Source organism: Rheinheimera baltica DSM 14885 (assembly GCF_000425345.1).
Taxonomy (GTDB): Bacteria; Pseudomonadota; Gammaproteobacteria; order Enterobacterales; family Alteromonadaceae; genus Alishewanella; species Alishewanella baltica.
In genome coordinates, this window is the sequence record NZ_AUDG01000024.1 from 1 (window position 1) to 57671 (window position 57671).

General features: G+C 47.0%; 53 protein-coding genes and 1 tRNA gene (1 of these 54 running past the window's edge). 14 read left to right on the top strand and 40 right to left on the bottom strand.

Annotated features, from left to right (window positions below):
• Window positions 1-410: 410 nt before the first annotated feature.
• The 4 genes from H595_RS22000 to H595_RS0109550 form a co-directional block, all read right to left on the bottom strand.
• Window positions 411-806, bottom strand: coding sequence for a hypothetical protein (locus tag H595_RS22000; RefSeq protein ID WP_027671010.1), 396 nt, complete (start codon window positions 804-806; stop codon window positions 411-413).
• A gap of 193 nt (window positions 807-999) precedes the next feature.
• Complete coding sequence (locus H595_RS24575) at window positions 1000-1374, bottom strand: hypothetical protein (protein ID WP_051219815.1); 375 nt, start codon at window positions 1372-1374, stop codon at window positions 1000-1002.
• A 158-nt stretch (window positions 1375-1532) separates the two neighbouring features.
• Window positions 1533-2924, bottom strand: coding sequence for a DEAD/DEAH box helicase (locus H595_RS0109545; protein ID WP_027671011.1), 1392 nt, complete (start codon window positions 2922-2924; stop codon window positions 1533-1535).
• Entirely contained in the window at window positions 2921-3436 is a 516-nt protein-coding gene (locus H595_RS0109550; RefSeq protein WP_027671012.1) for a hypothetical protein, read from the bottom strand. Before H595_RS0109550 ends, H595_RS0109545 begins: the two co-directional genes overlap by 4 nt.
• Window positions 3437-3570: 134 nt before the next feature.
• On the opposite strand from H595_RS0109550, the gene H595_RS0109555 reads away from it, so the two are divergent.
• From H595_RS0109555 to H595_RS24385, 5 genes are all read left to right on the top strand, one after another.
• Window positions 3571-3891 (top strand): helix-turn-helix domain-containing protein, encoded by a 321-nt coding sequence (locus tag H595_RS0109555; RefSeq protein WP_027671013.1) that lies wholly within the window; start codon window positions 3571-3573, stop codon window positions 3889-3891.
• 124 nt (window positions 3892-4015) lie between these two features.
• Window positions 4016-4762 (top strand): HNH endonuclease, encoded by a 747-nt coding sequence (locus tag H595_RS22010; protein WP_205623204.1) that lies wholly within the window; start codon window positions 4016-4018, stop codon window positions 4760-4762.
• A 354-nt stretch (window positions 4763-5116) separates the two neighbouring features.
• Window positions 5117-5557, top strand: a complete 441-nt coding sequence (umuD, locus tag H595_RS0109565; RefSeq protein ID WP_051219826.1) for a translesion error-prone DNA polymerase V autoproteolytic subunit — start codon at window positions 5117-5119, stop codon at window positions 5555-5557.
• Between the two features lie 6 nt (window positions 5558-5563).
• The gene (umuC, locus tag H595_RS0109570) at window positions 5564-6841 is read left to right on the top strand and encodes a translesion error-prone DNA polymerase V subunit UmuC (RefSeq protein WP_027671015.1); all 1278 of its coding nucleotides are present in this window, start codon (window positions 5564-5566) and stop codon (window positions 6839-6841) included.
• Window positions 6842-6904: 63 nt separating this feature from the next.
• Entirely contained in the window at window positions 6905-7213 is a 309-nt protein-coding gene (locus H595_RS24385; RefSeq protein WP_205623205.1) for a hypothetical protein, read from the top strand.
• A gap of 307 nt (window positions 7214-7520) precedes the next feature.
• Here the strand turns inward: H595_RS24385 and H595_RS0109580 are convergent, their stop codons facing one another.
• Genes H595_RS0109580 through H595_RS22015 form a run of 4 tightly spaced genes read right to left on the bottom strand, consistent with a single transcriptional unit; the run spans window position 7521 to window position 11190 of the window.
• Window positions 7521-8693 (bottom strand): MFS transporter, encoded by a 1173-nt coding sequence (locus H595_RS0109580; protein ID WP_027671017.1) that lies wholly within the window; start codon window positions 8691-8693, stop codon window positions 7521-7523.
• Between the two features lie 3 nt (window positions 8694-8696).
• Window positions 8697-9296, bottom strand: a complete 600-nt coding sequence (locus H595_RS0109585; protein WP_027671018.1) for a non-canonical purine NTP pyrophosphatase — start codon at window positions 9294-9296, stop codon at window positions 8697-8699.
• A complete protein-coding gene (locus H595_RS0109590) occupies window positions 9293-10441 on the bottom strand; it encodes a ferritin-like domain-containing protein (RefSeq protein ID WP_027671019.1) in 1149 nt (382 codons plus the stop codon). Before H595_RS0109590 ends, H595_RS0109585 begins: the two co-directional genes overlap by 4 nt.
• A complete protein-coding gene (locus tag H595_RS22015) occupies window positions 10441-11190 on the bottom strand; it encodes an HAD-IIB family hydrolase (RefSeq protein WP_051219816.1) in 750 nt (249 codons plus the stop codon). The genes H595_RS0109590 and H595_RS22015 overlap by 1 nt, the downstream gene beginning before the upstream one ends.
• A gap of 259 nt (window positions 11191-11449) precedes the next feature.
• Here H595_RS22015 and H595_RS0109605 point away from each other — a divergent pair.
• Window positions 11450-12600, top strand: a protein-coding gene (locus H595_RS0109605; protein ID WP_156885953.1) for an IS3 family transposase whose coding sequence is annotated in 2 segments (ribosomal slippage) — window positions 11450-11693 and window positions 11693-12600 — 1152 coding nt in all. Because the reading frame shifts where the segments join, the coding sequence is not laid out codon by codon here.
• Window positions 12601-13079: 479 nt separating this feature from the next.
• On the top strand, window positions 13080-14048 hold the full coding sequence (locus tag H595_RS22020; RefSeq protein WP_084153554.1) for a DinB/UmuC family translesion DNA polymerase: 969 nt from the start codon (window positions 13080-13082) through the stop codon (window positions 14046-14048).
• Between the two features lie 2 nt (window positions 14049-14050).
• On the opposite strand, the gene H595_RS0109615 is transcribed toward H595_RS22020, so the two are convergent.
• The 3 genes from H595_RS0109615 to H595_RS0109625 form a co-directional block, all read right to left on the bottom strand.
• Entirely contained in the window at window positions 14051-14380 is a 330-nt protein-coding gene (locus H595_RS0109615; RefSeq protein ID WP_027671022.1) for a DoxX family protein, read from the bottom strand.
• Window positions 14381-14449: 69 nt separating this feature from the next.
• Window positions 14450-15466 (bottom strand): PA2778 family cysteine peptidase, encoded by a 1017-nt coding sequence (locus tag H595_RS0109620; RefSeq protein WP_027671023.1) that lies wholly within the window; start codon window positions 15464-15466, stop codon window positions 14450-14452.
• A 10-nt stretch (window positions 15467-15476) separates the two neighbouring features.
• Window positions 15477-15848, bottom strand: a complete 372-nt coding sequence (locus H595_RS0109625) for a PA2779 family protein (RefSeq protein WP_027671024.1) — start codon at window positions 15846-15848, stop codon at window positions 15477-15479.
• 317 nt (window positions 15849-16165) lie between these two features.
• On the opposite strand from H595_RS0109625, the gene H595_RS23815 reads away from it, so the two are divergent.
• The gene (locus tag H595_RS23815; RefSeq protein ID WP_305974323.1) at window positions 16166-16333 is read left to right on the top strand and encodes an EAL domain-containing protein; all 168 of its coding nucleotides are present in this window, start codon (window positions 16166-16168) and stop codon (window positions 16331-16333) included.
• Window positions 16334-16425: 92 nt separating this feature from the next.
• On the opposite strand, the gene H595_RS22025 is transcribed toward H595_RS23815, so the two are convergent.
• Together H595_RS22025 and H595_RS0109640 are read right to left on the bottom strand one after the other, a co-directional pair.
• Window positions 16426-19128 carry a PKD domain-containing protein gene (locus H595_RS22025; protein ID WP_051219817.1) on the bottom strand — a complete coding sequence of 901 codons (2703 nt, stop codon included), beginning with the start codon at window positions 19126-19128 and terminating at the stop codon, window positions 16426-16428.
• Window positions 19129-19307: 179 nt separating this feature from the next.
• The gene (locus tag H595_RS0109640; RefSeq protein ID WP_027671025.1) at window positions 19308-20480 is read right to left on the bottom strand and encodes an FG-GAP repeat domain-containing protein; all 1173 of its coding nucleotides are present in this window, start codon (window positions 20478-20480) and stop codon (window positions 19308-19310) included.
• 283 nt (window positions 20481-20763) lie between these two features.
• Here H595_RS0109640 and H595_RS0109645 point away from each other — a divergent pair, with 283 nt between their 5' ends.
• Window positions 20764-21489 carry a TMEM175 family protein gene (locus H595_RS0109645; RefSeq protein WP_027671026.1) on the top strand — a complete coding sequence of 242 codons (726 nt, stop codon included), beginning with the start codon at window positions 20764-20766 and terminating at the stop codon, window positions 21487-21489.
• 9 nt (window positions 21490-21498) lie between these two features.
• On the top strand, window positions 21499-21855 hold the full coding sequence (locus H595_RS24390; RefSeq protein ID WP_027671027.1) for a HipA domain-containing protein: 357 nt from the start codon (window positions 21499-21501) through the stop codon (window positions 21853-21855).
• 37 nt (window positions 21856-21892) lie between these two features.
• Here the strand turns inward: H595_RS24390 and H595_RS0109655 are convergent.
• A tRNA-Arg gene (locus H595_RS0109655) sits at window positions 21893-21969 on the bottom strand.
• A gap of 167 nt (window positions 21970-22136) precedes the next feature.
• On the opposite strand from H595_RS0109655, the gene H595_RS0109665 reads away from it, so the two are divergent.
• Both H595_RS0109665 and H595_RS0109670 read left to right on the top strand, forming a co-directional pair.
• The gene (locus tag H595_RS0109665; protein WP_027671028.1) at window positions 22137-24056 is read left to right on the top strand and encodes an ATP-binding protein; all 1920 of its coding nucleotides are present in this window, start codon (window positions 22137-22139) and stop codon (window positions 24054-24056) included.
• Window positions 24057-24199: 143 nt separating this feature from the next.
• The gene (locus tag H595_RS0109670) at window positions 24200-26374 is read left to right on the top strand and encodes a M3 family metallopeptidase (protein WP_027671029.1); all 2175 of its coding nucleotides are present in this window, start codon (window positions 24200-24202) and stop codon (window positions 26372-26374) included.
• A 117-nt stretch (window positions 26375-26491) separates the two neighbouring features.
• On the opposite strand, the gene pmbA is transcribed toward H595_RS0109670, so the two are convergent.
• Window positions 26492-27838 carry a metalloprotease PmbA gene (pmbA, locus tag H595_RS0109675; protein WP_027671030.1) on the bottom strand — a complete coding sequence of 449 codons (1347 nt, stop codon included), beginning with the start codon at window positions 27836-27838 and terminating at the stop codon, window positions 26492-26494.
• 119 nt (window positions 27839-27957) lie between these two features.
• On the opposite strand from pmbA, the gene yjgA reads away from it, so the two are divergent.
• Window positions 27958-28476, top strand: coding sequence for a ribosome biogenesis factor YjgA (gene yjgA, locus H595_RS0109685; RefSeq protein ID WP_027671031.1), 519 nt, complete (start codon window positions 27958-27960; stop codon window positions 28474-28476).
• Between the two features lie 117 nt (window positions 28477-28593).
• Here yjgA and H595_RS0109690 read toward each other — a convergent pair whose 3' ends face one another.
• From H595_RS0109690 to H595_RS22040, 25 genes are all read right to left on the bottom strand, one after another.
• Window positions 28594-29589 carry a branched-chain amino acid aminotransferase gene (locus H595_RS0109690; RefSeq protein ID WP_027671032.1) on the bottom strand — a complete coding sequence of 332 codons (996 nt, stop codon included), beginning with the start codon at window positions 29587-29589 and terminating at the stop codon, window positions 28594-28596.
• A gap of 60 nt (window positions 29590-29649) precedes the next feature.
• Window positions 29650-31089: a metalloprotease TldD gene (tldD, locus tag H595_RS0109695; RefSeq protein WP_027671033.1), complete on the bottom strand. Its 1440-nt coding sequence runs from the start codon at window positions 31087-31089 to the stop codon at window positions 29650-29652.
• The gene (locus H595_RS0109700) at window positions 31086-31931 is read right to left on the bottom strand and encodes a carbon-nitrogen hydrolase family protein (RefSeq protein WP_027671034.1); all 846 of its coding nucleotides are present in this window, start codon (window positions 31929-31931) and stop codon (window positions 31086-31088) included. Before H595_RS0109700 ends, tldD begins: the two co-directional genes overlap by 4 nt.
• Entirely contained in the window at window positions 31924-35790 is a 3867-nt protein-coding gene (locus H595_RS0109705) for a YhdP family protein (protein ID WP_027671035.1), read from the bottom strand. The genes H595_RS0109700 and H595_RS0109705 overlap by 8 nt, the downstream gene beginning before the upstream one ends.
• A 78-nt stretch (window positions 35791-35868) precedes the next feature.
• Window positions 35869-37335: a ribonuclease G gene (gene rng, locus H595_RS0109710; protein WP_027671036.1), complete on the bottom strand. Its 1467-nt coding sequence runs from the start codon at window positions 37333-37335 to the stop codon at window positions 35869-35871.
• Window positions 37332-37907, bottom strand: a complete 576-nt coding sequence (locus H595_RS0109715; protein WP_027671037.1) for a Maf family protein — start codon at window positions 37905-37907, stop codon at window positions 37332-37334. Before H595_RS0109715 ends, rng begins: the two co-directional genes overlap by 4 nt.
• A 24-nt stretch (window positions 37908-37931) precedes the next feature.
• A complete protein-coding gene (mreD, locus tag H595_RS0109720) occupies window positions 37932-38414 on the bottom strand; it encodes a rod shape-determining protein MreD (protein ID WP_027671038.1) in 483 nt (160 codons plus the stop codon).
• The gene (gene mreC, locus H595_RS0109725; protein ID WP_027671039.1) at window positions 38414-39271 is read right to left on the bottom strand and encodes a rod shape-determining protein MreC; all 858 of its coding nucleotides are present in this window, start codon (window positions 39269-39271) and stop codon (window positions 38414-38416) included. Before mreC ends, mreD begins: the two co-directional genes overlap by 1 nt.
• 29 nt (window positions 39272-39300) lie before the next feature.
• A complete protein-coding gene (locus tag H595_RS0109730; RefSeq protein ID WP_008219881.1) occupies window positions 39301-40344 on the bottom strand; it encodes a rod shape-determining protein in 1044 nt (347 codons plus the stop codon).
• A gap of 219 nt (window positions 40345-40563) precedes the next feature.
• Window positions 40564-44808: a DUF6701 domain-containing protein gene (locus tag H595_RS22030; RefSeq protein ID WP_051219819.1), complete on the bottom strand. Its 4245-nt coding sequence runs from the start codon at window positions 44806-44808 to the stop codon at window positions 40564-40566.
• A gap of 1 nt (window position 44809) precedes the next feature.
• Complete coding sequence (locus tag H595_RS0109740; protein WP_027671040.1) at window positions 44810-45220, bottom strand: type II secretory pathway component; 411 nt, start codon at window positions 45218-45220, stop codon at window positions 44810-44812.
• Window positions 45210-46001 carry a PilW family protein gene (locus tag H595_RS0109745; RefSeq protein ID WP_037054321.1) on the bottom strand — a complete coding sequence of 264 codons (792 nt, stop codon included), beginning with the start codon at window positions 45999-46001 and terminating at the stop codon, window positions 45210-45212. Before H595_RS0109745 ends, H595_RS0109740 begins: the two co-directional genes overlap by 11 nt.
• The gene (locus H595_RS0109750) at window positions 46001-46513 is read right to left on the bottom strand and encodes a type IV pilus modification PilV family protein (protein WP_027671042.1); all 513 of its coding nucleotides are present in this window, start codon (window positions 46511-46513) and stop codon (window positions 46001-46003) included. The genes H595_RS0109745 and H595_RS0109750 overlap by 1 nt, the downstream gene beginning before the upstream one ends.
• A complete protein-coding gene (locus H595_RS0109755) occupies window positions 46507-46950 on the bottom strand; it encodes a prepilin-type N-terminal cleavage/methylation domain-containing protein (RefSeq protein ID WP_027671043.1) in 444 nt (147 codons plus the stop codon). Before H595_RS0109755 ends, H595_RS0109750 begins: the two co-directional genes overlap by 7 nt.
• Window positions 46951-46963: 13 nt before the next feature.
• Window positions 46964-47458, bottom strand: a complete 495-nt coding sequence (locus H595_RS24695; RefSeq protein ID WP_027671044.1) for a prepilin-type N-terminal cleavage/methylation domain-containing protein — start codon at window positions 47456-47458, stop codon at window positions 46964-46966.
• A gap of 17 nt (window positions 47459-47475) precedes the next feature.
• Window positions 47476-48045: a prepilin-type N-terminal cleavage/methylation domain-containing protein gene (locus H595_RS24700; RefSeq protein ID WP_051219820.1), complete on the bottom strand. Its 570-nt coding sequence runs from the start codon at window positions 48043-48045 to the stop codon at window positions 47476-47478.
• An 83-nt stretch (window positions 48046-48128) separates the two neighbouring features.
• Window positions 48129-49358 (bottom strand): type II secretion system F family protein, encoded by a 1230-nt coding sequence (locus H595_RS0109770; protein ID WP_027671046.1) that lies wholly within the window; start codon window positions 49356-49358, stop codon window positions 48129-48131.
• A gap of 4 nt (window positions 49359-49362) precedes the next feature.
• Window positions 49363-51093, bottom strand: coding sequence for a GspE/PulE family protein (locus tag H595_RS0109775; protein WP_027671047.1), 1731 nt, complete (start codon window positions 51091-51093; stop codon window positions 49363-49365).
• Between the two features lie 4 nt (window positions 51094-51097).
• The gene (locus tag H595_RS0109780) at window positions 51098-52312 is read right to left on the bottom strand and encodes a tetratricopeptide repeat protein (protein ID WP_027671048.1); all 1215 of its coding nucleotides are present in this window, start codon (window positions 52310-52312) and stop codon (window positions 51098-51100) included.
• Window positions 52309-53226 (bottom strand): ExeA family protein, encoded by a 918-nt coding sequence (locus H595_RS22035; RefSeq protein ID WP_051219821.1) that lies wholly within the window; start codon window positions 53224-53226, stop codon window positions 52309-52311. The genes H595_RS0109780 and H595_RS22035 overlap by 4 nt, the downstream gene beginning before the upstream one ends.
• 2 nt (window positions 53227-53228) lie before the next feature.
• Window positions 53229-54893, bottom strand: coding sequence for a pilus (MSHA type) biogenesis protein MshL (gene mshL / locus H595_RS0109790; protein ID WP_051219822.1), 1665 nt, complete (start codon window positions 54891-54893; stop codon window positions 53229-53231).
• Window positions 54883-55206, bottom strand: a complete 324-nt coding sequence (locus H595_RS0109795; protein ID WP_027671050.1) for a hypothetical protein — start codon at window positions 55204-55206, stop codon at window positions 54883-54885. Before H595_RS0109795 ends, mshL begins: the two co-directional genes overlap by 11 nt.
• A complete protein-coding gene (locus H595_RS0109800) occupies window positions 55184-55834 on the bottom strand; it encodes a hypothetical protein (RefSeq protein WP_027671051.1) in 651 nt (216 codons plus the stop codon). The genes H595_RS0109795 and H595_RS0109800 overlap by 23 nt, the downstream gene beginning before the upstream one ends.
• A complete protein-coding gene (locus tag H595_RS0109805) occupies window positions 55831-56427 on the bottom strand; it encodes a PilN domain-containing protein (RefSeq protein ID WP_027671052.1) in 597 nt (198 codons plus the stop codon). Before H595_RS0109805 ends, H595_RS0109800 begins: the two co-directional genes overlap by 4 nt.
• Entirely contained in the window at window positions 56424-57338 is a 915-nt protein-coding gene (locus tag H595_RS22040) for an MSHA biogenesis protein MshI (protein ID WP_156885955.1), read from the bottom strand. The genes H595_RS0109805 and H595_RS22040 overlap by 4 nt, the downstream gene beginning before the upstream one ends.
• A 69-nt stretch (window positions 57339-57407) precedes the next feature.
• On the opposite strand from H595_RS22040, the gene H595_RS22045 reads away from it, so the two are divergent.
• Window positions 57408-57671, top strand: the 5' end (the start) of a protein-coding gene (locus tag H595_RS22045) for a 1-aminocyclopropane-1-carboxylate deaminase/D-cysteine desulfhydrase (RefSeq protein WP_051219824.1). 693 nt of this gene lie beyond the right edge of the window; only the first 264 of its 957 coding nucleotides appear in the window; its start codon is at window positions 57408-57410; the stop codon falls past the right edge of the window.

Sequence of the window (57671 nt, forward strand, 5' to 3'; positions counted from 1 at the left end):
CACACGAAGATTTAAAAACGTCAGCACGGAAATCAGTTTGCATGTGCTGGCTTATAACCTCAAAAGAATGATGTCTATCTGGGGTACTGAAGGATTAGCCATTAAACTGCAAGAGCATTGCGGCTAGCGGCTGTAGTCGCTTTAGCTCCTGATACCACACCAATAGCGCTCAATATCGGACTTAATGAGCCTCCGAACCGCACTGAATGAAAACTAAAACGCACACAGATAACTTCAGCGAGGCACTAACAGTGCATACTGGCCAACCGCTGAAAGAGCGGAAAATATGAGTTTTTACACAGCCTGCGCTCAAAGCAGTCCATGGCTGAATCCATGTTGTTGGTGCGCGGTAATTGCAGTCAATGGGAAGGTTCCGCCGAAGCTTATTGCAACTTAGGGGCGCTATACAATCATCCATGCTCACTTGGAAATGCTTCCATTCTTGCTGCTTCAAGCACAGCATCCGGTGACATTTCTAAGCAGCTTATAGGTGTATTTCCTCGCAACCAGCCATTAACGGACATGAACCAAATGGCGATTGCCAAGGACGATTTTTTACCTTCGAATAAATGCAATATTGCCTGGATGATGGACTTGGGGTTTCTGTCCTGGTCCAAGACGTATTCTGGTATAAACTCAACATTTTCATGAACCAAAGAAAAAATCTTGGATTCTTGTTTCCATTGTTCTACAAGTCTTACACCGTCTGTTTGAGGTGCTTGCAGGTCAAAATCTTGTACCCTAAGCCATTTCGAGGATGCTAGAGCATGATTTTTCAATTTTTCTGGGTCTGTAAATTTAATCACGATATACCCTCATTTACTCGTTGAAGATCTAATCTGACAACTTGTGCCGTCATGTTCCTAGCGTCAGAAAAGATTGAAATCAAACTCAGTTAATGTGGGATCCATTATTACCGGATGCGCCAGCATAACGTTTTGAATCCTGTTAGCTCTAAGAGCTAGGGCACAATGTCTATACTGAGTTCACTCAGCCGCATTAAAGTTCGCTCGAAATAACACTATGTATCTCGAAACCAAACCGATTTGATAGCGCAAAAAGTTGTTCAGGCGTTGGTGTCAGTTGTCCGTTTAAAATAGCAGTGACGTCACCAGGCCCGCGTAATTCATTCTGAAAATCATCGATACCCAAACCATGTTGGTCCATCAACACCCTAAGCAAAGCTTGTATATTTGATACATCCGCTAAGGACTGGTTAAACGAAGCAAAGTAACTAGCATTTTCTTCATACTTGTCCACCAGCGGTACCAGTTGGTCTATCTGTCGTTTGTTGGTCTCATAGTCGTCAAACAGCCTATCAATTTGAGCAAGCAAGTCGAGATACTGTTGATGATCAGTGATGTCATTAGTCATTTTTATTCCCAGGCAGGCATCAATTATGAATACATCGACAATCAAAAATAGTTGGGTATATCAGCAGATATTGATTTCCCCAACAGTTAGCATGGGTAATTAATTACCCAATTTGATAGCTTATCCGTTGATTTGGGTAGTTTTCTACTCATGCGGGATCATCCAATCAGTGCCAACACCCTTTCTGTAAACTTACCCTGCATCCAGACACTCAACAATTCTTCGTCGTTAATCCCTGCTGTGTTTGTAGTGTGAGGCTGAAACATTCCTTCAAGCAAAAGCTCGCTTTGCTTCTTTTCTTTCCCACCACGTTGGCCTCTGGATGCTTGGCCATTTGAATTTGAGGACTTTGAACCTGCAATTTCTGAGTTCATATTCAGTCGGGTGGTCACCTGCTGTTCTGGAATTTCCAGCTCAAGCTGCTCGGCATATCTGGTGAGATTAGGCTCTGCGAGGCAATACAGCCATCCTGAATTGTTGAGCATATTAGGCAGCAGTCGAAGCACTCGCCCGAGGACCTGCCGCAAGAATAATTCGGTTCTTGCCAGACTTAACAAGCAGCAGACGCGCAACCTTGGTATATCAGTCCCCTCGGCTATCATCCCGACACTGACAATCCAACTATCTGAACTCGTTCTGAAATGTTCAATTTTTTGCTGGGCGTTTGGGTCGTTGTACGTGACAACCACGCTAGTTTGACCAAACTCTTTGCTCAGTAACTGTGCTAGCTGATAGGCGTGAGCGATGTTTGCAGCAACCACCAATCCAGCTGCAGGCCGATGCTCTTGCTGCAGCTTAGTAAGTTTCTGTACTGCTTGCCTGAGCACAAAACGTTGTGCATCTGGGTTAAACAACATCTGCTGAAATCGGACTTCTCCAGAATCGAGTGCACTTGCAAACGATCCAAATTGCGCTGAAACAGAACCATTATTGACCGTGATTTTGTTGTTATCAATCAGCACGATATGTGGAATTCGGCAGACCTTATCTTGAATAGCCTGGCGTAAGCTATAACTGTAATCCAGCAGTATGCGCCCATCCGGCTGAGAATATTTAGCCATAGCAATACGTAATTGATCTGAGCGCCACGGAGTGCCTGTGAGTGCTAACGTAAACCGAGCATGTTCTTGGATGCGGCGCAGAATGACTTGCCCCCAGGCATTGAGGCCAGCCTCATCACCCGCGCAGTGGTGGATTTCATCAAAGACTACAAATACCCGAAAGCGGCGCAATAAGGACCAAAACTTCTCCGGCAGATTTAGCATTGCCTGATACGTGAGAGATGTGCCAACGTCACCGAATTCGCCATCAAAACCACCCTTTAATTGTCGCCCAAATGTTTCCTTCAAACCTTGCGCGACCGTTAATGATGGAGAAAAACAAAGGATAAAGTCGATTTGCCGCTGGTTAAGTAATTGCTTACCTAATGTTGCAGCCATCAAAGACTTGCCGGCACCGGGTGTAGCTAAGCAGAGAAAATGCCTGTGGCCGTCAACATAACGTGCTAATGCTGTTTCAATACATTCCTGCTGCCAGAAACGTAGTTTCATAGTTTTTCACTCTCGGCCAACATGCGTCTTAGTACTTCAACCTCACCCAGTTTACTCAGGGACTTTTCCTTGTATTCCATGTGCATCTTGGTGAGCATTGAGCGCATTTGAGGGTAAGCCAGCATCTTTTGCTGACACTGATCTGCAGCGCTACTGCTCACCCACAATTCACGTTCGGCTGAGGCCAGTTCATCTCGCAGTCGTTTAGCTGTGTGACTCAATGCATCCTCCACTGCATTCGCTTGGATGTTTTCACCTAAATCAGGTAACAAATCAGTCTGCTTAAACACGATAGTATTATCAGGCTGAGTATGTTTAACCAAATAGCCTTTCTTCACAAAGCGGTCGACTACCCGGTAGAGAGATTGATACACCGATTTAGCACTTTGCATTGGAAAGCGGCTTTTAAACTCCTGATGGAGATCAGCAAAAGAAAATTCAGTAAAACCATTATTTAGCAGTGATTTAACGACGAACGTCGGGGATAACTGCTGATCCGACATTTGGTGCATGAGAATGTTTACCTTACCAAGACACTCTCTTTAGGGAGTGCATAAATGAACATGGAAATTTGTAGGATTCCTAAGTATACTCCCCTAGGCATTCCTTAGACAATATAAGTATTCAGAGCCAACTGTATGCATCCGTGTCTCAACTCACAACGTTTACCATTCGACTTAAGCAAGCTAGAAAAGCTGCAGGCATCAGCCAAACGGAGCTCGGTCTTCGCAGTGGTTTTGATCCAGGTTCCGCGAGTAGTAGAATGAATCACTACGAAAAAGGCCGACACTTGCCAGATTTAGAGGCTATGAAAAGGATGGCGAAGGAGCTGAATGTCCCTTTGGCTTACTTTTTCTGTGAGGGTGATGACGAAGCGGAGTTGGTGGCAATGTTTGGCCGAATCACACACGAACAAAAGGCTGAAGTCTTGAAACTCCTGAAAGATCAAATATCCAGCAACGATTAATCGGTATGAAAGGACTTTGCCATCTTTATTGTATCGAATACCCTTCAAATTAGTTTTAGTTGACTAAAATCTCCTGCTTAAAACCCTACATTTCAGCAGAGTATTGCCAGGAGCAGGAAATTAAATGGCCAACTTACCTCTGAGTGTTGATGCATTCCTCGTTCTAGTGCACAACATCTGCAATGACTTGATTAAAAAAGAAGGTGCAAACTTAGTTGTCAAGCCACAGCCTGTCCGAATAGAAAATATCAGTGTAACGGGTATGGAAGGGACGCTCTGGCTGCAGTTGTACTCTCAGCGGTGTGATATCGGGATGAATGGGACACCAGAGTCCAACTCAAGGATCCTTGGCATGCAAACAATGTTTGGGCGTTCTTTTGACGGCTACAAGCAAACAAAACCTCAACCTCATCAGCCTTTTTGGCGCTGTACCACAACCGCAGAGCTGACAGGTGCTATTCACTTTTATGCCGGATGTCTCGTACAGCCCACAGAATACGATCTCTATCCTAATGAGGTTGATTCGACAGAACAATTAGTCGAAGGGGCAACAACTACAGTCCTGGTGAACAAGTTTGAAAGAAACTCTGAAGCGCGGCGGCAATGTATCGAGCACCATGGGATCTCTTGTAAAGCATGCGGTTTAGACTTTGAAAAGGTTTATGGGGCCATAGGTGCTGGATTTATCCACGTACATCATTTGGTTCCCGTCAGTCAAATCGGGCGTGAGTATGTCGTAAACCCAATTGCAGATTTGGTGCCTCTATGCCCAAATTGCCATGCAATGGTCCACCGATTCGCCAAACAAAATCCTGGTATGGAGAGAGAGGCTATTGACCAACTAAAGCAAGTTATCGCAGCAACTAACTAGCATGCAACCTGCAACTCACCTTAATTGTGCTGACTCATACATGATCTGGCGGTGAGCTTTGTGCCAAAATCTGCCTTTTTCCAAATCAGATACCTCGCTAAAAAATAGTGTGCAGCAGACCACAAGCTGTATTTATTGACCACTTACGTTAAGCCCTAGTTCTCTTTCCCTGGCAATTCCGCCTGAAGGCGGTAAAAACAAATACACCTCTGACAAAAACAGATTCTCTAGAAAGTTCTATCGGTTGCTAAAGCTGTTCTCAATCAAAATGGATATAAATGAGATCTCATAACTAGGTTGACAAGCCACCATTCCGTGCGATCATTAACTGTGTTTATGTACAGTGGTATTGTTATGTCAATTCAGTTTATCGGAGTTTCTGAGGTTCGATCCAGATTAGAGCTGCCGTTATTTATCAGTAAGGTGTCTGCAGGGTTTCCATCTCCTGCGCAAGACTATGTCGAACAGACACTCGACTTGAACGAACTCTGCATTAAAAGGCCTTCAGCAACGTTTTTTGTTCGAGTGGATGGCGATTCGATGATAGATGCAGGCATCTTTTCCAATGACATTCTCATCGTTGATCGATCCGTAAAACCTACGCATGGCGATGTCGTGGTTGCGCAAGTTGATGGTGAGTTTACTGTGAAAGAGCTCTGTTTACGGCCGAACCTGATGCTCATTCCGCGAAATAGTGCGTTTGAGCCCATCTCATTTGTTGACGACTCAGAGCTCCAGATTTTCGGCGTGGTAACGAACGTTATACGGCAGATGCATCGATCATCCAAAGGCTGAGCAGTCATGACTCAGGTCTTTGCTTTAGTTGATTGCAACAATTTCTATGCCTCATGCGAGAAGCTTTTTCGCCCGGATTTGGTCAATAGAGCGGTGGTGGTTCTGTCGAACAACGACGGCTGTGTGGTCGCTCGCTCGAAAGAAGCAAAAGCTATGGGCATTAAAATGGGAGTGCCGGTTTTTCAAATACGTGAACTCTTAGAAAAACATCAGGTGGTCGCGTTCTCGTCCAACTATGCGCTTTATGCGGATATGTCAGCCCGTGTGATGCGCACTTTAGAAGAAATGTCGCCTGCGCTAGAGGTCTATAGCATCGACGAGGCTTTTTTGGATTTATCAGGGTTTGAGAGCACCATGAATCTGGCGGACTTCGGTTATCAAATTCGCGAGCGGGTTCAACAATGGATTGGTATCACGGTTTGTGTGGGGATTGCCCCTTCCAAAACCCTGGCAAAGCTTGCTAATCACGGAGCCAAATCATGGCCTAAAACGGGCGGTGTTGTTGATCTGATGAGCAACGAACGACAGCGTAAATTGATGGCGTTACTGCCAGTCAACGAGGTGTGGGGTATTGGCAACCGGTTGACCAAGCGGCTTGAGGACATTGGTATACGTACGGCTCTCGAATTGGCAGATGCGCCGACAAAGATGATTCGTCAGCAATTTTCGGTGGTGGTTGAACGCACTGTGATGGAGCTTAATGGGGAATCATGTATCGGACTTGAAGACATTCCACCGACTAAAAAAGAAATTGTCAGCTCACGTGCCTTCGGTGAGCGAGTGACAGAACTCACCATGATGCATGAAGCGGTTGCCGAGTATGTGCATCGGGCCTGCATTAAACTTAGGCATGAGCGATGCCAAGCCAAGCGTATCACGGTCTTTTTAAGAACCAGTCCATTTAGTGATCATCAGCGTGATCCGTACTACTCAAATAGTCGCTCAGGGGAGCTAAGTTATCCATCGGATGATACTCGGGATTTTCTGCACGTCGCCAGTCAATTACTCGAAGCAATATGGAAAGATGGTTACCGGTACGCGAAGGCTGGGATTATGCTCTCTGACTTTTATAACCATAGCGCTGTGCAGCAGGAGCTCTTTTTATCGAGTGATGTTGTTAGGTGCAACTCGGCACTGATGGGTGTCATGGACCAAATTAACGAGCAAATCCCTAATTCACTCTATTTCGCCAGCAAAGGCACCAATCAAACATGGGGCATGAAGCGAGAGTTGCTTTCGCCTGCGTTTACTACGAGTTGGAAGGGATTGCCTAGGGTTCGATGATCCCATATTTCACTACATAGCGAATTGGTGCTTTTCACTGAAAGCGGACATTTCATAGTTCGAATGAATCAAGGCTCTCGAAAAATTCGAGACTTTCTGGCATTGCCAGAAAGTAAAAAAACGTGCCTTATCCATTTCCTTTTTCTGCAGGTTACCAATGCTCATACTATAACGATGTGGCCAAAATTAGTTGACCACTACAGCCATCACCCCAAACCCCTGCTCATTAATCAAAGCTTTTTGCTATTCCCCCATAAAATGCCAGACAGTGTGCAGTTAGCTGCGCTGTTTAATCAGCAACTGCAGCAATTTAAACAAAGCGGGCGATATCAGACCTACTTTGACCGCCTGGCACAGGGTGATTATCAATAGTTGGCAATCTACGTTTTTTGCTCCTAACTCAGTTAAAATAACTGCGTCAGGAGGTTTCTTTATCAAAAATATTCAGGTGACTGGACGTTTTCGAAACCTATGCCATGCTATCCATTAAGCGATAGTATTGCCGCAAGAAAGCTCTGATTTATTTTATTCAATGCGGTTTGCATCCTCAACTCTGTTAGGCTACAGCTCCGATCGTGCAAACCGCTTTAAGTTTCCCCTTGCAAATGACTTAATAAACGATATAGCCATCTCAGTAAACATTTGCGTCGTTACAAATAACAAATCAGAACGAATTAAGTTAAGTTTCAACCAGCTTGGGAGCCCGCATGTAATAATAGAAAAACGACATCAGGCAAGCCAAAACTGCCGATGAGCAGCCGACTAATGCAAATGAAGACATCCCGGAGCCATCAATTTTCCAAAAGAAGCCAGCCAGCAATGCGCCAAGTGAAGCTCCAACCCCCAAAGTCATCACGGTATAGATGGTTTGCCTGGATGCAAGACTGGACTCTGTAGATTCTTCACACATCAGTTTTTGGCCTATTAAATGAGGAACAGCAAAAGACGCGGCATGTAACACCTGAGACAGAGTAATTATAGTTAGAGAGTCTTGATAAAAATCTAACATCAACCATCTGATCACAGTCAAGAAGGTACAGATTGAAAGCAGCAGATAGGGGTTAAATAAGTCAACCCATTTCCCCATCAGTCTGAATGCCAGTATTTCAACAAGTACAGAAAATACGATCAGCAAGCCAATTGTGGTGCCGCTATGGCCGAGGTTTGCCAAGTAAATTGGAAAATAACTGTAGTATGGAGCGTGTGTCACTTCGAAAAGAGTAAATATAGCAAAAAATATTATCCATTTTCGGCTGAGCAATTCTTTAATACTCGATTTATCAAAACTTTTGGTTTTGAAATTTGAATGATACTGATCTTTTGTAATCCATAAAGACAAACAAAGTAGAAAACTCATTACAAACAAAGCCAAGGTGAAATAGTTCACATCAATATCGGTTAAAATAAAGCCCAAACTCAAAGAGACAACAATAAAGCCAAAGCTACCAACCATCCTGATGTAGCCATACTTTTTCATATTCCCAGATAGTGGCATTAACACCATTGTCTCAATATTTGGCAGAAGAGCCATCCAAAAAAAGTTTATAAAAAAAAGAGACAGAAAAACAACCCGTATACTATCTGAAAAAAACAATAAAGCGCTAAAAAGCAGCAAGCTGATACCTAGAATATTAGCCAAGTGATTCAGAGGCAGTTTGTGATACAACTTGCCGAATAAAAAAGGACCAAATATTCTTCCAGAAATACAGGCCCCAAGAACCACACCGACCATGCCTTCGTTAAATCCCAACCCCTTCAGGTAAAGGCCGGTAAACGGAACGAGAATACCAAATATACCGAAATACAGAAAAAATATATACGAACTTTGTCTTACATTATCATTTGCATTCATGATTTATCGCTTTATTTTTGACAATAACTTTTGTATAGCCATGGCTCTGTGATTAATTAATAGTTTCACATCATCGGCTAGTTCGGCGGAACTAACTTTATAGTTATCGGGGTAAAATATTGGATCATAACCAAAACCATTCACGCCTTGAGCTGTTGTTTTCACAGTTCCCTCCCAAGTTGCTTCGCATACAATTGGAACAGGATCATCATAGTTACGCAGATAAACTAATACGCATCTGTACAATGCCCGAGATGAATTTAACCCCATATCCAGTAACTGACTCACTAAATAATTCAGGTTGTTTGAGCAATTTGGGTTCGTCGGATGATATCTGGCAGAAAATATTCCGGGACAGTGATTAAGAGCTGTCACCTCAAAGCCTGAGTCATCTGCAAGTACCGGAAACTCACTACACTTTGCAAATGCCTTTGCTTTTAATAACGCATTCTCCAGATAAGAAGTCCCTGTTTCGTCCACATCCGATGGGCTTAGTCGACTAGCGGGAACTATATTTATATCATTCCGACTTTTCAAAATTATCTTATTAAATTCAGAAACTTTGTTTAGGTTGTTTGTTGCCAACATTATATTCATGGTCATCTGACTATAACTCCATATTCTTCTTGCCTTTTACGAAATGCATTTATTTCCTCTATGGAGAAGCCTGAAAACCTGCACATCATTTCATTAAGTTTAAATTTGAGGGGGCCTTCGTCAGTCTCATTGAAACGCTTTCGTTTACTTAGCGCTTTTTCTTTAACGAGGTTAAGGTCGGGAGTAAGCCTTCTTATCCATTTATTTCCAAGGGAGACATGGTCTATTTCGTCCAATAGAATTGAAGAGTATATTTCCCGAATGACCGCTTCGTTGCTTTTATCCTTCACAGTAAACATAGCGGCATCAATACCTATCCATTCACCTAATTTTTGGTGTATGTACAGCCGTGTAGCCAGATCCTCATCGCGAGACATCATCCAGAATCTCAGATGAAAACTCAGCTCCTCGATCTTTCCGCCCCTGGTTTCAAACTCAGCTCTAAGTATTTCTGCATGTCTTCGCTCCTCATCAATTTGAATACAGATTTCCAACAGTAATGTCGTGTTTTTTACATCAAAAATAAATTCATTCAAAATTGACGCGCAACACTCTATGGTAGGAATTTCTAGATTTATGAAGTTCGACCCTAGGGTGATAGTTTGTGCAGGCAGATTTAATTTATTCTGATTAGATGGAAACTCCCTGCTTGGAGTCTCTGGGCTTGTTTGCTTTAAGAACAACACGTCTGCCGTATTCACACCAAATTCCGGAGTTATCTGTTCTGAGGTTGCATAGTCCATCAACTCATTAAGTTTTAACAGACTACTATCAACTGACCACTTTATTCTTTCATAAACAAGATCATTACATTCTTTCGATATTTTCTCTAAACAGTATTTAAACTCCAGCACAGGGCTGAACAATAAATTTCTGCTTTCAACATATTCTCTACACGTATTTTCAGCTGACTGAACGTCAAGACCTGGAGGAGAGAATTCATTTTCAATCTCGTTTAGTTTATCTCCGCTAATTTTCAAATCATGTAAGGGTCTTATTGCATAAGAAAGTAGTGAAAGAGATTTTGCAATCTGACATTTATTGCGATACGAAGATGTAACAGGGATGAAGCTTGCGAACACTCTTACAAGAGCGATCATACTTTCCAAACACAACTCGCTTTGTTTCAACAGGCTTTGAAATTTATCCATCACATCACTTCCAGTATTCTTGAAGAAACTTCATGTGGAAGCAGATATGTCGCATTAGCCGAAGTCATTTCATTTCCAACAACATTGGCGTTTCTGGCATTCGCAAGTATCAAAGCATCATTTTTATCGTTACCAAAACAAATGTAACTTCTCTCTTTTATTCCAAGCTGTTGAAGTGCGTTGAATTTATTGACTTCATCAGGAACTAAGTCAAAAATATTGTCTTTTTTATGATAGTTGATATTGCATTTTATACCGGTTTCAGTGATGAATTTTACAATACCCTCTTGATGATTTTTATCAAGAATAAGAAATTTAGTTAACTTCTCGGCAAGGACTTCTTCATAACTCACAGGAGAACGACTTAGCTTCCTGATATAACAATGAAACTCGTGATGCACTTCTGATATGGAATAATTTTCCAAACCATCTATGACGTAAGGAATATTATTTCTATTCAAAAAATTGAACAATGAATGCGAAGCTTCATCATCAAAATGAATATGGCTAAGAATTTTACCTTTCTTCGACGTCACTGCGCCGTTGCAGGCAATAATAGTTTCATCATGAAGGTAAGCAGGCAATAGTGGTAAAGCATCTCTTGCGGGTCTTGCTGTCGCAAAAATTATGTCGAAACCTTCAGCTTTTTTTCTCTGAATCGCTAAACCTATGCTTTCCTCTACAGGCGCCCCATTAAAAGCAATAGTTCCGTCAAGATCGAAGACGATCGTTTTTTGCCATTCCGTCATTTTCCCTAACACTCCGTTTGCAAAAATTCCGCTAAAGTATAAAGAAAAAAATAAGACTGTAAACACTATGCTTACATTACACTTGTTTGACTGCAGGGCAGGATCATACTTTTTAGGGAACTTTTGTGATACGTGATGATCAGATCACAAATTTCCTTTTTTGGCACTTGAGTATGAGCTTTATCGACCACCTGGACTGATCTGATCCAGTAGTACTGGACACCGCGCTAAGTGAGTAAAATCACATAACGAGGTGCCTATGACAATCAAAAAGAACCGCAAGACCTATACCGCAGAATTCAAAGCAGAAGCCCTAAAGCTAGCTGAACGTGTCGGTGTGGCCGAAGCCGCCCGGCAGCTGAAGCTTTACGAAACTCAGATTTACAACTGGCGCAATGCTGTAGAGAAAAAATCCACAACCAGCCAGCGCGAAGCTGAACTGGCCGCTGAGGTCGCGAAGTTACGACGCCAACTGGCAGATCAGGCTGAGGACTTAGCCATTCTAAAAAAGGCCGCAACCTACTTCGCCAAGAATCAAAAGTAGCAACTTTTGAATTTATGCTGGAACACCAACACCGGTTCCGTCTGCAGCGCATGGCGGCCGTGTTTGGTGTGTCGCGAAGTGGGTATTATCAGTGGCGTCGGACAGGTCAGGAGCCTAGCGAGAAAGCACAACGACGGGCAGCGCTGGATCAGAAAATCAGCGAGGCTTTTACGCAAGGCAAACAGCGAGACGGTGCCCGCCGTATTCAGGTTGGGCTTGCTGAAAATGGCGATAAAGTTGATTTGAAAACGATATTTAACAGCATGAAAAGAAAGGGATTAAAGGCCAAAGCAGCGCGGAAGTTCAAGGTAACCACAGATAGTAATCACCAGCTGCCAGTGGCGCCAAATCTGCTGGAACAGGACTTCAGCAGCGATGCGCCAAACCAGAAATGGGTGGGAGATATCACGTATTTGCTGACCAACGAAGGCTGGCTTTATCTGGCGGTGATCATTGATTTGTACTCGCGCGCGGTGATTGGCTGGTCAATGAATGCAAGGATGACAGCGGAGCTTACGTGCGATGCATTAAAGATGGCACTGTTTCGGCGTGGCTTCCCAAATGGCGTTATTGTGCACAGCGACCGGAGCAGCCAGTATTGCTCAATGGCATACCGGGATCTGATTGCAAAACATCAGCTTACGCAAAGCATGAGTCGAAAAGGCAACTGTTGGGATAACGCGGTAGCGGAAAGCTTCTTCCATACGCTGAAGGTCGAATTGCTCAAAGATGAACCGTTAACGGACCGGACCACGCTGAAACAACAGGTATTTGAATATATTGAAGTTGATTACAACAAAACTAGACGGCATAGTGCTATCGGCTATCTCAGCCAAGAAAACTATGAACCAAAGAAAATAGCTTAGTGGCGTGTCCAGTGTTGGCGGATCAGATCAACCTCGGCTCTCGAAAATTTCGAGACATTCGAGCATTGCCAGGTCGTAAAAAAAACGTGCATTATCCATTTCTCGTTTCTACTGATTACCAGAACTCAGACTATTAAGATGTGGCCAGAATGAGTTCACCACTACAACCTGAAGTGGCACATTGAATTTGGGCACCTATTTAGAGATAACTCGAAGGGCTCACGAAAAAACGAATGTCTGCAAATAAGGCAAAGCAGAGATTCGTTTATTCGAGACCGTCTGATCTGAAAAGCTACAACTCGCTCATAACTGACTGTCAGGGATGATTACCGCAGGACTTCAATTGAGCCAGTACTGTATGGACATAACTAACCCAAATTACGTAGAAAAACTTTTTCCCTATGGACAACCTTTATGGAGATAAGTTGAAGTGTGGCCTAGTAATGTAATATGTCCATAGCTGATTATCTTTCCTTTATATCGACGAGGCGTTTTTAGACTTAACCGGCATAAACTACAGCCTGAGTCTAACCGAGTTTGGCCTGCAAGTGCGCCGGATTGTGCACAAACACACAGGGATTAACGTCTGCGTAGGTATAGCACCGACGAAAACCCTGGCCAAGCTGGCAAACCATGCGGCAAAAACCTGGCATAAAACCGGCGGCGTGGTCGATTTAACCTGCACTGAGCGCCAGCGAAAGTTACTGGCGCTGTTGCCTGTAGGTGAAGTATGGGGTATTGGTGGTAAGTTAACCAAGCGCTTACAACAGCTAGGTATTGATACCGCCCTGCAACTGGCCGATGCCGAGCCAGAATTTATTCGCCAACATTTTTCGGTGGTGGTAGAGCGCACAGTGCGTGAGCTAAGAGGTGAAAGTTGCCTTGCACTGGAACAACTGGCCCCTACCAAGAAACAAATTATCAGTAGCCGCGCCTTTGGTGATCGCATCACCGATAAACAGCAGATGCAAGAGGCAATAAGTGAATATGTTAGCCGTGCGTGCAAGAAACTGCGACAAGAGCAACAGCACGCCCAGCATCTCACAGTGTTTTTGCGCACCAGCCCGTTTAGCGATACAGACGCGCCTTACAGTGCCAGCAAAAGTATTGCGCTGGATACGCCAAGTAGCGACACGCGGGTATTTTTAGCAAAAGCCATGCAGCTACTAGAGGCATTGTGGGTTAACGGTTACCGCTATGCCAAAGCTGGCGTGATGCTGGCCGACTTTTACGACCCAGGCGTATACCAGCCGAGCCTGTTTGATACCCCGCCAGTGCAAAAAGACACTGACAAAAAGTTGATGCAACTGATGGACACGCTTAACAGCAAGCACAGCAAAACCCTGTGGTTTGCCAGTCAGGGCACCAAGCAGGAATGGAGCATGAAACGCGAGTTGTTGTCACCGGCTTATACTACCGACTGGCAACAGCTGCCAGTGGTAAAGTAAAATTAAACCTGTGCTGCTCTACCCTGCCAGCCGCGCCACGCGCATAAAGCAAAAATACCTGTAGCCAAGATTAACATTGGCCATTCAGCATGTGTCGCGTGCGTTGCCATAGCGCCAAGCATTAACACAGCAAGGCCGCTGGCGGCCAACATGGATAGACGGGGTATGACTACAGCGATAGCCCCTAATACTTCCAGTACGCCGGTAAAATACATAAACTCTGGTGAATAACCCCAACGGCTAAATGCTTCAACCTCAAATGGCAATGCGGCAAGTTTGGCAACACCCGATGCAGCAAAGATCACTCCAAGAAGATAAGTAAGCCATTTCATATTTAACAAAACCTCCGTTAATTAACGCTCATTCGTAATACCAACCAGACCCTGTTAAAGCAAAATTTATTACGGCATCCCCGCAGGATTTTGTCCTACGGGCATAATTTGGCATTGCGATAAGGCATCAGCGCTTGCTTGCTGCGCCTGAAAAACTTGCTGCTGGCTATCCAGCAGATTACTGTCCCGCGGTGACAACTCAACAGCAGTGTTAATAAGTGCTATTGCTTTTTGATGACAGCCTAACCCGCTTAACAGCAAAGCATAGTTATTCAAATAACCTGCTTGCTGCTGTGCTGCAGCCAAGCCTTTCTCAAACCAGGCGGCCGCAACCAAGGGGGCGGCAGTAAAATAATGATTAGCCAATAAAAAATACGGCAACCAGTAATCGGGCCACTGCTGTGTGGCCGTTTCCAGTGCGAGCACTCCAGCGGCAATCAGGCCAGTGTTGAGCAAATCCTGACAGGCTTTGGTATATAAAAACGGGTCTAGCTGAGAGCTGGCTTTATCGGGTGGCAACATGGCCAGCAGCCAATAATCACCTCGCTGCCAGGTGCGTTCAAAGGTAGCAAAATTTAGCCGGTGCTGTGCTGTAACCCCCGTGTGCAGAATAACCTCGGCGCTATCCAGGTCATACCCGATGACGACGGCGTAGTGCCATTGCGGCAGCCAGGCAATACTGTTGTTTTGCAGCACAATAAGCGGCATATTCTCTGCCACCAAGCTTAAAAGCTGTGCCATTGTAGCGCGAGGCTGCACATAAGCCAGCATGCCAAGCTGGCGTGTGGCGGCAGCCATTTCTATTTGTAATGTCCCTTGCCGGCCAGGAATAAAGGTGTTTGGGGCTATATCGTCCGGGCTTTTACTGAAGCCATAAAAACCCGCTACCTCGGCCAAGGTCGTAGGGCCGCAAAAGTACTGTTGCTGTGGGTAAAAAGGGACTTGCGACATAATATGCTGGCGCGCAATATCAGGTGGTGTGGCCAATAATTGCAACGTTTGAGGCGGCGTTTGGCAAGCACTAAGCAGCCCAAGTAAAAACAAAAGACCAGCACGCAGGCTGGTCTGGATCAGTTGATGTGCCAAAGCGTAAGCGTTAAATCGGGCGAATAAAAGGATAAACGTCGGTTATCCCCATCAGGTCCAGTACGGCAACCACCACCAGTACCGTAATAATGGTACCTACTATGCCACCCGCCGGCATATCGTTAAGTTGATTATTCAGCGCATCCAACTCAGCAGTGGTCATACTAGCAATACGTTGTTTAGCATTTTCCGGGCTAACGCCCAGCTCGATTAACTTTTGCTGCACCTCGGCACTATCAACAAAAGCCAACACCTGCTGCTGGCTGTAATGTTGCTGTTGCTGCGCGACGACCTGATCTGAGCTCAGTACACCGGCCGATGCCTGCCCTAGTGAGAGCAGCAAAGCGACAAAAGCACTGAGTACTATTGATGTTTTGTTCATTAATGAGACCTTTTTATTAATGGTTAAAAGCAGAAGATACAGCCGAGCCTAGTCGATAGACAACATCACCGCAACAAGAATAAATTTACGAGTACTTTAAAACATCGGCCTTGCTTGTATTACACCGACACAAACTGCCTGCTAGCTAACGCTTTTAACCCAATGCTGGTATTGCCGCGAGTGATACCCAATAAACATCCAACCGACTAGAACTAGCCTATATTCAAGACATTGCCTATTTTAATAAGTATATGTTTTTACTGTTATTTTTAATTGAGTAATTTATAAACTAGCATTTTTAACGTTGTAACGTTAATGTGATTATCGACATGGCAAAATCACTAAACCTTGAGGTCGTTGCAGAAGGTGTTGAAACGCAAACACAATATGATTATCGGGTAAGTAGAGGGTATGATGCGCTTCAAGGTTACTTGCTATCTAAGCCTTTAAGCGTTGATCATTGGCGTGTGTTATTACAAAAGTGACACACTCAACCGCAGGAAAATACATCTACAAAATAACATTTGCTGCACATTCCCACGCCTTGTTGCCGTGGGGGTGTGCAGCATACCAAGAATTACTGCGTTAAATTCACTTTTATGTTGGGCTCCAGAATAGTGCGCACTGCCGGTTGTTTCTTACCTGAAGCAACAGCAGGTAATGACTGGCTGATTGCTAATGTTGCATCGTTTGTGGTTTGGGCCGTGTCATTCCAGTATTCAAATGCAATTTCCTCGTAAATATTCAAGCGCGGACCCAGACCATTTTGTACTGCCCACGGCGAGGTACTACTGTCACGCCGACGCTGCACTTCCAGCACATACATACGCGGGCCTAAGATTCCCTGGCCTGATTTCACCAAACGCCAAGTGCGCACAGTACATGCTTGAGTCTGATCATCCCAACACACAGACCGGTTTAAATTAACCACAGATACTGTGTCCGAAATATCCTCTGTTTCCCAAGCTAAACGCGCATTAAATAATGGTTCGAAAACTGGTGGCGCCGTAACCGTACTTCCCATTTGATAGCCCTCGCCAGATGCAAGTAGCTGCCAACCAAAATAATTGATGCCCTCACTCCACAATAAAACATCGTTGTTCCACGCTTCTTTAAACCAGGCATTTATGGTGGTATTCCAATACCGACTTTCTATATTGCTTAAATTATAAGTTTTAAAGTCGCTACCATCGAGTTTTAATGCATAATCTGCATCTGCTGCAACCAGGTTGCCTTGTGCGTCATAAGACGCGCTAAACACCTGAATGTCTGTATCCAACTGATCGAGTTTAATAATTTCTGTACTCGACCCATCAGCAAACGCAACAACTACCGTACCAATATCATTTAATTGCCAATTAAATGTTTTACCGGTATCAACGGTACTTCCTGTGCCGTCGCTGTTAAACGCAAACACATCAGCAAACATGTTTGCATACCCCAAACCATTCTCACCGGCAAAATAATAATGTTCAAACACCCAGTCGCCGCTGAGCTCTGCTGCAGTGAATTTAATATCATCAAGTTTGTCTGCGTTGCGCAGTAATGCATCTTTGGATACTTCAAGTGTTATTGGCGCAGTGCTAATAACGGTGCTATCTGGCAAGGTAACCGGCACCATAGCCCTGACAACCGATGAAACAATACGATAGGTATCGGTTTTTTCACCCTGAATAATGCGTGTCATACTCGCATTTTGCGGTGTTTGTCGTACCTCTACCTGAAAATACCCAGCGGCAAAAAGTCGGTCTACTTGCTCCTGCGTTAAACCTAACACACCGCTGCCAACAGCATAAAAAGACGTAGAGCCTGACGATTCTGCGTAAGTAATTTGTACTTTGCCGTCAGTTAGACTCCAGTTAAATTGATGTACACCGGCACTAAACGTCTCGGAACCCGAGCCATCACTGTTGAAGTCAAACCGGTTGCCGCCACGCGACAAAAAGCCGTTTGCAGCAGGGTAAACTTCGAAGTAAATACTGGCAAGGCTGGTTTCATCAACAGGTTCGGTTAGCTCCGGGTCCGCAATAATATCGTCTATTGTCGTTGTAACTATACCTGGTGAAGCCGCCTCTGCCGCTGCAATGTATTCGTTATACGTTTCAGTATTTGTGAGCAGCTCTAAAATACTCGTAACACCTTCTGGTAATGCAAAAGCACCACCTTGCGACACCAACTGTGCCACTGCAGCCGCTTCAATCAGCTCATCCGGGCTAATGGCTTTTTCAACTAATGTAAAGCTATCCAGGTTCTCTGGCGCAGTGCCACCATTTGCCGCAATGATTAACGAATATAACGCCGTAGAAACTGCATTTATCGACACCCGATTAGAAATGTCATCTGCACTTGCCGCAACGGCCTGCACTACGGGGTTGTTTTTTTCAAGCGGGGCTACTTGTGCGCTATCTGCCGTAAGGCTCGGCACAAACTTGTAAAACTCTACGCCGGTATCCGCAGCTTGTTTAACCGTGATACTGGCAAACAAATTTGTTTCGTCATCGTCAGCGGTTAATGGTAGCGAGAACGCACCCTCAGCATCGGCTGTAACACTAAATGACTGCCCTGCCAGCTCGCCGCTCACCTGAGCATTTGCAAATGCCGTTTCGTTTACGGTACCTGTTATTGTATATGTGGTTAATACAGGGGTAATGGTTACAGCACCAACTATCGTAACAGTCTCGGCGTCATCGTCGGTTACCGTAACACTAAAAATTAAATCCGTGTCTACCGTAACGTTGGGGGCGACAAAACTTAGCTCTGCGGAATCAGCACCGGTTAACGTAAGCGGTTCGCCAGAAATTTGTTGCCAGTTATAGCTAACAATGTCTCCATCCTCATCAGTAGCTACTGCAGTTAACGTCACGTTGGATTTTTCCGCTGCACTATCAAACGAGGCTGTTACTGCAGGCAGCCTGTTGTTCGCCACGTTAACCGTAACATTCGCACTTGCCGTTTGTCCTGCGCTGTCGGTAACTGTGACACGTAATACGGCATCGCTATCGCTACTTACGGCAGGCGCGGTAACACTAACCGTTGCTGCAGTAGTATTGGTTAGGGTAAGGGTTGGGCCTGAAACCTGTGACCATTGGTAGCTGGCAATTTGTTTATCATCTGTCGCCGTTGCAACAATATTGGCTGAACGGCCTTCTTTTAATGCAACAGAAGCGCTAACCGACACCGTGGGCGCATTATCTGTTTCACTAGAACCGCCACCGCAGCCTGCCAAAACCGCACAGGTAAGAACACTAAGCGATACCTTAGCTATTGTCTTATTCTTCATGGTAACTCCTTCTGTTTATGTCCGTAAAAATTTTTAGAGAAACATAAATTTCCAGTGCCTAGAAAGTCTCACCTTTTATATTTTCCTCACACTGGATTTTGTTGAAGTTGTCTCGAAGCTTTAACAGCATGGCCTGAGGCAGAAACAAGTTAATCGGTAACCAATATTAAGCCGAAACACTACTGAAAGTGCCCTGTGCCATCATTTAGCCAAATAAGATTCCGGGCTAAATCGTCTACAAAGATATCAATTTTGCCGTCCTTGTTGATATCCCGTAACCGGATCCAGTCAACAGCACTACCATAAGCACTGCTGCCTGAAAGCAGCCTATCTCCAGTGTTATCCGCAAACTGACGCCCGCCTTTATTTTCAATAAGTTGCAGGTAATACCCTTGGTAAAAACTCACTGCACCTGTGCCGTCGCCTGTGCGGTTTAGTACGATATCTTTATCGCCATCATTGTCGAGATCCGCAACGTCAATATCGATGGTGACGCCATAAGCATTCACCGCTGGTAATAGTGTGGAATCTGAAACGGTGTATTTTCCGCTACTGCTACCCCACAAAATACGCCCGGAGAAGCGCTCATACTCATGGCCAGCAACCAGTAAATCGACATATCCATCTTTGTCGAGATCAACCAGTTCTGCGGTAAACAAATTGGCATTGTTCAACCCGGATATCCTTGACGTGTTTTTAGTAAAATTACCGGCACCGTCATTAATTAAAAAAAATGGTGCGTTAATATCGGTAACAAACACATCCAGATCGCCATCCGCATCAATATCGGCTGAGGCGCCGCCATGATGAAAACCGATAAGAGCGGATAACCCGGTTCCTGACACAAAGCCATTTGCAGAGGACAACAATACCATCGGCGCCTCTCCCGGAAACGGTGGCTTATCGTAACCATGGCCAAGTACAAAAATATCTAGCTTACCATCACCATTAAAATCGCCGTTGATTGCCTTACGCGGAAACACTAGCCCTGGCGGGTTACCATTAAAAAAACTCGGATCCAGACTAAAATTATCTGCACCATCGTTCAGATATAATTCAAATGGCGTCGTATTTTTACTGTTATCACCAGCGGCGATGAAAACATCTACAGCGCCATCCTGATTGTAATCACCATAACTTACTGCTGTAGCGAAAGTGCCAGGATTAGTCGTTCTGATAGCGTAGATATCAATATGAAAAGGGGCGTGTTGCAGTGTATGGGAACTGTTTAAATCTACCGAGAAATTCGGTGCAATACCTTGTGCTGTATTAGCAGTTTCACTACTCTCATCTGAACCACCACACCCTACCAACAACACTGTTGTTACTGCAATCAGAAATACCAATCTCATTCATTCCGCCCCCTATGCCAAGATACCGTGAGATTATAATCTCAGGTGGCATTATTTGTTCAAAAAGCACGATGAATAATTCTGAAATCTTATGAATATCATTATTTATGCCTGCACTAAGATGTGTAAAACAGCAAGCCACGTATAGTCAACCGTCCCCCGGGGAAGTACTTTCAAATTGATGACCTATTGCACTATTCTTTGTTACCCTTGGCACTAACCGTTCTATAAAACAAAGCTACTCAGTGTTTATAGACACTGGAACACAATAATAAGTAGGCTTATGACAGACTCTAGTAACACCAGACAAGATAACTGGACCATGCGTGGCGAAAGCATGACCCGCATTGAAACCTTTTTTGCTGCAGCCTGTGCTTTTGCTGTAACAATGGTGGTGATCTCCGTTGGCAGCATTCCGAATTCATTGGCCGATTTAATGCAAGCTACCAAGCAAATTCCAGCCTTTACTGCCAGCTTTGCCGTTATTACCTGGATTTGGCATACGCACTCCGTGTGGAGCCGACGCTTTGGCCTTGAAGACACCAAAACAGTCGTCTTTAGCTGTCTACTGATCCTGCTGGTGCTTATATATATGTATCCGTTACGTATTATGATGCAGGCATTGTTTGCAGTATTAAGTAATGGTTTTTTGCCTAGCCTTATTCAGCTTAAAAGCGAATGGGACGTGCGTTTTATTTTTATCCTGTTTGGTCTGGGTTTTTTGCTGCTCAGCATCAATTTCGTTGCATTGTACTGGCATGGTAAACGCGCCCAACTGATGACTGCGCTGTCTGACTACGAAAAATACCAGGCCAACACCGAGATCATTGTTTGGCTGAGTACCGCCATGATGTGTATAACCGCACTGCTACTGTCGTTATTTTTGCCAATACCTTACATCGGCTGGGCCGGATACAGTTACTTTTTACTGTTCCCTTTGCTAAATGGACTAACATGGCACAGAAGCAAAAAATGGCAGCGGTGCAGTGCTATGCATTCTGCTAAGTAAGGCTGCAGTTTGCATGGTAAAGGGTTGTACGCGCTTGCCGTGAATTATTGTGTTAATAATGCAACACCAACAACACACATTATTAAGCTACCCATTGGCGAAATACACTCGGATGATCATGTTATTGATATGACACACAGTGTTGAGAATGAATACCTGTGTCTTAACATCGCCAAAGCCTATGGCTTTGATACAGCAGAGTGCCTAAAACACAAAAACCACCCTAAGGTGGTTTTGATGTTTTATGGTGCACCCGCCGGATTACTCGGGCTATCCTGCCCTCGCCCTTCGGGCCAGCTGAAGCTGTTCCAATTTGCTCCAGGCAAATTGGTCGAACAACGCATTCTTATCGGACAGAGTACCTAAAACACAAAAACCACCCTAAGGTGGTTTTGATGTTTTATGGTGCACCCGCCGCGATTCGAACGCGGGACCTCTGCCTCCGGAGGGCAGCGCTCTATCCAGCTGAGCTACGGGTGCACAATCTGCTTTTGCAGAAGCTGCGCATTATAGACAGCCTTACCCTGCGTGTCTATCGCTTAGCTGCGCGTTTTTTCAACACTCAGATTGATGATGGTTGTTTACAAGTTCAATAGCTTAGCGATAGAGTGATGCTTGGCTTTAATTCAGGCGCTTATTTATCATTAATGCGGAATAAATTTATTCTTTCTTTCTGGCAATGGTTGTTATTACTAGCACTGTTTTTAAGCGCTATGTACGCTACTGAAACGCTGGTAAAACACGAGCAACAGTATGCCCGTGGTCAGCAGTATAAGCATGAAATTACCAGTGCCGGCCAATTGCGTGCCTTGCTTGAGTCTGAACTAAATATTCCCCTGTACCTTACCCTTGGTCTTACCGCCCATGTGCAAGCGGTGGGTGGCAATATTTCGGGCACAGAAATTCAAATGTTGTTGCCAGAGCTGGTACAACAAGCTCGCCATATCCGCAATATTGGCGTCGCACCGGGAAATACCCTTAGTTACATTTATCCATTGAAGGGTAATGAAAAAGCAGTAGGCCTGCACTATCCCGACATAATGGAACAATGGCCTGCCATTGCCGCTATTATTGCCCAGCGAGAAGCCAGGCTCGTTGGCCCTATCGACTTAATTCAAGGCGGACAAGCATTTATTTATCGCCTGCCAGTGTTTATTGGCATTGACAATTACTGGGGTATTATTAGCACGGTCGTCGATATTGACTCAGTGTGGTCGCTGCTGGAAAAGCAAACAACCGAGCAGCAAGTACAGGTCGCTATTCGGAATTTATCTGAATTAGGTGATAGTGGGAAAGTTTTTTACGGCGATAGCAGCCTGTTTTATGATGACAGCCTGCTACTGCGTATAAGTTTGCGTGGTGCATTGTGGCAAATGGCGGTGCGCTCTATTGCACCTGTTCGTGATAAGTCGTGGCAAATTAGAACAACCGCTTATAGCTTAACGCTATTACTCGTAGTGCTATTAGCATGGTTGCTAATATCACGCCAACGTTTACGCAACAGTGTGACAGCAGAAAAACAAAGCCGGCTTTATTTACGCAGTATTATGGATAATGTCACTGATGCCATTATTACAACGTCGTTGGATGGCACCATTGAACAGGTGAACCTGTCTTGTTACCCCATGTTTGGCTACGCCGCCACTACACTAACCGGCTTACACTGGTCAGAACTGCTGGCTCAGCCTCAACTGCTTGATGAGCTCTATAGCGCCACGTCCAACGCAAAAACTGAATTTGAAACACAGGGCAAACGGCGCGATAACACCCAATTTCCTATGGCGGTAAACCGCAGCCAGATTAGGTTGCAGCAGCAGTCTAAGCAGCTATTGGTGCTGCGGGATCTAACCGAACGCCACCAAACCGAACAGTTAAAACAGCAGTTTATCTCTACGGTTAGCCATGAATTACGCACACCTCTAACATCTATCTCTGGCGCATTGGGACTTGCAGTATCCGGTGCATTAGGCGAGTTAACCGCATCACAAAAGCGTATGCTGCAGTTAGCTTATTCCAGCTCCCAGCAGTTAACCACACTGGTTAATGATTTGCTCAACGTTGAACGCATATCAAGCGGCACCTTGGCGTTGCAGCTACAACCAATAGCGTTGCTACCGTTGGTGCAGCAGTGTGTTGATGAAATGCAGCTGCTGCATCCGGCGTTAACATTGCAATTGCAAAACCTGCCTGCACTAGAACAGCTGCAGGTTAATGCCGATATCAGCCATTTGCAGCATGTTATACATCATTTACTTAGCAACGCAGTAAAGTTTTCACCCACTGGCGCAAACATTCAAGTATCCGTAACCCGTCAGGCTGATTTTGTGCGGGTAACTGTGCAGGATCAAGGTATAGGTGTCGCACCAGAGTTCGTACCAAAACTGTTTAGCCGGTTTAGCCAGGCAGACAGTACTGATAGCCGCAAACACGGCGGCACTGGCTTAGGATTGTCGATTAGCCAAAATCTTATTAACCAGATGAGAGGCAGCATGGGGTATCAACCGGCGCCTGAGAGTGGCAGCTGTTTTTACTTTGAACTGCCTTATATCCAAGCTGACCAAGCATAGCGGTTGTTATAAACTGTCTTTTATCTTAATTTGTTGGCTATTGGCTGCAAACTGCGTGATTGCCCCGTACTTTTTGGCATACTCAGGATAACTATGCGCAAAAGCGTACTTATTATAACAATGACATCTTCCAGGGAGATTTTATGCGTAAAACACTTATAGCCACTACGGTAGCAGCCGCACTCGCGCTTGCTGCTTGTGGCGACAATACCGCCCCAGCACAAACGGCTACTGAAACGGTGGCGGAAGCTGCTACTGCGGTAGAGGCTATTTCAAGCAACCCACTAATGGTGAAAAGCACTTTGCAATACGAAGCTCCTAACTTTAACGACATAAAAGACGATCACTTCTTGCCAGCGTTTGAAGAAGGCATGAAGCAACATATGACCGAAGTGCTCGCTATTGCCAATAACCCAGCACCAGCAACCTTTGACAATACCTTAGTTGCGCTGGAAAAAAGTGGTGAATTGCTTACACGCGTATCGCGCATTTTCTACAATCTGGCCGGTTCCAGCTCTAACCCACAGCGCCGTGAAATTCAATCTGAACTGGCACCCAAAATGGCCGCGCATTCAGATAACATCAACTTAAACCCACAGTTGTTCGCCCGTATTAAAAGCCTGTACAACCAGCGTGAAGCGCTAAAACTGGATGCCGAATCGCTACGTTTAATTGAGGTCTATTATGAGCGTTTTGTCCGCGCAGGTGCTCAGCTAACGGAAGAACAAAAAACCGCCATTCGTGCTTTAAATGAAGAGCACTCAACGCTAACTAATCAGTTTTCACAAAACTTGTTAGCAGAAACCAAAAAAATTGCGGTTGTAGTGGATACCCAAGCAGAACTGGCAGGGTTATCCGACGCGCAAATTACGGCTGCGGCTAATGCAGCAAAAGAAGCTGGCCATGACGGTAAATACCTTATTAGCATTACCAACACCACACGCCAACCGGTGTTAAGCCAGCTAAGCAACCGCGAACTGCGCCAACGGGTATGGGAAGCATCAGCCAACCGTAACCAAAGTGGCGAAACCGACAACCGTCCTATCGTTGCCCGTTTAGCCCAATTACGCGCCGAGCGCGCTAAGCTGCTGGGCTACGACAGCTGGGCCAGCTACGGCCTGGAATCGCAAATGGCAAAAACACCACAGGCTGTATTTGACATGCTAGGGTCTATGGTGCCCGCTGTTATTGCCAATACCAATAAAGAAGCAGACGCCATTAGCCAAATGATCAAGCAACAAGGCGGTGATTTTGAGCTGCAGCCTTGGGACTGGGAATACTATGGCGAATTTGTCCGCCAGGCCAAATTTGATTTGGATGAGAGCGAAGTTAAACAGTACTTTGAATTTGAGCGTGTTTTAAAAGATGGCGTGTTTTTTACTTTCCAACGCCTGTACGGTATTCGCTTTGAACCACGTCCAGATTTACCCACCTATCACCCGGACGTAAAAGCCTACGAGCTGTTTGATACCGATGGCAGCAGCCTGGCAATATTTTACGCCGACTATTTTGCCCGTGAAGGTAAACGTGGTGGCGCCTGGATGAGCTCATTTGTGGGTCAATCACATTTAACCGGCCAAAAGCCTGTTGTGGTTAACGTAATGAACATTCCCAAAGCGCCAGCAGGCGAGCCAACGCTGGTGAGCTATGACAATGTGACTACCATGTTCCACGAACTTGGCCACGGCTTACATGGCATGCTGTCAAACGTAAAATTCCCAACACTGGCAGGCACCTCGGTGTCACGTGACTTTGTTGAATTCCCATCTACATTTGAAGAAGATTGGGCAGCGCATCCGGAAGTGATCGCTAACTACGCAAAACACTATAAAACCGGTGAGCCGATCCCAAGTGAGTTGCTGGAAAAAGTAATGAAGTCGCGTAGCTTTAACCAGGGCTTTGACACCTTGGAATATATGTCGGCTGCCCTATTAGATATGGAATGGCATTCGCTTTCAGCTGATGAACCATTGCAGGATGTAAATGCTTTTGAAGCCCAAGCACTGAAAAAGCACGGCATCACCTTAGCTGCAGTGCCACCACGCTATAAATCTACCTACTTCTCACACTCTATGGGTGGTGGCTACTCTGCCGGTTATTATGCTTACATGTGGAGTGAAATATTGGCGGCCGATGCTTTTGCCTATGTGCAGCAGCAAGGTGGTTTAAAACTGGAAAATGGCCAGAACTACCGCGACAACATTCTATCTGTAGGTAACTCACGTCCGCCAATGGAGTCTTATAAAGCGTTCCGTGGCCAGGAACCTACTACAGATGCACTGTTAATTCGCCGTGGCTTAAAGACTAAAGTTGAATGATGATTAGAAGAAAACCGGTTTACTTAAAGCAAACCGACTTTCTTCACTAAAATAGCCGCAATAAAAAGCCCCGCAATTCAGCGGGGCTTTTTCATTTATCTAAGCAAAGAAGGCACTTTAGCTGCCAGCAACCTGCATCTGATTAATCAGTATAGAGCCGGTTAATACACCACCACGGCGGTCAACGTCATTTCCAACAGCCGCAATTTGCATAAACATGTCTTTTAAATTACCGGCAATAGTGACTTCCGATACCGGGAATTGAATTTCGCCATGTTCCACCCAAAAACCCGCCGCACCACGCGAGTAATCTCCGGTCACGGTATTCACGCCTTGTCCCATCAGCTCAGTAACAAGTAAACCTTTGCCCATAGTACGGCACAACTGCAGCAAATCTTCATTACCGTGCTGAACCAGCCAGTTGTGAATACCGCCAGCATGGCCCGTACTGGCCATGCCTAACTTACGGGCAGAATAACTGGTCGTGAGATAGGTTGTTAATACGCCTTGCTCAATAACCGCTAAATCCCGGGTTTTAACCCCTTCACCATCAAACGGGCTGGAGGCCAATGCCTGCTTTAAATGAGGCAGCTCTTGAATAGTGACATTCGGCGACATGATCTGTTGGCCAACTTTATCCATTAAAAAGCTGGATTTACGGTAAATACTGCCCCCGCTAATCGCAGACACTAAATGACCAAACAGGCTGCTGGCGATATCAGCACGAAAGATCACCGGTACTTTTTGCGTTGGAATTTGCCGGGCATTTAACCGGGCAATGGTTTCTAATGCGGCTTCACGGCCAATTTGTTTTGGATCCAATAACTTATTGTACTGGCGCGCAACCGTAAAACTATAATCGCGCTGCATATCATCGCCATCTTCACCGATAACAACGCAACTAAAACTGTGACGTGAACTAGGGTGCCCTACCAACTGGCCATGGCTGTTGCCATACACTTTTAAACCGGTGTGTGATGAAAACGATGCCCCTTCTGAATTGGTAATACGTTTATCAGTTTCAAACGCGGCCTGCTCAGAGCCGGCACACAAGGCAATGGCCTCATCGGTACCAATTGTCTCAGGGTAGTATAAATCTAAATCGGGCGGAGACATCTCTAGCCAGCTGGCTTCTGCTAAACCGGTGTGGGGGTCTTCCGATGTATAACGGGCAATGTCGGCAGCAGCTTCTACTGTGCGACGTAGGGCCTGAGGACTTAAATCAGCAGTCGATGCCGACCCCTTGCGCTGGCCAAAATACAGGCTAATCCCTAAGCCACCATCTTGATTAAACTCTACCGTTTCCACTTCGCCATGCCGGGTTTCTACGCTTAACCCTTTGGTGCGGCTCATAGACGCTTCTGCGCTGCTGGCTCCAAGCTGCTTTGCATGCGCCAGAACGTCGGCTACAGCCTGCTTTACTTCATCAATTTCTTGCCAAATAGTCGGTTGTGTTACTTGCATAATGTCAGTTCAGCTAAATTATTTACCACAAGCTTATCATAGTCTGCTAAAGCTGGCTGCTGCTGTGCATCACTATCATGTATACTTAGCAACATTATGGCTTAATGCGAACTGAGACAATGACTGATTTTATAAATGGCGACACCTGGGACGAAGAAGAAGGTAAGAGTAAGTCGCAGGTTAAGCGTGAAATGCACGCCCTGCAGACTCTGGGTGAAGAGCTGGTGTCGCTAAGTGCCGCCTCACGCGCCCGGGTGCCATTAGATGATGAATTAAAAGATGCGCTGCAACTGGCAGACCAGCTGGGTAATAAGCGTGAAGCGCTACGCCGGCATATTCAGTTTATTGGCCGTTTAATGCGTACCCGGGATTTAGAGCCGATTGAAACCGCACTGGCGCTACTTCGCAATACTAATCAGGCAGCCACCCGTCAATTTCACAAGGTTGAAACACTACGCGACAAGCTTATTAGCGACAATGACGCGGTTACCGAGTTTATTGCCAGCTACCCGGATGTGGATGTGCAGCAGCTGCGCCAGCTTATTCGTAATGCCAAAAAAGAGCAGGAAAAGCAGCAACCGCCAAAAGCCTACCGCGAGCTGTTTCAACTTATTAAACCGCTAATTATTACCGACTAACTTGCCGCGGTTATAACCGTGTAGCCTTGCTTTTGCGCGTTTCTTTGTTGCATGCAGAAAAGTAGTGCAGGCACAAAAAAGGGCGCAACTCTGCGCCCTTGTAAAACCTTACCGGCCTCAGCAGACTTTCGTTAACCAACTGTGTTTATCTTCGGCTTTACCCCACTGAATATCGTTCAGCGCCTGTCGTAAAGCATTTGTCGTGGTGCCAGCGCCACCTGAACCCACGGTGTATTCTTTGCCGGCGTGAATTAGCGTACCTACCGGTGTTAATACAGCTGCAGTGCCAGACAATGCCGCTTCGGCGCCTGGTTTTTGCGCGCGCTCCAGTAGCTCATCTACGGTTAACTCGCGCTCGGAGACTACCATGCCGCGATCACGCGCCAGGGTTAAAATAGAATCACGTGTTATGCCATGCAAGAAAGAACTGTCTAAGGCTTTGGTAATAATTTCATTGCCGTCGATCAGCAGGAAGTTGGCCGCACCGGTTTCTTGTACATCACCATTGGGGCAAAACAGCACTTGATCAGCCTGCACGGTTGCACGCGCTTGCATAATTGGTTGAAGCGCACTGGCGTAGTTACCACCGCTTTTAACCATGCCCATATGTGAAGCACAGCGGGCGTTATCTTCTAACAATAAACGCAGTGCTTTACTACCGCCGGCAAAGTAGTCGCCAACCGGTGATAACAACACATACAACAAAGACTCCAAACTGGGGGCTGCAGCTTTACCAATTGAAGCCTCGGTACCAATATGGGTTGGCCGAATATACATTGAACCCGGCGGTGTGGGCACATCAGCGGCAAAACGTTTCACCATGTCTAAAATCATCTGGCTTAACATGGCAGCCTCAAACTGGGGCAGAGCCAGTAACTTACTGCTTTGTTGCAGGCGCGCGACGTTTTTTTCCATGCGGAACATATACACACCGCCGTCGGCATGCCGAAACGCCTTTAAACCTTCAAAGCAGGTACTGGAATAATGCAGCACATGTGCACCAGGGTGCAACTTTATACTGTCTGAAGCGACCATTTCAGGCGTGCTCCAACTGTTGTCATTAAAACGCGAGATGATCATCTCGGGGGTAAATACGGTGCCAAATGCTGCCATTTTGCGTTATGTCCCTGTGATTTGTTCTATTTACGGTTTATATCTATGAATTCGGGCACCTTACTGGGTACCGCCTACGGTTATGGCATCCAGCTTCAGTGTCGGCTGGCCTACGCCAACCGGCAAACTCTGACCTTGTTTACCACATACGCCCACGCCAGCATCCAGCGCAAGATCATTGCCGACCATAGACACCTGTTGCATCGCTTCAGGCCCGCTACCTATCAAGGTAGCGCCTTTAATTGGCGAGGTAATTTTACCGTTTTCGATCAGATAAGCTTCTGATGCTGAAAACACAAATTTACCAGATGTGATATCGACCTGGCCACCACCAAAATTGGGCGCATAAATACCTTTTTTAACGCTGGCGATAATTTCTTCTGGATCATGCTGCCCCGCCAACATATAGGTGTTGGTCATTCGTGGCATAGGTAAATGCGCAAACGACTCGCGGCGGCCGTTACCCGTAGGTGGCACGCCCATTAGCATGGCATTATGTTTGTCCTGAATATAACCTTTTAAAATGCCGTTTTCGATAAGCACGTTGTGTTGGCTTGGTACGCCTTCATCGTCGATATTCAGTGAGCCACGCCGATGCGCTAAGGTGCCGTCATCAACAATAGTACAAAGCTTCGATGCAACCTGTTCGCCAACCCGGCCTGAGAACGTAGAAGAACCTTTACGGTTGAAATCGCCCTCTAAGCCATGTCCTACTGCTTCATGCAATAATACGCCAGGCCAACCACTGCCCAGCACTACCGGCATGGAGCCAGCCGGCGCGTCAATAGCGGTTAAGTTAACCTGCGCTTGTCGCACGGCTTCACGTGCATAATGTTGCCAGCGCGGCTCGCCGTTAATGTCTTCAGAAAAATAGCTATAGTCTGTACGACCACCACCACCAGCACTGCCGCGTTCGCGACGCTCACCCTGCTGCAGTAACACCGAGCAATTTATACGAACTAAAGGCCGGATATCACTGGCGAAAGTGCCATCACTGGCGGCAACTAATACTTCTTCATAAACGCCTGATAAACTTACCATGACCTGCTCAGCACGGCTGTCCAGCGTGCGAATATAGGCTTCAACCTGGTGCAGCAAAGCCACTTTGTCGGTATTAGATAAGCTTTGCAGTGGCTCACACGGCAGATAAATATTGCTGTTACCGCTTTTGCTAAACGCTTTAACGCTGCCGTGCTGCCCCTGTACCGCGATACCACGTGCCGCGGTTGCGGCCTGCTTTAAGGCTGCAGCACTAATAGTATCGGCGTAGGCGAAACCGGTTTTTTCGCCACTGATTGCCCGCACACCCACGCCACGCTCAATGTTAAAAGAGCCATCTTTAACTAAGCCGTCTTCCAGCACCCAGGACTCATGCACGCTGGATTGAAAATATAAGTCAGCGAAATCCAATTGATGATCGAATAAGTAGCCCAGTGTCTGCTGTAAATCATCAGCAGTTAGTTCAGAGGCGGTAATAAGGTTGTGCTCGGGTGATGTCATGGTTTGAGCTCACTATTAAATCGGTTATGGTGCGCCAGCGGCATAGCTTGCTTAAGCCGCGCGCAGTCGTTTAAATCTATTTCGGCTGAGATCCAGCCAGGTGCTGTGCCAGCATCGGCAATAACCTCACCCCAAGGGCTAATAATCAGGCTATGGCCATAGGTTTCGCGGCCGTTAGCATGTGTACCTGTTTGGTTAGGTGCCAAGACAAAACACTGGTTTTCTATTGCCCTTGCCTGCAACAACGTATGCCAATGAGCGGCGCCGGTAACCTTGGTAAAGGCTGATGGCACAGATAACAGGTTCATACCTTGTTTGGCTAATGCCTGCATCAGCCCCGGAAAACGCACATCATAGCACACCGATAAGCCAAGCTTTAACTCACCCAGTGTTGCTAACGTTATTTTCTGGCCAGCATAGGTGCTCGCTGACTCGCGATAGCTGCCTGTATTGTCGGTTACACTGACATCAAACAAATGCATTTTTTGATAGTCGGCTATGATACTGCCATCAGGGGCAAACACAATACTGCTGGATGCAAAGCGCGCCGGATCAGCACTGGCAGTGGGTAAGGAACCGGCCAAAAGATAAATACCAAATTGCTGTGCCAGCGCCGCACACTGCTGTTGTAGCAGCCCTTGCCCCAGCGGGGCCTGATACTGCTGCTGTAAACCATCACGGCCGCCAAATACCGCAAAGCACTCAGGCAACGCCACCAGATGCGGCAAGCCATCTTGATAGGCGCGACTAAGTTGTTGCAGGTAATGCACCACTGCAGCAAAATTCTCTGTTGGCTGTGGCGTACTCGTGAGTTGAATGGCGGACACACGCCAGTTAGCCATGGGGCAGGTTCCTTGCCGGCTCGGGACTATCATTGTCGGGTTGCTCAATTGTCAACTCGGGTTGCGCCATCCGAACGGGTACCGGCACTTCTTTACTGTGCCGGTTAACTTCAGTTACTACGGGTTGGTCAAAACTGCCGGTCACCGTAAAGTTTATTTTTGAAATCACTTCAGCACTTTGAAACATTTCGTCTAGCGCCAATGCGGCAAGCCCCGTAGCCGGGTTTACCATCCAGGCAATAATCACCGGCAAGCTGGAAGTCACTTTGGGTGAAAAGGCCATCTGGTAATCCATTTTTTTGCTGACCAAATCGGCGTAACCCTGAATATTTAAACTGCCCGGTACGCCGTCAACGGCCGCGTCACTGGTTTGCACAACACCTTGCGACAACGTCAGGTTACCGGTCATGTTGTTATAAAAGAAACCTTTGGAAAACACGTCACGAAAATCCAGCTTTAACTTTCTTAGCAATGAATCCAAACTAAATATAGAAAACAATCTGGCGCCTTTGTCACTGACTTCAGTCAGTGAGCCCTCATCTAACCGGTAATCAATGTTACCTGCCAGGTGTCGCAGCTCAAACTGAGAGGGCGCCCCGGTCCAATTCAGGGCAAAATTAATGTCAGCGGCACTGCCGGCTATGGCAGAGGTAATTTGGTATTCATCTAACATGGCACCTAAGTTATTGCTGGTTAGCTTACCGCTAAACTGACTAACGCCCAGCGCATCATCGTCCTGCCAATAGCCGCTGGCCGTTAATTGGTTACGCTTATACTTCGCCGTAAAATCAGTCAGCAGCCACTTATCATCAACGCTATGGGCTTGCGCCTGCACCTGACCAAATTGATAACTGCCAATAGCGCAATCTGTACAGCTAACCCTTAGCGGCGGTAATTGCAACATCCAACGCTGCACCTCAGGTGTCAGGACCAAGCCGTCTGTTGCATCGTCAACCACAGCAGCTAAAGGTAGCGGCAAGTGCAGATAGTCCAGCTTGGCGGTAATACCCTGCCCTTGCCAGTCTTTACTAAACATCCACTGACTGGCAACTTCGGTACCATTTAATTGCAGTTGCCACTGCTGCGGTTGCTGGTTAAGTTCAAACACCGTGTTGTTTAGTATCACTCCCGGCGCGACACCTAGCTGCCGTAATTTGCCTCGTACCTGCGCAAGGGGAGGAAACAGCGGCTTTTCTGCGGTGGGGCTACCCGCCAATTGCTGTTGTAACACATCAAGCCAAGGCAAAAAATCGAGTTTTGCCAAATCTATACTAATGTTAAAGCCGGTGCTATTGATGCCGGTATCCTGTTCTGCGGCAATAAGATGCACCCGGCTAAACTGCTGGCTGTCGTGCTGTAACTCGGCATGAAAATGCAGCTGTTGGTCATAGTGTGCAGCAATCACCGATTGAGCAGCATCGCCTTTAGCCGTAATGGTTAGCGCAGCAGCTTTATCTGCAGCTTTACTAAAAGGCGCTGGCAGCAATAGTGCGGTGTCGGTTAGTGCTGACGTTAATTCTGCACTGTAGCTAAAGCCTTGCTGCGGTAGTGCTAACGCTACATTCAACTGCCAGTCAGTGGTGCCATCAACAAGATCAGCGGCCGGTGCATATAACGCCTGCAGCAGCGGTTTTGCTTGTTGCTTACCCTTAACCTGCAAGGCCAGTTGATAGGCATCGTCTACTTGCTCGCCGTTAAGTGCAGCGGTCAATGGCAGGCCTCGCCATTGCAAAGTTAAATTGTCAGCATGAATTTGCTCATTGCGAAATGACACCTTACCACCAACCTGATTCAACTGCATATCAGGCGCCTGTAATGCCAGGCTAAGCTGGTCAAAACTGACCTCACCGCTAGCCAGAACAGAGCGCTGCTTAAGGCCTATCGCCAGAGTAACATCACCTTGCACCTCGCCATTAAGGCCAAGGTGCTGTAACGTTTTACCCAAGTTATGTTGCAGTGGCGATTGCAATATTAAATCGGTAACGGCTTGTGCAGGTAGTTGCTGTTTAATCTGAATATCCAGGGTGTCAGCATGAAACAAATCAGCAATTTTGGCCGTTACCCCACCCTGCAGCGACACGCTTGCCAGTTCACCCGACTCGGCGTCTATTTGCATAGCGGCATTTTCAAACCACAGCTGCGCTTTTAACTGTTCAATGGCAGGCCAATCCGGCGCGAAAGCAAATTCCCCCTGATCCAGCTCGGCGTGTACCTGAAACACCCCTTGCTGTTCATGATAAGGGAACCCAGATGGGGCACCATGCCACAATACGGTTGCATTGGTAACGTTACCCTGGCGGATAGCGGGTTCAAGGTATTGCCGCACCGTAGCGGGCATATAGCGTTGCGGTAAGTACTGCTCAATGTTAGCGGCGTCTACATTTTGTACACGCGCCAGAATTTGCAAACGTTCATCCCACTGAAAACTGGCGTCTAATTGTAATTCTGGGCTGGTTAAACGCAGTGATGGCACACTAAAGCGCCACTGTTCAGCAACAGGTTGCACATATAAGATAGCATCCAAATTACTATACACCGTTGGTTGGGTAAATAACCCATCCCAGCGCAGCTCACCTTGCTGGCCTTGTAACACCAGTTTAGAAACGGTATCGCTGAGCCAAAACTGACCGGCAATACCGCTTATACCAGGAATATCACCTTGAGGCTGAGACTCCAGAGCATCAAACTGACCGGCAAGTTGCCATTGCTGCTCGTTAATATGCCACTGCAATTGCTGTAAATGCCCGCGAGGGTGAAATGCCACTAATCGATGTAACAGTGCAATATCGTCAGCTAATAGGTTCGCTAGTGGAGTAACAGCCTCTAGCCTAAAATTGTCTAAGCTGCCAAGCCAGGCGCCATTTTGGTAGTGCAGCTGCAATTGTAAATCCTGCCACTGTTCCTGCTCGGCAGCCAGGGTTAATGCACCCGAGTACAGCGACCAGCCAAAAGCGGTTGGCTCCCACAACAATTGCCCCTGCCCCAGCCGAAGCTGATGCAGCTCATTGTCTCGCTGCCAGCTAACACTATTGTCGGCAAGTTCTACCTGAAACCGGCGTAGTAAACCACCATCAATACGGCCCCAGGCTTTAAAGTTAATACTGGCATGCTGTAGTTTTTGGCTGGGGGGCAAGACGTTAGCAAACCATGGCAGCACATCCAACCGCTCGCTTTCTAAATAGAGTTGACCAAAGGCATCTGCAAGCTTGGCACCGTATAGATCGAGTGTAAATGACAAGGTATTGGCTGTCACACCTGCCAAAGACAGTTCACCAAATCCCTGGTGCCTGTTGCCACTGTTGGCCCAATCCAACTGTTTGATATTTAACACTAGGTCAGTAGCATTATCGTTTTGCAGCACCAGCTGGCTATCAACGACAGAGAAATAAGCAAGCTGCTGAAAAAACAGCGTTTCTAATGCCGCAAGTACAGGTGCTGTATCTAAGCTATTTTGCTGTTCATTACCCAGCACGCTATCGGCATCAACATAGTACCTTAGGCCGCTGAGTTCAAAATGTTGCGCCGTCAATTGCCGGTTTAACACGCTGCGCCAAAAATCAAGCCGCACCCGGGTTTCACTGATACTTAGCTGAAGTTGTTGCTCTGTGTTATACAGGCTAATGTCTTTGAGTAATAAAGCCGGACCATATTTTTGCCAGCCCGCGCTAAGTTCACTGATCTGTACCTGTGCACCATAGCGGTCGCTTATCAATTGCTCTATGTAGTGTTTGTAGTCATCAGCATAAGGCAAACTGTAGCGCAGCACTGAAATTAGCACAGCCAGCAACACCAGCATCACCGCAAGTGCGAGCCAGAGTTTATGTAAACAGTAAAAACACACCCGTTTTGCTTTTTGCACTAACCTATAGCCATTTCAACAAAATAAAAATACATGCCCAGCCTGCGTCAATCACTGCGTTGCAGCGGGTGACACCTATTAGGTCATGACGACATCGAACTGTTCCTGATTGTATTGAGGTTCAGTTTTAATATTGATTTGCTTGCCAATAAACACCTGCAATTCAGCCAGACTATGAAATTCATCATTTGTCAGGGCGTCTTTTACCGCCGGCGACACATAGACCATAAACTTGTCGGCACTATAGGCCCGGTTTACCCGCACAATTTCGCGTAAAATCTCAAAACAAACCGTTTCAACGGTTTTTAAACTGCCACGCCCTTCACAGACAGGACACTCAGAGCAGAGAATATGTTCTAAACTTTCCCGCGTTCTTTTGCGGGTCATTTCCACCAGGCCCAATGCGGAAAAGCCATGAATATTAGTTTTAGCCCGATCACGCGCCAGCGCCAGTTCTAAGCTGTGAAACACACGTTTTTTGTGTTCTGCGCTTTGCATATCAATAAAATCGATAATAATAATACCACCTAAATTGCGCAGCCGTAGCTGCCGCGCAATAGCTTGAGTCGCCTCGGCATTAGTATTAAAAATAGTTTCTTCCAAATTTCGATGCCCGACAAAAGCACCGGTATTAACATCAATGGTAGTCATAGCTTCGGTTTGATCGATAATCAGATAACCACCACTTTTTAATGGCACCTTACGCTCTAACGCCCGCTGAATTTCATTTTCAACATCAAACATATCGAAAATTGGCCGCTCGCCGGGGTAGTATTCCAACAACGGCGATAAATGCGGAATAAACTCTTCACAAAATGCAGTAAGTTGCTGATAGGTCAGTTTCGAATCAACCCGTACACGCTCCAACTCAGTGCCAACGAAGTCTCGCAGTATGCGATAAGTCAGCGTGAGATCTTCATAGACCACACCTTCTTTGCGGGTTTTTTGCTTACGCTTAACCACCTTAGCCCAGAGTTTTTTCAGAAACTTAGCATCTTGAGCCAGCTCTTCTTCACGTGCACCTTCTGCAGCGGTACGCACAATAAAGCCACCCGTGTCGTCAAGATATTGGCTAACAATGTCTTTTAAGCGCTGGCGTTCGGTTTCAGTATCCAGTCGTTGTGATACCCCGACATGAGGCGACCCTGGCATAAAAACTAAATAACGCGACGGTAGTGTAATGTCAGTTGTTAACCGCGCCCCTTTGGTGCCCAAAGGATCTTTTACTACCTGCACCAGTAAATACTGACCTTCCCGCACTAATACACGAATATCTTTGCTCGCAGCGGGTTTGTTGTCTGCATCTGTCACGCTGTCGTGCTGTACGATATCAGAGGCATGCAAAAATGCTGCTTTTTCCAGCCCGATATCAACAAAAGCAGCTTGCATACCCGGTAACACGCGGCTTACTTTGCCGACATAAATATTACCTACCAGCCCTAGTTTTGCCTGCCGCTCAATATGCAGCTCTTGCAATACACCATTTTCAATCAGTGCAACCCGGGTTTCACTCGGGGTAACATTAAGCAGTAACTCTGCACTCATAGCGATTCCTGCCATTGTTGTAGCATCTGTTCCGTTTCACACAGCGGCAACCCCACCACAGCGGTGTAACTGCCGTTAATCCGCTGCACAAATTTTGCGGCCAAGCCCTGAATACCATAGCCACCCGCCTTGTCTTGCGGTTCGCCACTGGCCCAGTAAGCACTAATTTCAGCCTCAGTTAACGGGCGAAAGTACACTTGCGTTGTGACCAACTGTTGCAACTGCCGCACTGGGCTAACGAGGGCTACTGCGGTCACCACCTGATGGCTTCGCCCTGACAAGCGCTGCATCGTCTGGCGAAACTCAGCAAAATCAGTTGGCTTACCTAAAATGTCATTATCAACAACCACGATGGTATCTGCTCCCAGCACCGGCAGCAAAGTGGTTAGTCTGGCTAAACCAGCATGGGCTTTTGCCAATGCCAGCCGCTGCACATACTCTACTGCGGACTCACCAGGCAACGGCGTTTCGTCAATATCGGCTTTGACCAGTTCGTAGTTGACACCCAATTGCGCCAGCAGTTCACGCCGGCGTGGAGAAGATGAGGCTAAAGCAATGGTAGGATAGTTCATTAAAGCAAGTTCATTAAAGAAAGTTCATTGAATTTTCAGTTGCCGCCGATAGCGACGTAACAACCAAAACAACCAGGGCCACACCAGCATGCCGGTTAATACCGGCCACAGATATTGCGGCCGAAAATACACCCCGGTTAAGAAATGACTGAGCCAAAACAGCAATAGTTGGTAAAGCGCTAATAACATCCCCAGCAATAGGGCTTGTTGTATCACCGAAAAATTTCGCATTTTAAGATGATGCTGCGCAACCACAAAAATAACCACGGAAAAGGCCAACGCATTTACGCCAAGTACGGTACCAACTAATACATCCACGACAAAACCAGTAAAAAAGGCGGTTAATACACCCACCCGTTGTGGTAATGCCATGGTCCAGTACATTAATACCAATAACGCCCAGTCTGGCCTTGCCAGCTTAACAAGCTGTGGCATAGGCATAACCGTGAGCAGCAACGCAACAAAGAGCGAAAGATAAATAAAACTTAAACGCTGAGGTCTACGCATCAGGGTTGCTCCGGTGCAGGGGTATCTTCTTTCACCGCAGTACGGCCAGACAACAGCAGTACATGACGAATGCGATCAAGCTGAGCATAAGGTTCTGCATATACCACCATAAAAGGCTGGCTGGCGTCCTGACTTATGCGTACCACTTTAGCCACAGGGTAACCTTCTGGAAAGCGACCATCCAACCCTGATGTTAATAGACGATCACCTTCACGAATATCCGTGCTGTGTGGCAGATGCATCACTCTTAACAAGTCCCATTGGCCAAGCCCTTCAACAATAGCACGAACCCCTGTGCGTTCTGCACGTACGGCCAACGCATGGGTATTGTCAGAAATCAGTAACGCCCGGCTGCTGTTGGGGCCAACACTCACCACCTGCCCTACAACGCCCAACTCGTCGATAAGGGGCTGTTGCTCAGTAACACCACTGCTACTGCCTTTATTTAACACAACCTGATGACTAAATGGATGACTGTATACTGCCAGTACTTCAGCGGCTAAAAAGCTGTCTGTAACGCCTGCACCAGAGCCAAGTAACGCTCGCAATTTTTCGTTTTCCTGTTGTAAAAAGCGTAACAGCTGTAGCTGACCACTTTGTTGTAGCAGGGTATCTTTTAAGCGGGAATTTTCATCTAAAACGGTTTGCTGCGACATAAACTGCTCAGACGCACCTGAAAACAAGGTCTCTGGCAAGCTTGCGACGTAAAATAGTGGACTGGCTGCCGCAGTTAAGTAACTACGTAATTGGGTAGAACTATCGGTATAGCGGTCTAGAAACATCAGGCCAGCACTAAACACTACGGCTATGAACAACCGCAGTGTCAGTGACGGGCCCCGACTATAATTTTGATTCATACTGGTGTAAACACGGACAACCGGCTCAGTTAATCATAACTGAACACATCACCACCGTGCATATCTATCATCTCCAGTGCTTTACCGCCACCACGGGCGACACAGGTTAACGGGTCATCGGCGACAACTACCGGTATACCGGTTTCTTCCATCAGCAAACGGTCTAAATCTCTCAACAAAGCACCGCCGCCAGTTAATACCATTCCACGCTCAGAAATGTCTGAAGCCAACTCAGGGGGCGATTGCTCAAGCGCAACCATCACTGCACTAACAATACCCGCTAGTGGCTCTTGTAAGGCTTCTAAAATTTCATTACTGGTCATGGTAAAGCTACGTGGCACGCCCTCGGCAAGGTTACGGCCCCGAACTTCAATTTCTAATACATCATCACTAGGATACGCCGAACCAATTTCAGTTTTAATCCGTTCGGCCGTCGCTTCACCGATTAAAATGCCATAGTTGCGACGGATATAGTTAACGATAGCATCGTCAAATTTGTCACCACCAATACGAACAGAGGAAGAATACACCACACCGTTAAGTGAAATAATTGCTACTTCGGTGGTGCCACCACCAATGTCGACAACCATTGAGCCGGTTGCTTCAGACACTGGCAAGCCAGCGCCTATTGCCGCGGCCATTGGCTCATCAATAAGGTAAACTTCGCGGGCACCGGCACCTTGTGCCGATTCGCGAATAGCCCGGCGCTCAACCTGAGTGGAACCACAAGGAACGCAAACAAGAACTCGTGGGCTGGGACGCAAAAAGCTGTTGCTGTGCGCCTGGCGAATAAAATGCTGCAGCATTTTTTCCGTGACATAAAAGTCGGCGATTACACCATCTTTCATTGGCCGAATGGCTTTAATATTACCTGGCGTTCGGCCAAGCATCCGTTTAGCGGCATGGCCAACAGCGGCTACGCTTTTAGGGCCGCCGGCGCGCTCTTGCCGTATGGCTACTACAGAGGGTTCATTCAGCACTATGCCCTGATCTTTAACATAAATCAGAGTGTTCGCTGTACCCAGATCGATAGATAAGTCGTTTGAAAAAAGGCCACGCAATTTATTAAACATGAAAGAACCGGATCCTTATAAACCTGAGCAACCAGACATCACTCAGCTCTGCCGCGCCACAGCACAACAGGAGTGGTAAATATAGCTGGGGTTATTCTAAGTAAGTCCCCGCCATGTGAATAGCTTTATCTTACATTTTTGTGCAATTAAACCAAGTAACCGCCGCATTTATCTGTCAGGTCCGGTAAAGGCCATTCCATAATGGCTTAAACTCAATGACTATTGAAAAAGTTCGCGCCAGGAAATTTGCCGCGGGTTACCACGAAAACGTCCAAACATCACTTCTGCAGAAGGGTTCTGCTGCACATCTTCTACCGTACCGCGCCAATAATATTGCAACCAGGGCGACGTTTCGTATTCAACTTGCCAATTCCCTGGGCTACCTGAGGGGTTTAGCCACAAACGTTGCGGCGGCAATTGCCCCTGTAACACCATGCCGCCACTGCCCGCCAAACTCAGGCCCGGCGATGACGGTGTTGTGGTTAACAGCCCGGCCGTGCTATTTAACACAGTACAATTGTCAGCCAAATTAGTTTGGAATTGACTACCATCCCAATATTGTGTGCGAAACGTTAGCGGTAGCCGTTCTTCTTCTGGCCCGGCAGCATTTTCTATTACCAACCGGCCATAGCGCAGCACTGTTGTGTTGCTGCTAAGCGTTTGTAAGCCAACGCTCGTTACTGCATCTGTATCGATGGGCGCAGCAAACACATTTAACGCCAGCGGTGCGACCAACGCATCAGGCCGGCTAGCTTGATGTGTAGCAACGACCTGCGCCGAACCAAGTTGCCATGTGCCAATAGGTGCAATTGCACCTACCGATAGCTCTGCGCCTGAAGGCAAATCAGGCGCGCTATAGCGCACGCCAGAAGATGCCGATGCTGACGTCCAGGTTTGCACATTTAACCGGGCAAAATCGCCCTGATAATTCTGCGTAATCTGCCCATTGCTATTTTTCGCTTCCAGTGTAAATGCCGTGCTAAAGGACGGCTGAGCAAAATAAGTAAAACTACCGCATGCAGCAGTCGCCACACCTGCGTTAACGCTAAAAGAAGCGGGTATAAAACGTCCTGTTGGCAAACTGCTGGCGTTTGGCACTGGGTCTGTCATACCAAGATAGTTAAAAGCCGGAGTGTTAAAACGAAACACGCCAACTTCTGATACTGCCTGCGACACAAGGCTTTGCCCATTTAACGAAGCGCTGTGATTGTATTGCGATGTTAACAGGGTACCGACAACCCCAGCCGACGGCGCAACAAGCGTATGCGTTAAGCTAAGATTATTTTGGCTAAAATTCGGCGTTACCGGGTTGAGGCAATGATCGGCACTACCTGCTTCATAACGGTGTGCGGTAACTTGCAGCGTGAAGGGCTCCCCAGCTTGACGAAACACCCCACAGCTGGCATCACCAGCGGCACATTCACCGCCCGTGGCTATACACATGCCCTGTGGCCGGCGCACAAACTGATCTGCGCCATTCATCACTAAGCCGCTGTCATTACTCGATACGGCTCCGCTATAACGCGCATTTAGCTGTACCAGGCCTGCATCGGCATAATTCACCGCTATCGTAGCCTGACCGGCAGCATTAAAATTCAGTGGCACATTTACTCGACTGGCTTCGGTCAAGCCGGCATTAGTGCCGTTGACACTTACCGCCAAACTGGCTGGCCGCCCTGTTGCGCCAGGTGAAATATAATCGCTCCAAAAGGCCACATTACGGGTTACGTTAGCAAACTCGGGGACACATTGCTGACTGACGTTGTCTTTGCGCACCGCACTGAGCAAAATATTCTGCACAGGCAGGTTAGCTATGCCGTCTGGTGCATCAAATATCAAACCACTGTCAGCAAAAGTGATGCTACAAGCTTGCGTGCTAAGGGCTCCTGCGCCAGCCCGGCATAAGGTTTGGCTTAGCGGTCTGGTATTAGGCACAGAGCTACTTACACCAATAGTTGTGCTTCCTACCACAGTTCGACGCAACGCTACGGTAGTTTGCCCGCCGCTGAAGTTAAGCACGTTGCCGCCCTGCCAATTAACATTAGCGCTGTTAACCGGGCTTAAGCTAGCCGTGACCGGTTCCGTCACTAACTCCGAACAACTGGCATTTTTGCACGCCCGCACGGTAAAGGTTTCCGGCTTACAGGTAAGCGCCTGCCCGGTGTAATCAAACTCGAAATGATCAATTTGCTGGCCCACGGGTAATGACCGCAACGCACAGATGCTTAAATTGTCTAACTCATGAATATTGGTTGACCCGCCGGTAGAGCCGGTAAGTGATAAAAAGAAATTCTCTGGCACCGGTGCCTGCCCGGTTTGGTTTTGTGCGTTAAAAGGCGCGATAAGCGTGACAAAACCACTACCGGTATTGCGCTCTACCGACACCAACGTTGTGCCAGCGGTGCGTGAGTCAATGGTAAATCGATACCGATGCGGCGTGTTTTGATTGCCATCTACGGCGGGCGATAAACATGCCCCTCCGGTATTGGTTGTGCCGTTGTTGCAGGTGCCGCGCAAGTAACGATAGCCGCTGTTCTCAGAGCCTGATCCCCGAATGACCACTGACTGCCGTCTTCGACCAATGCTGCCGACCCCACCCTCATTAGAAAAATTACCGAACTCGTCTAGTCCGAAGCCGAGCCAGCCACCAGCAAAACCAGGAATACCCGGTTTATAGCCATAACCTAAAGCACCGCCAAAAGCACCAGGCTGAGGGGTGATACTGGCATCTGACAGCACCACCGCAAGGCCATCTGCACTGCTACCGCCATATGCCCAATAATCAAACTCAACAACCACTAAATTGTTTGCCGCAGGATATAAACGCTGGTAGGTGGCAGACGTAGCCTGATTCGCTACTGCTTGTGTCATGCGCAAACGGCTATTCACCACAGACGGCGTAAAACTGCCATTACTTCGTGCCGTTACCCAAGTATCGGCTAAATTAGCAGCGCTAAAGTCGTCGGCTAAACATGCTGTACATAAACTGGTGCGAGCACGGCCGTCATAACTATTGCCAGCCAACTGGTTTTGGTACATCTGCTGAATTTGCACATCGCTGAGTGCTTGATTAAAAATAAGCACTTCGTCAATATCACCGCGAAAATCATCCGCGGTGTTCCCGTCGGCTTGCCACCAAATGCCTATCGCAGAGCGGGTTACATTTAAATTTGTCGCACTTGCAGTAACACAACGCACTAAATTGCCATTAAGATACAGACATAGCTGATCACCATTTCGAACCAGGTGGGCTTGCGTCCAACTGTTGTTATTCACAACAACGGAACTACTACCGCCGGCAAAACTATAATAATTACCTTTTAAACCAGCACGCACCTCATTGCTACTATTGATATACAGTTCTACCTCTGTATCAGAGCTGTTGCTGCTGGCTGAAAACAATTCTCTAAAACCACTGCCTGCAGTAAGGTTAAACCAAAGTGACAGTGTAAAGTTTGCCCGGTTATTTAGTACCGCAGCTGGCACACTAATATAGTCACCACCCGCTGCGGTTAGGCCCGCGGCTTCAAGTACCTGTCCATCCAATTGTGAGGCAACGTTAAAGCCTGTAGCGGGGTAAGTCCCCATTAGATCGTCAATCACACCATTGTTTACCGCAGTACACAGATCTAAAGCATAATGTGCTACCGGAACAGGCTGGCAAGCATCAGCTGGCGTAGAATTGGGTAAACATTGGCCATAAACCTGGCTGCCGGATAATACATTCACGGTAGAATAATTCGGCGCCGTCAACACGCCGTACACCACACTGTTATTGGTTACGCTAATTGCGCCACTATTGCTGCTTACCGTTACCAAGGACGTCGCGCTACCAATGACGGAGTTGCTAATTGTCGTGCTACTAGAACCAACAAGGGTGCCACTGGTCATGATGACATTAGTTAACGACATGGTATTGTTTGAGGTCTGAGTAAAAGGCCCTGACAAGGTACCACCGCTAAACGCCATGCCGGAGCGCGCCGTAGCACCACCTAAAAGATTAGTATTATTGGTTGTGATGGTATTGCTGCTACTGGTAACAAGGCCTGTAATTGCCCCCCCGGTAAGCGAAACTGACCCCGATGTTGTAATGCTGCCATTCACACTAAAATTATTTAACGTTATTGCACTGCTGTTGGCTTGAATATCACCCCACAAGGTATTGCTATTGGTGCTTATAATGCTGCCATAGTTACTCAGCAAATTAATACGGTTGGCAGAAGTGCCTATTTGAGCCCCATTCAATAAAAAACCATTGTTGGCTGAGATAGCTGAACTGGCGTTAGCAATAACAATATCGCCGCTATTTAACGTGACCCTGCCGTTACCATTGCAATTGTAAGTTGAACCGCTGGTATTCCAATTTGTTGAACACGGCGGAAACTGACCCAAGCTGAGGTTATAGGTTACTGCTAGCGCCATGTTGCTGAAAAATAAAGCCGCAAGAAGATATCCGCTTCGCATATCATCGCACCTCAATCTGGATGGTGCGGCTAGTTTGCACATCTGCAGCGCTGCAATTGGCGGTACTATTTAAACGGAAAATGCGCACCGACCCCGCTTCTGCCGCTAAATAGGAACTGCACGTTACAACAGCATTGCAGCTGTCTAGCGCTGCGCCGCTAAAGCTAAAAGCAGGTGATATTGCCGCACAATTCGCCGTACCGCTGTTTAACGGAAATAATTCCGTTAGCGCCAGCTCTAAGCCACTTTGGGCAGCAAACAAGGTGCGGGTGCCCTGTACTTCGTACACCACGGTTTCACTGCTGCTGCGTATTAGCCGCGACACGCTAAACACCAGCAGCAACATCACGACAATAATAAATACGGCAATCACCAATGCGCTGCCTCGCTGAGCCTGAAGTTTAAGGAACATTGGCCAGGTGCACCTCATAGTTAAAAAACATGTCTGAACTGCTATCGCTACCAAACTGTAAAAACACATTCACTACCGCATTGCGGTTTAACACCGGCTCCCACACTCTAAATGCGGCGTCTCTAAGCTGTTGTGCCATTAACACACCAGCGCCAGCACTGGGAAAGCCTGCCGCGAATGAATGCCCTACCAGCCGGCGAATTTCACCGTTGCTGGCACAATAACTAACCGGCGTGGCCAAAATATAAAAGCGCCGCTCTGGCGAATGGGCGGCAAAACTGTGTGCAGCTGTTAGCTGTAACTCAACTGAAGCGCCATTGGCCGGATCAGTAATAGCTGCGGCATTTTGCACGGTGGCAGCCAAATTAACCCTATGAGTACTTACGCCATAGTAATCATTGGCTTCGGTGGGATACACAATCAGCGGCAAGTTCAGTAAACTGCTATCCCAGTTAAACAATTGTAGATGTATTTCCGTATCCGACACAGGATACACAGGCAGCGTTGTATATACGCCACTAGCTTCCACCGGAGTAAATTCTAAACAGCTTATCACGCCGGGTAACTCGTTAAGCCGCACACTATTTGGCGCAGCATTTCTAAGCTCGCGCACCAAACGCTCTGCGACAAAACGGCTTTGGCCCAGTATTTGTTCGCGCTGAGCCACGTCGGAATACAGCCGGGCACCAAAACCAAGGTAGCTGCTAACGCCGGTTGCCAAAATCCCCAATAGCACCATTGTGACAATTAGCTCGATAAGGGTAAAACCACGGCAACGCATTACCAATTTCCCTTAATAGCGGCAAACTCAACCACATCACCGGTTGGCGTGGTCATAGTTATAACAATGCGTTTTGTCAGCACACTGTCGTAACTTACCTGTACCTGTACACGATAAGCACGGTAAATATTCTCCATTCTGGTATCATCGCCAAAAATATTGTTAATGGCGTTGCCGCTAAGATCCAGATTATGAAAATCGTCTACATCATCAAATTGTGCACGCGTTTCGCTATCAGGCCCTAAACTTATTGACGCCGTACAGGCTGACGCTCCGGCTTCATTGCAGCGCAATAAGCCGCCGCTGCGGCTACTTTGTTCATCAAAAGACTTCGCCAGTATTTCATTCATCAGGCTTTGGCCAAGCTCAGCCGCCCGAACCTGATGCCAGGGGTCGACGCTTTTAATCGCTAACGGCCCCAATACCGAGGTAACAATGGTTAAACTAATGGCCAACACCACAATGCCGATCACAAGCTCTATTAATGTTACCCCTGCCATGCGCTTTAGCATGGGTGAATGTAACCTTCGGTTTCAATGCACAGCAATAGCGGTGCACTGCCTTCAATAGTTAGCTGACACGCACCAACGCAGCCTAACGGCCGGCCCATGTTATCAAACCCTATACTGGTACTGGTGCTGGAAAAACGGATATTGTCCCGCGTAGCAGGGCACAGCACCAGGCTACTGTCACTGGCACAAGTCAGGCCGGTAGCCACCAGGCTATCGCTACTAATGGTAACGGAGGGAGCGGAACAAAAGGTGCACTGCATGGCTTGCATCTGCACTTGTCGCAACAAGCTTAATGCCTGATCACGATAGACATATTCAGAGGTACCCGTCGCGGTAAAAAAACGGGGTAACAGGCTAACCGCCAGTACCCCGATTATAATTAGCACCACAATAAGCTCTATTAAGGTAAAGCCAGATTGTGGATGCTGAGCTTTCATAGTTTAACCGATGTTACTTACAACCAGCTTTTTCAACAGAAATAACCGGCTTATTACCCGCAACTGTTGGCGTAACATATTGCACATAACAGCCAGCATCAGCTAAATCTGCAGCTATTGCTGCTAAACGAATTTGACCTGCGGTGCCTACAGCCTCTGCAATTAAGCCAGAGGCAGCATCGGTGCTATACACCCAACCATCCGGTCGTTCAATAGACAAATTGAGTGCTGCAGCCGTGGCTTTAGGGTAACCGAAGGTAACAGGGATGTTATCATCGCCTACGGTATCTGTGCCGGTTGGCCCGGATGTATGCACGCCAGCAATTAAAGCTTTGCTGTATACGATTGTGCCCGCTGAAGCCAAGGTGCCGCTCACCCCATCCAATACACTCGCCTTGGCATCACCCGATATATTTAAAAACCGTGGCGCTGCCGTTACGGCGAGAATACCCAAAATAACAATAACAATAATTAACTCTATTAATGTAAAACCTTGATTGCGCTTCATAATTACTACCTTAATGCTTAGGGTCTATTTAAGAATACGGCAACGGCACCCGTTGTTGGGCTATAGGTAAAGCCATTGCTGGTTGAATTATCCGTTGGTGCCGCGGCTAAGCCGGCGGTTTGGTGATATACGCAATTGGGTGTGGCAAAACGCACAAACAAAGTATTATCTGCGCTAAACGCAATAGCGGCGGTAGGCGCATTTTGTAAAATATTTTGCAGCACCGCAACGCACGCCGCGGCATCTACCGTAGCCAGCCGGGTATCTGCTGAACGGTTACCCGTTGGATAGCCACGCACTGCGGTTGAAGGGTCACCATTTACGCCAACATCTACACCATCCAATGTAACAAAGGTACCATTGTCGGCTGGAACCGCGTTATTACCTACCGGACGACCCGCCACCTCCCATTGCGCCCGCACTAAACCTACTGCGGAGGCAAAACCACCGGCAATACCTTCGATTGACGCATCTTCTGCTTGCTCTGTTACATTTAAAAACCGCGGCAATGCTGTTGCAGCCAGCAACCCGAGGATAATGACCACGATGATCAATTCGATTAGTGTAAAGCCTGATTGTCTCTTCATACTTGTATCTCCCATCTGCTTGTTATAATGAGTATATCGCTAAACTTTGTAATTACACGTTAAATTGTTAATAAAGCGCTGAGCTACTTTGTACCACCTTTATAGGCATTTAGCATATCCCACATCGGTGTAAAAATGCCCAATGCCAAAATAAGCACCATTACCGCCACAATAGAAATAAGAATAGGTTCTATTTTGGCGGTGAGGCTTTTTAAATCAAAAGCAACTTCGCGCTCATAAAACCCGGCAACTTCCGCCAACATGTCATCCATGGCACCGGTTTCTTCGCCTACGGCCAGCATTTGCAACACCAGCGGCGTAAACATTTGGCTTTGCTGGCTTACCCGCAGCAAGCTTTCACCGCGCTCAATATTGCGCCGCATATCCCGAATACTGTCGCCGAGGAAGTCATTGTCTACCGCGTCGGCAACCAGTGTTAACGCGCTGGTCATCGGCACGCCGGCTTTTAGCATCATGCCAAAGCTACGGGCAAAACGCCCCAGTGTTGCCCGATAAATAATACTGCCAATAATAGGAAAACGAATTTTCCAGCGGCCCCATGCCCGGCGGCCTTTGTCTGTTTGAATGTATGATCGTAAGCCAAATACGGCCGCAATAAAGCCAATTAACATCAGTGGCCAAAACCGGATAAAAAACTCTGAACTGGCCAGCAATGCCTTGGTTGACCAGGGTAGCTCGGCATTAAAGCGGGCAAACATTGAAGCAAATTGCGGAATAACAGCCAAATTTAAAATAAACATGGCCACAACTAAGGTGAGTAAAACAAAAATAGGATAGCGGGTAGCCTGTTTTATTTGTTTGCGGGTTTCCAGCTCTTGCTCAAAGTAATAAGTTAATTGCAAAAAGGCTTCATCTAAACGGCCGGTGTTTTCACCAACATGCACAATACTGACCATTAAACGGCTAAACACCTTAGGATGCGCCGCTAAGGCTTGTGACAGGTTGCGCCCATTTTGCAGTTGGTCCACCAGCTCCAGCAGAATTCCCTGTAGCCTTACTGAGCTTGTACTCTGTGCCAGCCCTTCAATGGCGCGAATAATAGGAATGCCCGCGCGCATTAACGAGTACATTTGCCGCGATAACATAATAAGGTCTGTTAACGATATTTTGCGCTGCCATAGTACCGGCCCCATCAAGGACGTTTTAGCAGGCGTATCTTGTCGGCTTATCGTTAACGGTATAACGCTGCGGCGGCGCAGTATATCGGCTGCCGCGCTTTCATTACCGGCCTCAATTTCTCCGCTAACCGCCTTACCGGCGCTATCGCGCGCTGTATATACAAACTGTGCCATACCGTTAGCTGCTCTCTGCGGTTATGTCGATATCGTCATCCAGATATTCAGATACCCGAATAACTTCTTCTAAACTGGTTACCCCCTGCTGGGCATAATGCAGTGCCATGGTACCCAGGCGGGTAAACCCCTCACTGTGCTGCGCTAACGTGGCAAAGCCTGCGGTATCATCGCGTCGCAGGGCATCGGCCAGTGGCTTGGTAATCATGAGTAATTCAAATACGCCAAGCCGGCCTTTATACCCGGTGTGATTACATGACTGACACCCGGGAGCCTGCCAATATGTTGCGGTTTTGCTGGTGTTAATGTGTCGCAGCCAGTTGCTTTCCATGTCGTCTGGTTGATAAGGTTGCTTACAGTAATCACATAACCGCCGAATAAGCCGCTGTGCGATTATGGCCCGCAAGGCCGATGCCACCAGATAGGGCGCCGCGCCCATGTCGATTAACCGTAAGGTACTGGTTACCGCATCATTGGTGTGCAAGGTAGACAACACTAAATGGCCCGTTAACGCGCCGCGTAGCCCCATTTCTGCGGTTTCCTGATCCCGCATCTCACCCACCATAATAATATCCGGGTCTTGTCGTAAGGTGGTTCTAAGCACATTACTAAAGGTTAGGCCAATTTTATGGTTAACCTGAACCTGATTCACTCTGGGTAAACGGTACTCTACCGGGTCTTCAACAGTAATAATTTTGCTGCCCGCCTGGTTAAGCTCACTAAGCATGCCATACAAAGTAGTGGTTTTGCCTGAGCCAGTAGGCCCGGTGACCAAAATCATGCCATGCGGGCTTTTAATAATGCGTCGCAGCTTTGCCAACATTGGTGCCGGTAGGCCGGTTTCTTCCAGTTGCAGCACACCGGCTGACTGGTCAAGCAAACGCATTACTACAGACTCGCCATACTGCACCGGCATGGTTGAAATACGCACATCAATCTGGTGTTTTTTTACATTAATCTGAAAACGGCCATCTTGCGGTAAACGCTTTTCCGAAATATCTAGGTTTGCCATCAGCTTTAAACGCAACACCAGAGCCGCTGCAATACTGACCTGGTTTAAAATGTTTTCTTGCAGTACGCCATCAACCCGTTGCCTTATACGCAACACTTTTTCATCAGGCTCTATATGAATGTCTGATGCTTTAACCTGTACGGCATCTTCAAAAATAGATTGGAGTAACTTAACAATAGTGTTGTCGGCATCGCCCTGTTCATCAACCGCATTAAGGTCTAGCTCGTTGGATGTGCCGTGTTCTTCTTTTAACTGCGAAGCAAAACTTTCAATATCTTTGGTGCGCCGGTATAGCGTATCAAAGGCAGCAATTAGCTGACCTTCGCGCACAACGGCCAGCTCTATCTGACGCGGCGCTAACAGCTCAGCGAGCTGATCCATCGCAGCTAAATCGGCCGGGTCGCTCATACCTAGCAACACTTTACTGCCATGATCTTCCAGCACTAACGCCCTAAAGCGCCGGGCCTGAACTTCGGGCAGCAATTGCACTGTTTTCGGGTTTATTTGTTTTTGTGCAATATCCAGAAAAGGCACATTAAGCTGCTGCGCCAAAAACTGCAGTAGCTGTTGCTCTGTCAAAAACTGCAGCTCTGTTAGTGTAGCTCCAAGCTTACGGCCACTTTGCTGCTGCTGGCTTAGCGCCTGCTGTAACTGTGGTTCTGAGATAATGCCTTCATGCACTAATAAATCACCCAGACGCATTTTTAAACGAGGTCTTTGCATAACGTTACTCTGTGGCGGCTAAGCGCTGTTGAATGTAAGCCCGGCTGGCGACCGACAGGCCATCCCCCCAATTAAGCGCCTGTTGATAATGTAAATGCGCCTGCTCGCGCTGTGCCAGTGCATCATGCGCAATAGCCGCACCCAACCACCAGCGCGCCTGCTGCGGTTGAAGTTGAATAAGTTGTGTAAACCACTGCAATGCGGCCTGCTGCTGCCCTAGTTGTTGCAGTGCAGTTGCTTTAAGTCCGTAATAATCAGGCTGTTGCGCCAGAAAAAATTGCGCGGGCAAGAGTTCATCTACTTGCTGCCAGGCGGCATTAGTTGCTGCGTATTGCGCCAGTAGCAACTGAATGTCGGCATCGAGAATATTGCGGCTTAGTGCCTGGCGCAACGTTAACTCGGCCTGAGACGGCTGCCCTAACTGTGTCCAAAGCCGGGCTTGGGCTATGTAAACGCCGGGGTCGGCAGGCGTTAATTGTTGCACCTGTTGCCAATACTGCAATGCCTGTTGTAGTTGCCCGGCACCAGCTGCAGCAAGTGCTTGCTGGCGCAAGGCTGCTGCGCGCTGTTCAGGTGTAGCAGCCTTGCGCTCCACCTGAACACCAACGCTAACAGTATTAACCACCTCACGCTGATCCTGAGCAGAAGCCTTTGCAGAAATAGGCTTTGGGTCTGGTGGCTGTGTTGGAGCTTGCGGTTGTGCTGGCGTTAACTGCAGCGGGATATCTTCCGTCACGGGCTTATCAGCTAAATTAATTTGCTTATCTGACATAACCGATTCAGTTGGAGTTGATATTTGGCTGGTGCTAACCGCTGCCATTGAATGTGTAGCGTCTGCTGATGCTGTTGCTGAGGTTGTAACTGTTGCTGTACCAATTGTTGCCGACACTGCAGCCAGCTGTGCTTCAGCTTCAGTTTCAGTTTCAGTTTCAGTTTTTTGCGGTTGGGTATCTACTGCCGCAGCAATACTCACTGGCATTACCGCAGTATCGGGTTGCTCTGCGGTAATACTTACCTCAGCCGGCGCAACAGCAACAGTTGGCTGGCTGCGGCTTAAAATGGCATACACCGCAAAACACAATAACATTACGCTTAACGCTAGTAACAGTGTAAGCCACAACGGGCGATCTGTGTCTGAACTTATAACCGGCGTTGTGATACCGGGTGGCGTTTGTTGACGCTGTTCCAGATCACGTAACATTTTATTTAACACGCTCATAATATTGTCCATCCTGGTAGCCAATGACCGCCAGTAACCACCGCATAACCCATCAACACGATAGCGCCAGCTGCCACGCTATACCACCACCAAGCCCTGGGTTTAGGCTGCACATCTTCAGTATCCATCGCCGCTAAACGAACATGTTGATAGCCAGCACAGGGTTTACCCTCACCAAACGCCAACAACAGCGCCTTATGCGCCAGCACATTTAACAATCTCGGCACACCACGGCTATACATGCTTAGCGCCCGCAGTGCCATACTACTGAACAGCTGCTGCTGTGAGCCAGCCTGCTGCAACCGTTGTTGCAAATAAGCCGCCACCTGGCGTGGACTCATCAACGAAAGATTACAAGAAAAGGTAATACGCTGTCGAAGTTGACGAAAACGGTAGCTTGCCAGTTTCGTATCCAATTCAGGCTGACCAAACAGTACCACTTGCAGCAACTTGCGTTGTTCTGTTTCTAAATTAGTTAATAGTCGCAGCGCCTCGAGGGTATCATCCGGTAGCGCTTGTGCTTCATCAATTAACACAATAACCTTTTTACCTTGTGCTGCGAATAACAACAGCTGCCGCTGTAATAGCTGCAACAGCTGTGGAGGGTCGATATTAGCAGAATGTTTTAACCCAAGCTCAAGCGCCAAGGCCCAGCGCAATTCTAATGGCGTTAAGCAAGGATCAGGAATGTAGGCTAATTGCCAGTCGGCGTCTGCTTGTTGCAGCAGCTTGCGACACAACAGTGTTTTACCACTTCCTACTTCACCACAAATTTTAATAAAACCTTCGCCGGCACCCAGCGCCGTTTTCAACACGGCCAACACGTCCTGATGCTGCTGCAATGGCACAAAGAAGCGCGTGTCAGGCGTAAGACCAAACGGCATCTGATTTAACTGAAAGTGCCGTTCGTACATCGCTATTTTGGATACCAATCAGAAATGTATTCTGACGATTGCTGGATCTGCTGTCGCCATACACCTTCCCCTACCACTGTCGGTTTTAGCAGAATAACCAGCTCTTTCTTTTTTTCCACTTTGTTGATGCTGGTAAACAACTTACCAACAATAGGAATAGCGCTTAATACCGGCGTACGAGATTCATTGTCGTTGGTGACCGTTTGCATTAAACCGCCTATCACTACAATTTCGCCACTACGGGCGCGAATAATGGTGTCAGACTCACGGATATTGCTTTGCGCCAAAGGCAAGATTATTTGCTCGTCACTGAACTGAATGGTTTTGTTCTGTTCTGCCGTTTCTGTCACGGAGGGATGCACATGCAGAATTACGGTACCATTTTGATCAATTTGTGGTGTAACATCTAACGCTATACCTGAAAAAAATGGCTGCAATGAAATATTCGGCGAACTGGTTGTACCGCCGGTACCTACGATAGTGTCGGTGCTAACATTGGTGACAAAATACTCGTCCTGCCCTACTTTAATAACCGCTTTTTGGTTGTTCATTGCGGTAACGCGGGGGCTAGACAACACCTGCGCATTCCCCTGCGTTTCAAGTAAATTAATCACGCCGTTAAAGTCAGCATTATTAAAGGAAATGGCGGTAACACCACCTAACGAAGAGCTGATAGCATTGCTGGCGATGGCTCCACTGGTGGAAAAATTAAATCCCGTGCTTCGGATATTCATCATGGCATTTTGCCAATTGATCCCCTGCTGATATTCGTCGTTTAACGTTACTTCAATAATTTTTGCTTCCAGCACCACCTGCCGCTGCAAGTGTTGTTCTGACTGACCAAGATAGGCTTTAACTGCAGCAATTTCGTCAGGCATGCCACGCACGGTAACTAATCCTGCCTGCGGTGTAACAACCACCATACGGTCAGGCGCACTACCCAGCACAGTGCTTACGGCTTTTTCCAGATCTTTCCAAAAGTCGGTTTTACTTTCGCTCTGGATCGTACTGCCATTAAATTGCTGCTGTCCCTGTTGCCCCATGCTCTGGTTACTGTTGCCCCCCTGAGCAAAACCACCTTGCGCTGAATTATTACTTCTATTGTTCTGGCCACCCTGGTTGCTCTGGCTATCTTGCGATACTCCACCGGAATTAACCGCGATTGAAGAGAACCCCTGGCGCTGCAACATAAGGTAGTTCAACGCAATTGTTTCTGTACGCAAACCTGCTGGGTACACTTTATACACTAAACCCTGCTGGCGAATATCAAACCCATGCAGCTGCTGCACTATCGCCATCGTTTCAGGCAGCGTGACCTGTTTTAGCTGCAGCGTTATCTGGCCACTAACATTTGGGTGCAACACCACACTATAGGCTGTATCAGCAACTAAAGACTGAAAGAAATCAGCTACATTGGCTTGCATTGCAGCAACGTTAAAACGCGGCAACTGAGGTTGCTGTGCCTGATAGTTACTCGACAGCAAATCCTGTGTAATGGCTGCAGGTACCTGCTGTGGTGCCGCGGGGACAATTGTTGGCTGCTGACTAGCCTGTTGTAATGCTTTTTCCGCTTGCTGTGGCAAGGTCGTGGGTTCAAATGCCTGACAACCAGCTAATAATATGCCGCTGCAAAACCACAGCAGCGTAGTAGCGCTTTTATTCTTCATATTGTTTTATCGCTGTGTTAAGTAGCGGCAGCACCTGCTGCACGCCGTTTAATTCAAGAGTAACTTGTGTGTCTTGGATATCCAGTACCCGTTGTTGTTTATAGTATCCGCCTTTGTGCACTAATACGCCGTCAATCAGTGCAACATAGCCGTTAATGGTGCTTTTTATTAGTTGCAATTGGGGCAACGCAGCATGGACTTGTGCCTCGCTAAGTTCAGTATCCGATTGCCAACCGGCTACAGGACGTGTGGGATCTGCCAATACCGCTACGCTGATTAACGTGCATAAACTACAAACGGATAAAGTCTTCATTTTCACTCACTGTACCCAACTCTAATGTCAGTTCTGCTAGTGGATAGTCTGTAACCTGATAGCCTAATCCTTGCCAGCTTACCAGCCATGGCAATTGCTCAATTCGTTCTAATACTTCAGACAATTCGGTGTAATTGCCAGCAAGCACCAGCTTAATGGTATGCTGATATAACAATGCCGGTTCATCAGCGGTTTGCCCAGCTAATTGCACAGGCCTGGGTTCCAAAGACTGTAAACGACTGATTTGTACCGTATTGCTGCTTTGTAACATGCTCTGCAACAACTGCACCATTTGTTCTGCATCGATAAAATGGCTGGTAGTTTGCTGTATTTGCTCATTTAACTGGAATTGCTGTTGCTGCAACAATTGGATGCGCTGATGGTATTCTTTATCCATATCCACGGCAATTTGTTGCCTTAATTGTTCAGCTAACTGTTGTGTATCTTGTTGTTGGCGTTGCAATGTTTTTAGCTGTTTTGCTGATGTCGTCACTTGCTGCCAGCGTGGCTCAAGTACATAAATACTCACCAGCCACAAGGTTAAAATTAAGCTGCCTCCCCACAACAACAGTTTTTCCCGTTGCTGTAATTGGCTAAACCGGTCTGAGAGTAGTTGCCATTGATTCATGGCTGTGTTCCTTGTTGCGCTAACAGTTTAAAACTCACTGCTCGTTTATCTTGCACCTGCTGCATAGTAACCTGACGAAAACGCTGGCCATGGAAGTAACTTAGTTGACGTAGATCCTCTAACCACAACGGCACACTATCAGGCCTTAATGCAATACCATTAAAGCTACTATATTGCTGTTGTAAGCTAAAGCTCGTTAACCACAACTCTGGACGATCCACCTTATTTAGATGCTGCAGTACCGGACTATAAATTTGGCTTGCTTGCATTTGTTGTTCAGCTAAAAAACTCAATAATTGCTGTTTCTGTGCCACGCGACGCTCAATATCCTGATACTGTTTAACCAGTTCAGCCGATGGTTGTCGTTGAGTTAATGCTTGTTGATACAAGGAAATTTCTTGCTGCTGCAGAGTATTTTGCTGCTGTTGTTGTGCTAATGCTGTCTGTAGTTGCTGCTGTTGATGTGCAATCCACAATCCTGCCCCTATTAAAGCGGCAACCAATACCAACCAGCTAGCAACCAAGCGACTCAGCCCAAAGCGTTCATAAACCGGATATAAAACCGCCCGATATAAATTTACGTGCTGCTTCATGCGACAGACTCCGAATCCGATCGATTCAACACTGCAACGCCAGGCCAGCAACTGATCAGCTGCTCGGTACTTAGGGCCTGAGCCAATGGCAAATTAGCCAGCGGCTCTACCCGGCCAAAACCATTTTGTCGCAATAGATCCGTTATCAATGCTGATTGCGCCATCAGTAGCCGAATATCTCTAACTGGCGGTTGCTTTAACTGACTTTCGAAATAATCCATTGAGCGTTGCAGCTCTAACTGCAGCCTGTCAAGCGAGTCATCGCGTAATTCTGCTTCGGTACTTAAATGCAGCTGACCAAAACCACGGGCACGACGTGAAAAGTACAACTGACCATCACGAACTATCTGGATTAACAACTCATTTTCGGGTTGATGTATTACCAGCATTGTTGCCTGGCCTGTTGGAGCGATGAGCCCCATAGCCAACCATTCCTCCGGCTGAATAGAGTGAATGTGTAATTCACTGCTCGTAACATATTGAACAAGTTGCTTTAACCAGCTCGTGCTTGCCACGACCACATTAATTTTTGACGTTTGGCTGTTGTAGCTGGGTAAGTCAATATAGTCAGCGATAATGTCATCAGGGCTAATATCGACTAAATCTTTTACTTGCCAAGGTAATGCTTGTAGCATTTCCGTCTCTGACAAAGCGGGTTTATCAATTTGCACCAGCTGATAAAAATCTGGAGATAACACAATGTGCAACTTACGGTGTTTGGTAACGGATGATAATAACGTATGCAATGCTTGCTTCAAGCTATCCGCATCGTAAGACTCACTGCGAAAATGAGTGATTGTGGCTGTTTCAACATCCACCAAGCGAAGGTCGGATTTGCTTATGTATAAAGCAAGCATGCCTGAAGAACGGCTTGATTTTCGATTGAGGCCTTTTATTATTTTTCTCAGCATAGTGCTGCCATTAGCTCCCAGTATAACGCTATACTAGCGGCTATTTTCGTTACTGTCATGCTTCTTACCATGCTGTATTCACCTGAAATTCAACTCATTTCGCCAAAACAGCGTTGGCAACGTCTATCGCATCCGCTTTTAGTACAGCATAGAATACAACTATGGGTATGCCATTTAGACACCTTAGTGCCAGAAGTATCAGGCAACAAGTGGCTAAAACTAAAGTACCACGTGCAGCAGGTGATGCAGCAAAACTGTTCAGGAATATTAACCTTTGGTGGTGCATTTTCTAATCATTTATGTGCTGTAGCGGCCTGTTGTCGTCTACTTGGC

What these genes read in the sequence shown, in the direction of transcription:
- H595_RS24575 (WP_051219815.1), bottom strand. Translation starts at nt 1,374, where the DNA reads ATGACTAATGACATCACTGATCATCAACAGTATCTCGACTTGCTTGCT.
- H595_RS0109545 (WP_027671011.1), bottom strand. Translation starts at nt 2,924, where the DNA reads ATGAAACTACGTTTCTGGCAGCAGGAATGTATTGAAACAGCATTAGCA.
- H595_RS0109550 (WP_027671012.1), bottom strand. Translation starts at nt 3,436, where the DNA reads ATGCACCAAATGTCGGATCAGCAGTTATCCCCGACGTTCGTCGTTAAA.
- H595_RS22010 (WP_205623204.1), top strand. Translation starts at nt 4,016, where the DNA reads ATGGCCAACTTACCTCTGAGTGTTGATGCATTCCTCGTTCTAGTGCAC.
- umuD (WP_051219826.1), top strand. Translation starts at nt 5,117, where the DNA reads ATGTCAATTCAGTTTATCGGAGTTTCTGAGGTTCGATCCAGATTAGAG.
- umuC (WP_027671015.1), top strand. Translation starts at nt 5,564, where the DNA reads ATGACTCAGGTCTTTGCTTTAGTTGATTGCAACAATTTCTATGCCTCA.
- H595_RS24385 (WP_205623205.1), top strand. Translation starts at nt 6,905, where the DNA reads ATGAATCAAGGCTCTCGAAAAATTCGAGACTTTCTGGCATTGCCAGAA.
- H595_RS0109580 (WP_027671017.1), bottom strand. Translation starts at nt 8,693, where the DNA reads ATGAATGCAAATGATAATGTAAGACAAAGTTCGTATATATTTTTTCTG.
- H595_RS0109585 (WP_027671018.1), bottom strand. Translation starts at nt 9,296, where the DNA reads ATGACCATGAATATAATGTTGGCAACAAACAACCTAAACAAAGTTTCT.
- H595_RS0109590 (WP_027671019.1), bottom strand. Translation starts at nt 10,441, where the DNA reads ATGGATAAATTTCAAAGCCTGTTGAAACAAAGCGAGTTGTGTTTGGAA.
- H595_RS22015 (WP_051219816.1), bottom strand. Translation starts at nt 11,190, where the DNA reads ATGACGGAATGGCAAAAAACGATCGTCTTCGATCTTGACGGAACTATT.
- H595_RS0109615 (WP_027671022.1), bottom strand. Translation starts at nt 14,380, where the DNA reads ATGAAATGGCTTACTTATCTTCTTGGAGTGATCTTTGCTGCATCGGGT.
- H595_RS0109625 (WP_027671024.1), bottom strand. Translation starts at nt 15,848, where the DNA reads ATGAACAAAACATCAATAGTACTCAGTGCTTTTGTCGCTTTGCTGCTC.
- H595_RS22025 (WP_051219817.1), bottom strand. Translation starts at nt 19,128, where the DNA reads ATGAAGAATAAGACAATAGCTAAGGTATCGCTTAGTGTTCTTACCTGT.
- H595_RS0109640 (WP_027671025.1), bottom strand. Translation starts at nt 20,480, where the DNA reads ATGAGATTGGTATTTCTGATTGCAGTAACAACAGTGTTGTTGGTAGGG.
- H595_RS0109645 (WP_027671026.1), top strand. Translation starts at nt 20,764, where the DNA reads ATGACAGACTCTAGTAACACCAGACAAGATAACTGGACCATGCGTGGC.
- H595_RS0109665 (WP_027671028.1), top strand. Translation starts at nt 22,137, where the DNA reads ATGCGGAATAAATTTATTCTTTCTTTCTGGCAATGGTTGTTATTACTA.
- H595_RS0109670 (WP_027671029.1), top strand. Translation starts at nt 24,200, where the DNA reads ATGCGTAAAACACTTATAGCCACTACGGTAGCAGCCGCACTCGCGCTT.
- pmbA (WP_027671030.1), bottom strand. Translation starts at nt 27,838, where the DNA reads ATGCAAGTAACACAACCGACTATTTGGCAAGAAATTGATGAAGTAAAG.
- yjgA (WP_027671031.1), top strand. Translation starts at nt 27,958, where the DNA reads ATGACTGATTTTATAAATGGCGACACCTGGGACGAAGAAGAAGGTAAG.
- H595_RS0109690 (WP_027671032.1), bottom strand. Translation starts at nt 29,589, where the DNA reads ATGGCAGCATTTGGCACCGTATTTACCCCCGAGATGATCATCTCGCGT.
- tldD (WP_027671033.1), bottom strand. Translation starts at nt 31,089, where the DNA reads ATGACATCACCCGAGCACAACCTTATTACCGCCTCTGAACTAACTGCT.
- H595_RS0109700 (WP_027671034.1), bottom strand. Translation starts at nt 31,931, where the DNA reads ATGGCTAACTGGCGTGTGTCCGCCATTCAACTCACGAGTACGCCACAG.
- rng (WP_027671036.1), bottom strand. Translation starts at nt 37,335, where the DNA reads ATGAGTGCAGAGTTACTGCTTAATGTTACCCCGAGTGAAACCCGGGTT.
- H595_RS0109715 (WP_027671037.1), bottom strand. Translation starts at nt 37,907, where the DNA reads ATGAACTATCCTACCATTGCTTTAGCCTCATCTTCTCCACGCCGGCGT.
- mreD (WP_027671038.1), bottom strand. Translation starts at nt 38,414, where the DNA reads ATGCGTAGACCTCAGCGTTTAAGTTTTATTTATCTTTCGCTCTTTGTT.
- mreC (WP_027671039.1), bottom strand. Translation starts at nt 39,271, where the DNA reads ATGAATCAAAATTATAGTCGGGGCCCGTCACTGACACTGCGGTTGTTC.
- H595_RS0109730 (WP_008219881.1), bottom strand. Translation starts at nt 40,344, where the DNA reads ATGTTTAATAAATTGCGTGGCCTTTTTTCAAACGACTTATCTATCGAT.
- H595_RS22030 (WP_051219819.1), bottom strand. Translation starts at nt 44,808, where the DNA reads ATGCGAAGCGGATATCTTCTTGCGGCTTTATTTTTCAGCAACATGGCG.
- H595_RS0109740 (WP_027671040.1), bottom strand. Translation starts at nt 45,220, where the DNA reads ATGTTCCTTAAACTTCAGGCTCAGCGAGGCAGCGCATTGGTGATTGCC.
- H595_RS0109745 (WP_037054321.1), bottom strand. Translation starts at nt 46,001, where the DNA reads ATGCGTTGCCGTGGTTTTACCCTTATCGAGCTAATTGTCACAATGGTG.
- H595_RS0109750 (WP_027671042.1), bottom strand. Translation starts at nt 46,513, where the DNA reads ATGCTAAAGCGCATGGCAGGGGTAACATTAATAGAGCTTGTGATCGGC.
- H595_RS0109755 (WP_027671043.1), bottom strand. Translation starts at nt 46,950, where the DNA reads ATGAAAGCTCAGCATCCACAATCTGGCTTTACCTTAATAGAGCTTATT.
- H595_RS24695 (WP_027671044.1), bottom strand. Translation starts at nt 47,458, where the DNA reads ATGAAGCGCAATCAAGGTTTTACATTAATAGAGTTAATTATTGTTATT.
- H595_RS24700 (WP_051219820.1), bottom strand. Translation starts at nt 48,045, where the DNA reads ATGAAGAGACAATCAGGCTTTACACTAATCGAATTGATCATCGTGGTC.
- H595_RS0109770 (WP_027671046.1), bottom strand. Translation starts at nt 49,358, where the DNA reads ATGGCACAGTTTGTATATACAGCGCGCGATAGCGCCGGTAAGGCGGTT.
- H595_RS0109775 (WP_027671047.1), bottom strand. Translation starts at nt 51,093, where the DNA reads ATGCAAAGACCTCGTTTAAAAATGCGTCTGGGTGATTTATTAGTGCAT.
- H595_RS0109780 (WP_027671048.1), bottom strand. Translation starts at nt 52,312, where the DNA reads ATGAGCGTGTTAAATAAAATGTTACGTGATCTGGAACAGCGTCAACAA.
- H595_RS22035 (WP_051219821.1), bottom strand. Translation starts at nt 53,226, where the DNA reads ATGTACGAACGGCACTTTCAGTTAAATCAGATGCCGTTTGGTCTTACG.
- mshL (WP_051219822.1), bottom strand. Translation starts at nt 54,893, where the DNA reads ATGAAGAATAAAAGCGCTACTACGCTGCTGTGGTTTTGCAGCGGCATA.
- H595_RS0109795 (WP_027671050.1), bottom strand. Translation starts at nt 55,206, where the DNA reads ATGAAGACTTTATCCGTTTGTAGTTTATGCACGTTAATCAGCGTAGCG.
- H595_RS0109800 (WP_027671051.1), bottom strand. Translation starts at nt 55,834, where the DNA reads ATGAATCAATGGCAACTACTCTCAGACCGGTTTAGCCAATTACAGCAA.
- H595_RS0109805 (WP_027671052.1), bottom strand. Translation starts at nt 56,427, where the DNA reads ATGAAGCAGCACGTAAATTTATATCGGGCGGTTTTATATCCGGTTTAT.
- H595_RS22040 (WP_156885955.1), bottom strand. Translation starts at nt 57,338, where the DNA reads ATGCTGAGAAAAATAATAAAAGGCCTCAATCGAAAATCAAGCCGTTCT.